The organism is Cupriavidus sp. YR651, from assembly GCF_900101625.1.
Lineage (GTDB): Bacteria > Pseudomonadota > Gammaproteobacteria > Burkholderiales > Burkholderiaceae > Cupriavidus.
In genome coordinates this window covers 170,664-227,531 of the sequence record NZ_FMYZ01000007.1, presented here as the reverse complement: position 1 = coordinate 227,531, position 56,868 = coordinate 170,664, and the positions used below count along the sequence as shown (strand labels likewise).

The following is a 56,868-nucleotide window of genomic DNA, read 5'->3' as shown; positions in this document are numbered from 1 at the left end:
AGGGCGACGCCTATATTTGCTCCGACGTCGGTCAGCACCAGATGTGGGCCGCGCAGTTCTACAAGTTCGACGAGCCGCGCCGCTGGATCAACTCCGGCGGCCTGGGCACGATGGGCGTGGGCCTGCCGTACGCAATGGGCATCAAGAAGGCGTTCCCGGACAAGGAAGTCGTCACCATCACCGGTGAGGGCTCGATCCAGATGTGCATCCAGGAACTGTCGACCTGCCTGCAGTACGACACCCCGATCAAGATCTGCTCGCTGAACAACGGCTATCTGGGCATGGTGCGCCAGTGGCAGGAAATCGAGTACGACAACCGCTACTCGCATTCCTACATGACCGCGCTGCCTGACTTCGTCAAACTGGCCGAGGCCTTCGGGCACGTGGGCATGCGCGTGGAGAAGACCTCCGACGTGGAACCGGCGTTGCGTGAGGCTTTCCGACTCAAGGATCGTACTGTGTTCCTGGACTTCCAGACCGACCCCACCGAGAACGTGTGGCCGATGGTCCAGGCCGGCAAGGGGATCTCCGAAATGCTGCTCGGCGCGGAGGACCTGTAAATGCGACACATCATTTCGGTCCTGCTGGAAAACGAACCTGGCGCGCTGTCCCGCGTGGTGGGCCTTTTCTCGGCACGCGGATACAACATCGAGACGCTCACGGTGGCTCCCACCGAGGATGCGTCGCTGTCGCGGATGACCATCGTCACCACCGGTTCGGACGACGTGATCGAGCAGATCACCAAGCATCTGAACCGCCTGGTGGAGGTGGTCAAGGTGGTCGACCTGACCGAAGGTGCGCACATCGAGCGCGAGCTGATGCTCGTGAAGGTGCGCGCGGTTGGCAAGGAGCGCGAGGAAATGAAGCGCACCGCCGACATCTTCCGTGGCCGCATCATCGATGTGACCGAGAAGACGTACACCATCGAGCTGACCGGCAACGGTGGCAAGCTGGATGCGTTCCTTGATGCCATCGACCGCACCGCGATCCTGGAAACCGTCCGTACGGGCGGCTCCGGTATCGGCCGCGGCGAACGCATCCTGAAGGTCTGACCGGCGCCCCCGGCAGCACGGCCAAAAGCCGACCGCAGTATCCCCGGCGGCGCGACGCGAGAATCCGATACAACGCACCGCGCCACGCTGCCACCCCTTATACGCAGACTTAAGAAATTGAAGGAAATATCATGAAAGTGTTTTACGACAAGGACGCCGACCTCTCCCTCATCAAAGGCAAGAACGTCACCATCATCGGCTACGGCTCGCAAGGCCACGCTCACGCGCTGAACCTGAAGGATTCGGGTGTGAACGTGACGGTCGGTCTGCGCAAGAGCGGCGCGTCGTGGAACAAGGCCGTCAACGCCGGCCTGCAGGTGAAGGAAGTGGCCGAGGCCGTCAAGAACGCCGACGTGGTCATGATCCTGCTGCCGGACGAGCAGATCGCCGACGTGTACAAGAATGAAGTGCACGACAACATCAAGGAAGGCGCTGCCCTGGCCTTCGCCCACGGCTTCAACGTGCACTACGGCGCCGTGATTCCGCGCGCTGACCTGGACGTGATCATGATCGCCCCGAAGGCCCCAGGCCACACGGTGCGTTCGACGTACTCGCAAGGCGGCGGCGTGCCCCACCTGATCGCCGTGCACCAGAACAAGTCCGGCGCCGCCCGTGACATCGCCCTGTCGTACGCCACCGCCAACGGCGGCGGCCGCGCCGGCATCATCGAGACCAACTTCCGCGAAGAAACCGAAACCGACCTGTTCGGTGAACAGGCCGTGCTGTGCGGCGGCACCGTGGAACTGATCAAGGCTGGCTTCGAAACGCTGGTGGAAGCCGGCTACGCGCCGGAAATGGCGTACTTCGAGTGCCTGCACGAGCTGAAGCTGATCGTGGACCTGATCTACGAAGGCGGCATCGCCAACATGAACTACTCGATCTCGAACAACGCGGAATATGGCGAATACGTCACCGGCCCGCGCGTCGTGACCGAAGAGACCAAGAAGGCGATGAAGCAGTGCCTGACGGACATCCAGACCGGCGAGTACGCCAAGAGCTTCCTGCTGGAAAACAAGGCCGGTGCTCCGACCCTGATCTCGCGCCGTCGCCTGACCGCCGAGCACCAGATCGAAGAAGTGGGTACCAAGCTGCGCGCGATGATGCCGTGGATTGCGAAGAACAAGCTGGTCGACCAGTCGAAGAACTAAGCTGATTGCCAGCGGGCAGGGCGCCTGGCCTTTCGGGGCCGGACGCCTGCAGCCGTCCAGCATTTCGCCGGTCTCCTGTGTTGCAGGGGGCATTTTGGCGGAGGCTGGACGGCTTTTTGTTATCCTTGTCGGGCTTTTTCGGGCGCAGGCCTGAATCCTTCTTATTTTTCGCGGCGATACGATGAGAGTTGAGGGCGACGCGGCCACCCGCGGCGTCGGCTCGTCATGGCGTATTGTTATTACCTGAACCACATTCCAAGTCTTGCATGAACTATCCTCATCCGCTGATCGCCCGTGAAGGCTGGCCGTTTCTGGCCGGCGCATTTGTAATCTCGCTGCTGGTGCATGTCAGCGCGGGCTTCTGGTGGGCGCTGCCGCTGTGGATCATCACGATCTTCGTGCTCCAGTTCTTCCGTGACCCGCCCCGGCCGATTCCGTCCGCGCCCAACGCCGTGCTGGCGCCCGCCGATGGCCGGATCGTTGTGGTCGAGAAGACGCAGGACCCGCACGCCGGCCGCGAGGCACTGAAGATCAGCGTGTTCATGAACGTGTTCAACGTGCATTCGAACCGCGCTTCGGTAGACGGCAAGGTGGAGAAGCTTGAATACTTCCCGGGCAAGTTTGTCAACGCCGACCTGGACAAGGCATCGCTCGAAAACGAACGCAATGCGGTGGTGATCCGCCGCGCCCAGGACGGACAGCTGGTGACGCTGGTGCAGGTGGCCGGTCTGGTGGCTCGCCGCATCCTGTGCTACACCAAGGTGGGTGACACGCTGTCGCGCGGCCAGCGCTACGGCTTCATCCGCTTCGGCTCGCGTGTGGACGTGTACCTGCCTGTGGACGCCCGCCCGCGCGTGACGATCGGCGAGAAGGTGTCGGCATCGTCGACCGTGCTCGCCGAACTTGACGTTCAATCGTAAGTCACCTGCGACAGGAGACTCTGGCATGGGTGCCTTCAATCGACGCAACAAGCGTGTCAGCAACGGCAACGTGACGCATCTGCGTCCGTTCCGCCACAACCAGTTGCGCAACGAGTCTGGCTTCGACGAAGCGGACGAGCACGACATCGAGTACGTGCGTCCGCGCCGGCGCGGGATCTACCTGCTGCCCAACGCGTTCACCACGGCAGCGCTCTTCGCCGGTTTCTTCGCGATCGTCCAGGCGATGAACATGCGCTTCGATGCCGCCGCCATTGCCATCTTCGCGGCGATGGTGCTCGACGGCATGGATGGCCGCGTGGCACGCATCACCAATACGCAAAGCGCATTTGGCGAACAATACGATTCGCTCTCGGACATGACCTCGTTCGGCGTGGCGCCCGCGCTGGTGATGTACGAATGGATCCTGCACGACCTGGGCAAGTGGGGCTGGATCGCCGCCTTTGTCTACTGCACCTGTGCCGCGCTGCGCCTGGCGCGCTTCAACGCGAACATCGGCGTAGTGGACAAGCGCTTCTTCCAGGGGCTGCCGAGCCCGGCCGCGGCCGCGCTGGTGGCGGGTTTCGTCTGGCTGGCCATCGACAACAAGCTGCCGGTCAAGGAGTTGTGGATGCCGTGGGCCGCGTTTGCGATCACCCTGTATGCGGGGTTGTCGATGGTATCCAATGCGCCGTTCTACAGCGGCAAGGCACTGGACGTCCGGTACCGCGTGCCGTTCGGCATGATGGTGCTGGTGCTGGTGTTGTTCGTGGTGGTTTCCACTGATCCGCCGGTTGCACTGTTTGGCCTGTTCGTCGCGTATGCCATCTCGGGCTACCTGCTGTGGGCCTGGCGTGCGCTGCACGGCGAGCCGGGCGGGGTGCGCAAGGCTCGCGCGAACGGGTCGGGCGCCGGCGGCAACGGCAACGGCAACTGATCTTGCATGGCAGAAGGGCGCTCCGTGGCGCCCTTTGTTTTTTCTAGCAGTACGTTCCACTTACCGTCAGGAGGATGTCATGGGCATGTTCGACTTCATCAAGGAAGCGGGGGAAAAACTGTTCGGCAAGGGCGAGGCCAAGGCCGCGCAGGAGGCCGCTGCCGCCGACGCATCGGCCGAGAAGGTGGATGCCGCCAATCGCGCCGCGGGCGATGCGATCGAGGCCTACGTGAAGCAGATGGGTCTGGATGCGACGGGACTGATGGTTCAGGTGGATGGATCGCAAGGCAAGGTCACGGTCTTCGGCGTGGCACCGGACCAGGCGACGAAAGAAAAGATCATCCTCTGCTGTGGCAATGTCGAGGGCGTGGAAGCGGTCGAGGACAAGATGTCCGTCAACGTGGAATCGATCGAATCGCAATGGCACACCGTGGTGAAGGGCGACACACTTTGGGCGATTTCTCAGGCCGCCTATGGCAACGGCGCCGAGTACAACAAGATCTTCGAGGCGAACAGGCCGATGCTGACGCACCCGGACAAGATCTATCCGGGGCAGAAGCTGCGGATTCCGCCAAAGTAAGATCGAGGCGAGGCATTTAAGGCAACACAGGGGCTGGCAGCGCCGACGCGTGACTTGCCTGCGCCTGTGTTGCACGCACGCGCCAAACCGGATATAGTCGCCAACATGATTTCGCGCCAGTCCCTAATCGCCCGCACCACCCTAGGTGGCCTACTAGGCCATCAGGTCGGGACGCGCGTGCGCTGAGGACGATATCGCCTTAGCGCGGAATCAAGAGGAATTTTCCAACGCCCCGGCCTGCATCCATGCACGCCGGGGCGTTTTGCATTCGCCTCGCCGGAAGATCCCCAGGATCAAACGGCAAGCCCCGGCGGCAGGACGGACGGGACAGCACTGCACATTACAAGGCACAGCCAGGAGCTCCACAAATGTCTGACAAACTCATCATTTTCGACACCACCTTGCGTGACGGCGAACAATCGCCCGGCGCGTCCATGACCCGCGAGGAAAAGATCCGCATCGCGCGCCAGCTGGAACGCCTGAAGGTCGATGTGATCGAGGCCGGCTTTGCCGCCAGCTCCAATGGCGATTTCGAGGCCATCCGCTCGATCGCCCAGGTGGTGAAGGATTCGACCATCTGCTCGCTGGCCCGCGCCAACGACAAGGACATCGCACGTGCCGCCGAGGCGCTCAAGCCGGCCAACTCGTTCCGCATCCACACGTTCATCGCCACATCGGCGCTGCACATGGAAAAGAAGCTGCGCATGACGCCGGACCAGGTGTACGAACAGGCCCGCCTGGCCGTGCGCTTTGCCCGCCAGTTCACGGATGACATCGAGTTCTCGCCGGAAGACGGCAGCCGTTCCGACATGGATTTCCTGTGCCGTGTGCTGGAAGGCGTGATCGCCGAGGGCGCCACCACGATCAACTTGCCGGATACGGTTGGCTATGCCGTGCCGGAAGGCTATGCCGATCTGATCCGCACGGTGCGCGAGCGCATTCCCAACTCGGACAAGGCCATCTGGTCCGTCCACTGCCATAACGATCTGGGCATGGCCGTGGCCAATTCGCTGGCCGCCGTGAAGCTGGGCGGCGCACGCCAGATCGAATGCACGATCAACGGTCTGGGTGAGCGCGCGGGCAACACCAGCCTGGAAGAAGTTGTGATGGCCGTGAAGACGCGCCGTGACTACTTCGACATGGATGTGGGCATCGACACGACACAGATCGTGCCGGCGTCGAAGCTGGTGTCGCAGATCACCGGTTTCGTGGTGCAGCCGAACAAGGCCGTGGTCGGCGCCAATGCGTTTGCCCATGCGTCCGGCATTCACCAGGATGGCGTGCTCAAGGCCCGCGATACCTACGAGATCATGCGCGCGGAGGACGTGGGCTGGTCGGCCAACAAGATCGTGCTGGGCAAGCTCTCGGGCCGCAATGCCTTCAAGCAGCGCCTGCAGGAGCTGGGGATCGAACTGGAGAGCGAGAGCGAAGTCAACGCCGCGTTCGGCCGCTTCAAGGAGCTGGCTGACCAGAAGGCCGAGATCTTCGACGAAGACATCATGGCCATCGTCTCCGATGAGGCGCACGACGCCGCGAACGAGCACTACCGGTTCATCTCTTTGTCGCAGCACTCGGAAACCGGCGAGCGTCCGCATGCCCGCGTGGTGTTCAATGTGGACGGCCAGGAGCTGACCGGCGAAGGCGAGGGCAATGGCCCGGTGGATGCCACGCTGCATGCCATCGAAGGCAAGGTCAGCAGCGGCGCCGAACTGGTGCTGTACTCGGTGAATGCCATCACCGCCGGTACGCAGGCGCAGGGCGAGGTGACGGTGCGTCTGTCGAAGGCTGGACGCATCGTGAACGGTGTGGGTACCGATCCGGATATCGTGGCCGCTTCGGCCAAGGCTTATCTGGCTGCACTGAACAAGCTGCACGACAAGGCCGTGCAGAAGATCAATCCGCAGATCTGATCCCTGATTTGCGCGATGCCGGCGGCGGGCTCACAAGGCCCGGCCGCCAGAAACCGCCCGCCAGCCACGTATCCCGTGGCGGCGGGCGGAATGCATTTGGGGCGTGCGGTTAGCGCGGATCGGGACGGTCGCGCAGTGGATCGGGGGTGATCTGCGTCTGGCGCAACACGCCACCGTCGTCAAAGTAGAAGTTGAACATCGAGTACCACTGATCCTCATGCAGGAAGCGGTAGGTCCAGACCTCGCGCCTCATCAACGGGTAGTACTCGTTCGGTTCGCGCGGCGCGCCAAAATGTTCGAGCACGTCCTTCTTCGTCCAGACGTTGACCTTGGCCTTGTAGAGCTCAAGCGTGGTCAACATCTGACGGAAATTTGTCAGGTTGCCATTCCGGTCAAAGTCGGCCGCATAGGATTGCTCGCCCATCGGTTGCTTGGAGTAGAACCAGCGCGTGGTGCCGTCGTCGAGCCGGTAGACGTCGGTTGGTCTGCCGAATGTCGCTTCCACAACGCTTTGCGGCTGGCCGACGAGCTTTAGGCCGGTATTGACCGGCGCCAGCGCGGTACATGCGGCGAGGGTGGCGATGGCCAGGCTGGCAGTCAGCCAGCGGCCGACACGTGGCAGTAGGGATGTCATGGCGATGTCTGATGGAGCGGTTTGGGTAGGAATAGCCGAAGTGTAGCGGCCAGCGCAGCGGGGTGTGAGTTGTGCGCAGCTTTCCGGGATTTCTTCCGACAACACTGCGCTAGCTGCGTTGATCTGCCGCTAACGGTGACGGCGTCGCATCGATTGCCGGCGCCAGTCCATCTGCCTTACCATCCACCCCTTCGCCGCAGGCAGTGGAATGGGAGGGATCGATGTCTGGATTTGGAAGGCGCGAGCTGCGCGCCGGGCTGACGGCATGGCTGGCTGCGGGCCTGCTCGGCATGGCCGCCGTCGCCCAGGCACAGGGCCCCGCCGGTGGACCGATCCGGCTGGGCATGATCGAGGGTCTGTCTGGCCCCTTCGCCAATGCGGGCGAGGCAGTGGTGCGCAACCTGCGCATCGCGATTGATCGCGTCAATGCGCGCGGCGGCGTGAAGACCCTCGATGGCCAGCGTCCGCTGGAACTGGTGACTTTCGACAGCAAGGGCAACGTCGACGAAAGTCTGATCCAGTTCCGCAGCCTGATCGACAAGCGTATTCCGTTTGTGTTGCAGGGCAACAGCTCCGCGGTCGCCGGTGCGCTTGTGGCGGCCATCAACCGTAACAATGTGCGCCAGCCCGATGCGCGCGTACTGTTCCTGAATTACTCGGCCGTTGATCCGGCGCTGACCAACGAGAACTGCAGCTTCTGGCATTTCCGCTTCGATGCCAGCTCGGACATGCGCATGCAGGCCCTGACAGAGGCCATCCGTGGCGAACATGCCGTGCGCAAGATCTACCTGATCGACCAAGACTACAGCTTTGGCCATCAGGTATCGAAAACCGCGCGTGAAATGCTGGCTGCCAAGCGGCCGGATATCCAGATCGTGGGCGATGAGTTTCATCCAGTCGGCAAGATCAAGGATTTCGCGCCGTACATTGCCAAGATCAAGGCAAGCGGTGCCGATGCGGTAATTACCGGCAACTGGGGCAATGACCTGACGCTGATGGTCAAGGCCGCACGCGAAGGCGGGCTCAATGCGCGCTTCTATACGTTCTATGGCAATGGCCTGGGCGCGCCTGCAGCCATGGGCGATGCCGGCGTGGGCCGTGTGCTGGCCGTGGCCGAATGGCATCCGAATGTGGGAGGCGCTGCCTCGGATGCGTTCTACCAGTCGTTCCGTGCCCGGTACCCCGAGCCGCGGGATGACTACGTCCACCTGCGCATGCAGATGATGGTGGAGATGCTGGTGCGTGCGATCGAGCAGGCCGGATCCGCCGACGCCGTCAAGGTGGCGCAGGCGCTGGAGAACATGCGCTACACCAATGCCTTCCACGAGGCCACCGTGCGCGCGGAGGACCATCAGGTCCTGCAGCCGCTCTATGTGTCGGTGATGGCGAAGCAGGGCGGGGACGTCCGTTTCGACAACGAAGGCTCCGGCTACGGCTTCCGCACGGTCAGGAAACTCAAGGCTGCGCAGACCACGCTGCCCACCACGTGCCGGATGGAGCGCCCGCAGAGCTGATCCGGTGGAAATCCGTCCGTCGCGGCCGGGCAGGGTTCGCCGCGGGGGCGATTTCGGCTATAATGCGCGGCTGTCGTCCATGGACCACTCGGGCCGGGGCGGCGGATGCCTTATCCATACAGGCACGACGCAGGTGGCGCATCCCGTGCTGCAGCGTTCGCAAGTGAAAGGAAATCATCATGGCAGTTGCCGATATCAACAAGTCGGAAGTTATCAAGCAGTTCGCCCGCGGCACCAATGACACGGGTAGCCCCGAAGTCCAGGTCGCTCTGCTGACCACCCGCATCAACGAACTGACCCCGCACTTCAAGGCCAACATGAAGGATCACCACAGCCGCCGCGGTCTGCTGCGCATGGTGAGCCGTCGTCGTCGCCTGCTGGACTACCTCAAGGCCAGCGACGCTGACCGTTACCGCGCCCTGATCGAAAAGCTGGGCCTGCGCAAGTAAGGTCTGCGGATGGCAGCACGAATCCTGCACAAGCTGTTTCTGCGCGATTTCCCGTGAGGCCACGATGCCTGCGTCAGCATTGCTGAGGCAGGCATTTTGCTTTTCTGGTCCGATGTTTCCCGCGCCGGATCATTGTTGGTTGTGATGTTTGCTTCACTATGCTGTCCGGGCGACTCCGCCCTGACGCCCGTTGCGCCACGACGTGTAACGGAGTAATTTACCTCGCTCTTTATCGCTCTGTGACACCGGAGCCGGCCAAGGAACCGGGGTTTTGTGTCATTCCATCGCGTGCTGCATCGTTACTCTGACGGTGGCGCGATGGAATGGCATAGCACTTCCCTGAGACTGCGGACCGGGACAAATCCGGCAGTTCGCCTGCCGCTGCGAGCGCAGGCGTGGCAAGGCCGCATGTGTATGCGGCCTGCATGCATGAATCAAGGAACGCTCATGACCATGTTCAATAAGATCGTCAAGGAATTCCAATGGGGCCAGCACACGGTCCGCATGGAAACCGGCGAAGTCGCCCGCCAGGCGGGTGGTGCTGTGATCGTCGACGTGGAAGACACCGTGGTGCTGGCCACCGTGGTGGCTGCCAAGAACCCGAAGCCGGGCCAGGATTTCTTCCCGCTGACCGTCGACTACATCGAAAAAACCTACGCTGCCGGCAAGATCCCCGGTGGCTTCTTCAAGCGTGAAGGCCGTCCGTCGGAAAACGAGACGCTGACCTCGCGCCTGATCGACCGTCCGCTGCGTCCGCTCTTCCCGGAAGGCTTCTACAACGAAGTCCAGGTGGTGGTGCACGTGCTGTCGATCAATCCGGAAGTTCCTGCCGACATTCCCGCGCTGATCGGCGCATCCGCCGCGCTGGCCGTGTCGGGTATTCCGTTCAGCGGCCCGGTGGGCGCCGCGCGAGTTGGCTACAAGGATGGTCAGTACCTGCTGAACCCGACCCGCTCGCAGATCGCCACCTCGGACCTGGACCTCGTGGTCGCCGGCACCGAGCGTGCCGTGCTGATGGTGGAATCGGAAGCCAACCAGCTGTCGGAAGACGTGATGCTGGGCGCTGTCGTCTACGGCCATGAGCAGATGCAGATCGCCATCAACGCGATCCACGACCTGGTGCGCGACGGCGGCAAGCCGGAGTGGGACTGGGCTCCGGCCGCCAAGAACGAATCGCTGATCGCCAAGGTCACCGAAGTTGCGCTGCCCCTGCTGCAGGAAGCCTATCAGCTGCGCCAGAAGTCGGCTCGCAGCCAGAAGCTGAAGGACGTGTCCGCCAACGTGATGGCTGCTTTGGCAGCGGCTGGTGTCGAAGCCGACAAGGTGGAAGTCGGCAACATCATGTTCGACCTGGAAGCGAAGATCGTGCGTGGCCAGGTCCTGGCGGGCGAGCCGCGTATCGATGGCCGCGACACGCGCACGGTGCGCCCGATCGAGATCCGTTCGTCGGTGCTGCCGCGCGCCCACGGCTCGGCGCTGTTCACGCGTGGTGAGACCCAGGCGCTGGTGGTGGCCACGCTCGGCACCAAGAGCGACGAGCAGATCATCGACGCACTGGCCGGCGAATACCGCGACCGCTTCATGCTTCACTACAACATGCCTCCGTTCGCGACCGGCGAAACGGGCCGCGTGGGCAGCCCGAAGCGTCGTGAAATCGGTCACGGCCGTCTGGCCAAGCGCGCGCTGATCCCGGTGCTGCCGAAGGATGACGAGTTTGCGTACACGATCCGTCTGGTGTCGGAAATCACCGAATCGAACGGCTCGTCGTCGATGGCTTCCGTCTGCGGCGGCTGCCTGGCACTGATGGACGCCGGCGTTCCGGTGAAGGCGCACGTGGCCGGCGTGGCCATGGGCCTGATCCTGGAAGGCAACAAGTTTGCCGTGCTGACCGACATCCTGGGTGACGAAGATCACCTGGGTGACATGGACTTCAAGGTGGCGGGTACCGACTCCGGTATCACCGCGCTGCAAATGGACATCAAGGTCCAGGGCATCACCAAGGAAATCATGCAGGTTGCGCTGGCGCAAGCCCGCGAAGGCCGTATCCACATCCTGGGCAAGATGCAGGAAGCGATGGGCCACGCGCGTACCGAACTGTCGGCACACGCACCGCGCATGATCACGATGAAGATTCATCCGGACAAGATCCGCGAAGTCATCGGCAAGGGCGGTTCGACCATCCAGGCGCTGACCAAGGAAACCGGCACGACCATCGACATCCAGGAAGACGGCACGATCACGATCGCGTCGACCTCCACGGATGGCATGGCCGAAGCCAAGCGCCGCATCGAGGGCATCACCGCGGAAGCCGAAGTGGGCAAGATCTACAACGGTACCGTGCTGAAGCTGCTGGACTTCGGCGCCATCGTGAACATCCTGCCGGGCAAGGATGGCCTGCTGCATATTTCCGAGATCGTCAATGAACGCGTCAAAGACATCAAGGACTGGCTGAAGGAAGGCCAGCACGTGCGCGTGAAGCTGATCCAGGCCGATGAGAAGGGTCGTCTGCGTCTGTCGCTGAAGGCAGCGCTGGCCGAAGAGGGTGGCAGCATCAGCCCGATCGTCCACGCCGACGCCCCGGCAGCCCCGGCGGCACCGACCTCGACGGACCAGCAATAAGCTGAACGTTGCACGCCGCGAGGCGTGCATCTGGTAGTACCGCAGTACAAAAAGCGGCTGGCGATGTCCAGCCGCTTTTTTGTTTACACTGCCGGACATTCCATCGCGTGCGGCGCGTGTCGCACGCCGGGCAATGCACGACATTAATGAGGAGTCATCATGAAAGCCATCGAGATCCGCGAATACGGCGCGCCGGAAGTCCTGCGGGAAACGCAGCGCCCGGACCCCGAGGCGAAGGCGGGCGAGATCCTGATTCGCGTGGCGGCTGCCGGCGTGAATCGTCCTGATGTGTTCCAGCGCACCGGCAACTATCCCGTGCCGCCGGGCGCGTCCGATCTGCCGGGTCTGGAAGTGGCTGGCGTGGTGGTCGGCGGTGACTTGTTGCATGCGGACAACCGTTTCGGCCTCAAGGTGGGCGACCGTGTCTGTGCGCTCGTGCAAGGCGGCGGCTACGCGGAACTGTGCACCGCGCCTGTGGCGCAGTGCCTGCCAGTGCCGGCCGGACTGACCGATATCGAGGCTGCGGCATTGCCTGAAACTTTCTTTACGGTGTGGAGCAATGTGTTCGACCGTGGTCAGCTCGGCAAGGGCCCTCGCGGCGCCGATGAGACGCTTCTGATCCAGGGGGGCTCGAGCGGCATCGGTACGACCGCGATCCAGATCGCCAAGGCGATGGGCTTCAAGGTCTTTGTGACCGCGGGCAGCGATGAAAAATGCAAGGCCTGCGAGTCGCTCGGCGCCGATCGCGCCATCAACTACAAGACCCAGGATTTCGCGGCCGAGGTCAAGGCGCTGACCGAAGGGCGTGGCGTGGACGTGATCCTCGACATGGTGGCGGGTTCCTATCTGGCGCGTGAGCTGTCGTGCATTGCCGATGACGGCCGCATCGTCATCATCGCGTTGCTGGGTGGCGCCAAGGCGGAGATCCCGCTCGGCGACGTCCTGCGCCGTCGCATCACGATCACTGGCTCCACGCTGCGGCCGCGTCCGGCATCGTTCAAGGGTGCCATTGCGCAGGCGCTGTACAAGAACGTCTGGCCGCTGCTGGCCGCCGGCAAGATCAAGCCTGTGATTCATCAGGTGTTTCCGGCCGCTCAGGCTGCGGACGCTCATCGCCTGATGGAGTCGAGCGAGCATATCGGCAAGATCGTACTGACCTGGTAACCGGCAACAGACAGACGTGGCCGCTGCCATCGCCGGTGGTTGCCGGTGGTTGCTGGCGGTCGCCGGGTGTGGGTGGTGGGCCACTGGCTGTATGCAAATGTCCGCCCGTTGTGGCGGACCCCCGGGCCCCGCGCTACAATAGCGGGTTTGATCGAAAGGGGGCCCTTGTGAGACAAAAGCTGGTCATCGGCAACTGGAAGATGCACGGCAGCCTGGTCGCCAACGCGGCACTGCTGGAGGGTATCAAGGCGGTGTCGTCCCGCGCGAAGCTGGCGGTTTGTGTCCCATTCCCCTATCTTGCCCAGTGCCAGACGCTGTTGTCCGGTGCGCAAGTGGCCTGGGGTGCCCAGGATGTTTCGGCCGAGGCCCGTGGCGCCTTTACCGGCGAGGTGGCGGCATCGATGCTCGGCGAGTTCGGCTGCGCGTATGCGCTGGTCGGTCACTCGGAGCGCCGCACCTATCATGGCGAGTCGGATGCGACGGTTGCCGCCAAAGCGCTGCGCGCGCTCGAATTCGGTATCGTGCCGGTGGTCTGCGTCGGCGAGACGCTGGCCGAACGCGAGGCGGGGCAGACCGAAGCGGTTGTGGGCCGTCAGTTGCAGGCTGTTCTGGATGCGCTGTCTATCGAGCAGCTTGGTCGGATTGTTCTGGCCTATGAACCTGTCTGGGCCATCGGTACCGGCAAGACCGCGACCAGTGCGCAGGCGCAGGCGGTGCACGCATTCCTGCGCGGTCAGGTGGCGGCAAAGGATGCCGGTGTGGCGCAGCGCATGGCCATCCTGTACGGCGGCAGCGTCAAGCCCGACAACGCCACCGAACTGTTTTCCATGTCCGATATCGACGGGGGCCTGATTGGAGGCGCTTCGTTGAAGGCGGATGATTTCCTCGCGATCGGCAACGCCTGAATGCCGGTTCCGATCGTCTGATCAGGCAAGTTCGAAACGAATTTAACCAAATGGCAATCTTCAAGACTTTGTTGGTAATCGTGCAGGTCCTGTCCGCACTTGGCGTGATCGGCCTTGTCCTGCTGCAGCATGGCAAGGGCGCCGATGTAGGCGCCGCGTTTGGCTCGGGCGCTTCCGGCAGCCTGTTCGGCGCATCCGGTTCGGCCAACTTTCTGTCGCGTACCACGGCTGTGCTGGCGTCGTTGTTCTTTGTCTGCACGCTCGGTCTGACGCTGCTGGGCAACTACAAGCCGAGCGCATCGCTGGGCGTGATGGGCGCCGCGCAACAGTCGGCTCCGGCGCCGGCTCCGGCCGGTGCTTCCGCGCCTGCCGCGGCGGCCGCAGCTTCGGCTCCCGCTGCCCCTGCCGTTCCGAAATAATCCGCCTGCGATACCGCTGATTCCTGAGTTTATTTGCAGTTGTGCATTGAACAAATCCGGGATCATGGGTTAGAATGCAAGGCTTGAAACGATTCCCCAGCGACGGGGCCTGAGCGAAGGACAGACTCCTTTGAGCAGGTCGCGGAAGGTGTAAAAACCTGGCGCAAGGCAATATTGTTTCTCCCCCAGCCGACGTGGTGAAATTGGTAGACACGCTATCTTGAGGGGGTAGTGGCGAAAGCTGTGCGAGTTCGAGTCTCGCCGTCGGCACCAAACAACTTGATCGGAGTCCGTTGTGGCACATGCCCCTGGCCAATGTTCCCGAACGCGACTCCGGCAGTCCGCAAGGCGGCGCCGTAGCTTCGACGGAATGGCGCTTGGGGTGGGCAACAGGACGCCGCTTCAGCTGGTGCTGTTGACAACATTCCAGATAAGGCTGGCCGTACCTTGACACTCGAAGCCTACTTCCCCGTCCTCATCTTTATCCTCTTTGGCATCGTGCTCGGTGTAGCGCTGATGTCCATTGGTCGGATACTCGGTCCCAACAATCCTGATACTGCGAAGCTGTCGCCCTACGAGTGCGGCTTCGAAGCGTTCGAGGACGCGCGCATGAAGTTCGACGTGCGCTATTACCTCATCGCCATCCTCTTTATCCTGTTCGATCTCGAAACTGCTTTCCTGTTTCCCTGGGGCGTTGCCCTCAAGGACATGGGATGGCCGGGATTCATCGCCATGGGCGTGTTTCTGCTGGAATTCATCGTGGGCTTCGTCTACATCTGGAAAAAGGGCGCGCTCGATTGGGAGTGATGTGAAATGGCAATCGAAGGCGTTCTCAACGAAGGCTTTGTCACGACTACCGCTGACAAGCTGATCAACTGGACCCGCACGGGCTCGCTCTGGCCGATGACGTTTGGCCTGGCCTGCTGTGCCGTGGAAATGATGCATGCTGGCGCCGCGCGCTACGACATGGACCGCTTCGGCGTGATTTTCCGCCCGTCGCCGCGTCAGTCGGACGTGATGATCGTGGCCGGCACGCTGTGCAACAAGATGGCGCCCGCGCTGCGCAAGGTCTACGACCAGATGGCCGAGCCGCGCTGGGTGATCTCGATGGGCTCGTGCGCCAATGGCGGCGGCTACTATCACTACTCGTACTCGGTGGTGCGCGGTTGCGACCGTATCGTGCCGGTCGACATCTATGTTCCGGGCTGCCCGCCGACGGCGGAAGCGCTGATCTACGGCGTGATCCAGCTCCAGAACAAGATCAAGCGTACCAACACCATCGCGCGCAAGGGCTGACATGGCGACCCTCGACACCCTCAAGGCCGCGCTCGAGAAGGTTCTCGGCAAGCGCGTGCAGAATCTGATCGAGGCCACCGGCGAACTGACGTTGATCGTCAAGGCCGATGACTATCTCGAAACCGCCCGCCTGCTGCGCGACGATCCGTCGCTGCATTTCGAACAGCTGATCGACCTCTGCGGCGTGGACTATTCCGATTATGCGGAAGGTAGCTGGGACGGCCTGCGCTTCGCGGCGGTGTCGCACCTGCTGTCGCTGAAGCATAACTGGCGCCTGCGCGTACGTGTGTTCGCGCCGGATGACGATTTTCCGGTGCTGCCGTCCGTGATCGACGTCTGGAACGCGGTCAACTGGTTCGAGCGTGAAGCTTTCGATTTCTACGGCATCGTGTTCGAAGGGCACCCCGATCTTCGCCGCCTCCTGACCGACTACGGTTTCGTCGGCCATCCGTTCCGCAAGGACTTCCCGGTTTCCGGTTTCGTCGAGATGCGCTACGACCCGGAACAGAAGCGGGTCATCTACCAGCCGGTGACGATCGAGCCGCGCGAGATTACGCCCCGCGTAATTCGCGAGGATAACTACGGCGGCACGCAGCACTGAGATCGCGTCATGGCAGATATCAAGAACTACACCCTCAACTTCGGTCCCCAACACCCGGCAGCACACGGCGTGCTGCGCCTGGTGCTTGAGCTGGACGGCGAAGTCATTCAGCGCGCCGACCCGCATATCGGCCTGCTGCACCGCGCCACGGAAAAGCTGGCCGAGCAGAAGACCTGGATTCAGAACGTCCCCTACATGGACCGTCTCGACTATGTGTCGATGATGGTGAACGAGCACGCTTACGTGATGGCGATCGAGCGCCTGCTGGGCCTCGAGGTGCCGGTCCGCGCGCAGTACATCCGCGTGATGTTCGACGAAATCACCCGTCTGCTGAACCACCTGATGTGGATCGGTTCGCACGCGCTGGACGTGGGCGCGATGGCGGTGTTCCTCTATGCGTTCCGTGAGCGCGAGGACATGTTCGACATGTACGAGGCGGTGTCCGGTGCGCGCATGCACGCGGCTTACTATCGTCCGGGCGGCGTGTACCGCGACCTGCCGGACACAATGCCGCAATACCGTGCGTCCAAGATCCACAACGAGCGTGCCATCAAGGTCATGAACGAAGCGCGTTCGGGCTCGCTGCTGGACTTCATCGAGGACTTCACGAACCGGTTCCCGACGTATGTCGATGAATATGAGACGCTGCTGACCGATAACCGTATCTGGAAGCAACGTCTGGTCGATATCGGCGTGGTCAGCCCGGAACGTGCGCTGCAGATGGGCTTTACCGGCCCAATGCTGCGCGGCTCGGGCATCGAATGGGATCTGCGCAAGAAGCAGCCGTACGAGGTCTACGACAAGGTCGACTTCGACATCCCCGTCGGTACGGCCGGCGACTGCTACTCGCGTTACCTGGTGCGCGTGGAAGAAATGCGCCAGTCGAACCGCATCATCAAGCAGTGTGTGGACTGGCTGCGTCGCAACCCGGGCCCGGTGATCACCGAGAACCACAAGGTGGCGCCGCCGTCGCGGGTGGACATGAAGTCCAACATGGAAGAACTGATCCACCACTTCAAGCTGTTCACCGAAGGCATCCACGTGCCGGCCGGTGAGGCTTACGCGGCGGTGGAACATCCGAAGGGCGAGTTCGGCATCTATGCGATCTCCGATGGCGCGAACAAGCCGTACCGCCTGAAGATCCGTGCTCCGGGCTTCGTCCACCTGGCCGCGCTCGACGAAATGGCCAAGGGTCACATGATTGCGGACGCGGTCACGATCATTGGTACGCAGGACATCGTTTTCGGCGAGATCGACCGTTAAACCAGAGAGAGACACCAGGCCATTGGATGGTGTCTCCTGATGGCCGTCGCCCGGACGACGATCCGGGCCTGTTCGGCCGGCCCCGCTGGTGACGGGGGCGGCAGGCGATGCCTGCGACGAACCGGCAAGGGTTGCTGTGCAACTTGCCGGCGGAACAAGGCAGCGACGGCTGCAAAACCAGCGGGGGTGCGCGCAAGGCGCGCGGCGTCCGCCGTATTACTGCAATGACCATGCTATCAGCAGAAGCTCTCAAGGAAATCGATCGCGCGATCGCGAAGTATCCGACCGACCAGAAACAGTCGGCCGTGATGGCGGCACTCGCCGTGGCACAGGGCGAGGTGGGTTGGGTTTCCCCCGAAGTCATGCAGTTCGTCGCCAGCTACCTGGAAATGCCGCCCGTGTGGGTGGAAGAGGTGGCCACGTTCTACAACATGTATGACACCAAGCCGGTGGGCAAGTACAAGCTCACCGTCTGTACCAACCTGCCGTGCGCGCTGTCCGGCGGCGAGCGGGCTGGCGAATACCTGAAACGCAAGCTCGGTATCGACTACAACGAAACCACCGCGGACGGTTGCTTCACCCTGAAAGAGGGCGAGTGCATGGGCGCATGCGGCGACGCACCGGTGATGATCGTCAACAACACCCGCATGTGCAGCTTCATGAGCGACGCCAAACTCGACGCCCTGGTCGACGAGCTCAAGGCCGAAGCCGCCGCCAAGGGGGACAAGTAACATGACCTCTCTGCACGACCGTCACATCAAGCCGCTGATCCTGGCTGGCCTGGACGGCAAGAACTGGCACCTGGAAGACTACGTCAAGCGCGGCGGCTACAAGCAGCTGCGCCGCATCCTGACGGAAAAGATTCCGCCCGAGCAGGTGATCGCCGACGTCAAGGCGTCCGGTCTGCGCGGCCGCGGCGGCGCGGGTTTCCCGACCGGCCTGAAGTGGAGCTTCATGCCGCGTACGTTCCCGGGCCAGAAGTACCTGGTCTGCAACACGGACGAAGGCGAGCCCGGCACATTCAAGGATCGCGACATCATCCGCTACAACCCGCATTCGCTGATCGAAGGCATGGCCATCGGCGCGTATGCGATGGGTATCACCGTGGGCTACAACTACATCCACGGCGAAATCTGGAACGAATACAAGATCTTCGAGGAAGCCCTCGAAGAAGCGCGCGCGGCCGGCTTCCTGGGTGACAACATCCTCGGTTCGGGCTTCAACTTCCAGCTGCACGCGCATCACGGCTATGGCGCCTACATCTGCGGCGAGGAAACCGCGCTGCTGGAATCGCTGGAAGGCAAGAAAGGCCAGCCGCGCTTCAAGCCGCCGTTCCCGGCCAGCTTCGGCCTGTACGGCAAGCCGACCACGATCAACAACACCGAGACGTTTGCCGCGGTGCCCTTCCTGCTGGAAGTGGGCCCGGACAACTATCTCAAGATGGGCAAGCCGAACAACGGTGGCACCAAGATCTTCTCGATCTCGGGTGACATCGAGCGTCCGGGCAACTACGAGATTCCGCTGGGCACGCCGTTCTCGACGCTGCTGGAACTGGCTGGCGGCATGCGCGGCGGCAAGCGTATCAAGGCCGTGATCCCGGGCGGTTCGTCCGCGCCGGTGGTGCCGGGCGACATGATGATGGCGTCCGACATGGACTACGACTCGATCGCCAAGGCCGGTTCGATGCTGGGCTCGGGCGCCGTGATCGTCATGGACGAGACGCGTTGCATGGTCCGCTCGCTGCTGCGCCTGTCGTATTTCTACTTTGAAGAATCGTGCGGCCAGTGCACGCCGTGCCGGGAAGGCACCGGCTGGCTCTATCGCATGGTCAATCGCATTGAACACGGAGAAGGCCGCCAGGAAGACCTGGACCTGCTCAATAACGTCGCGGAAAACATCATGGGTCGCACGATTTGCGCGCTCGGCGATGCCGCGGCGATGCCGGTACGCGGCATGCTCAAGCACTACTGGAAAGAGTTCGAGTATCACGTCGAACACAAGCAGTGCATGGTCCCGGCCCATTCCTGAAGCGTGGCAGAACATGGTTGAACTCGAGATCGACGGCAAGAAGGTAGAGGTTGCGGAAGGCAGCCTCGTGATGGAAGCCGCCCGCAAGCTGGGCACCTACATCCCCCATTTCTGCTACCACCGCAAACTGTCCATCGCGGCGAACTGCCGCATGTGCCTGGTTGAAGTGGAAAAGGCGCCCAAGGCGCTCCCCGCCTGCGCCACCCCGGTGACGCCCGGCATGAAGGTCTTCACGAACTCCGAAAAGGCCGTCAAGGCCCAGAAGTCCGTGATGGAATTCCTGCTGATCAACCACCCGCTCGACTGCCCGATCTGCGATCAGGGCGGCGAATGCCAGCTGCAGGATCTGGCCGTGGGCTACGGTGCGTCGGAATCGCGCTACAAGGAAGAGAAGCGTGTGGTGTTCCACAAGAACGTGGGCCCGCTGATCTCCATGGAGGAGATGACCCGCTGCATCCACTGCACCCGCTGCGTGCGCTTTGGCCAGGAAGTGGCCGGCGTGATGGAGCTGGGCATGCTGAACCGCGGCGAGCACTCGGAAATCACGACGTTCGTCGGCCAGACCGTGGATTCGGAACTGTCCGGCAACATGATCGACCTGTGCCCGGTCGGTGCGCTGACCAGCAAGCCGTTCCGCTACTCGGCCCGTACGTGGGAGCTGGCCCGCCGCAAGTCGGTGTCGCCGCACGATGGCCTTGGCGCCAACCTGGTGGTCCAGACCAAGAACCAGCGCGTGATGCGCGTGGTGCCGCTGGAAAACGAGGACGTCAACGAATGCTGGCTGTCGGACAAGGACCGCTTCGCCTATGAAGGCCTGAACAGCCCGGACCGCCTGACGCGTCCGCTGCTGAAGCAGGGTGGCGAATGGATGGAATCCGACTGGCAGACCGCGCTGGAATATGTGGCCAACGGCCTGGCCAGCATCAAGCGTGATCATGGCGCCGACCAGATCGCCGCGCTGGCCAGCCCGCACAGCACGCTGGAAGAGCTGTACCTGCTGGGCAAGCTGGTGCGTGGCATCGGCAGCGACAATATCGACTTCCGCCTGCGCCAGACCGATTTCTCGGCAGCCCTGAAGGGCGCGCCGTGGCTGGGCATGCCGGTGGCTGATGTCACCACGCTGCAACGCGTGCTGGTGATCGGCTCCTCGCTGCGCAAGGATCATCCGCTGCTGGCCTCGCGTCTGCGCCAGGCTGGCAAGAAGGGCGCCCGTGTGGCCGTCCTGGGCACCGGTGGCGAAGACCTGCTGATGCCGCTGGCCGCACGCATCGACGTGGCCCCGTCCGGCTGGACTGCCGCGCTGGCCGGTGTGGCCCGCGCCGTGGCCACTGCCAAGGGCGTGGCCGCTCCGGCCGGCACCGATGGCGTCGACGGTGGCAACGCCGCGAAGGTGGTTGCCGATGCGCTGTTGTCGGGCGAGCGCCGCGCGGTGTTCCTCGGCAACGAGGCTGTGCGTCACCCGCAATTCTCCGCGCTGCATGCACTGGCTCAGTGGATCGCCACGGAAACGGGCGCCACGCTGGGCTTCCTGACCGAAGCGGCCAACACCGTGGGCGGCTACATTGCCGGCGCGCTGCCGCAGAATGGCGGCGCCAATGCGCAAGCCATGCTGGATGCGCCGCGCCGCGCCTACATCGTGCTGAATGCCGAGCCCGAGTTCGACACCGCCGACGCCCGCAAGGCGCTGGCCGCGCTGAACCAGGCAGGTACCGTGGTCGTGCTGTCGCCGTTCCGCTCGGAAGCGGCCATGCAGTACGCCGACGTGATCCTGCCGGTGACGCCGTTCACGGAAACTGCCGGCACCTTCGTCAACGCCGAAGGCAAGCCGCAAAGCTTCAACGGCGTGGTCCGTGCGCTGGGTGAATCGCGTCCGGCCTGGAAGGTGCTGCGCGTGCTGGGCAACCTGCTGGACGTGCCAGGCTTCGACTTCGACACGGCCGAAGCCGTGCGCGACGAAGTACTGGCCAAGCCGCTGGCCGCACAACTGAACAACGCCACCGATGCCCCGATCCGCGTGACGGCTGCCGTCGCCAACGGTATCGAACGCATCGCCGACGTGCCGATCTACCATGCCGACCCGATCGTGCGCCGCGCAGATTCGCTGCAGTTGACCGCCGCCGCGCGCCGCGCGCTGCAGGTCTCGCTGTCTTCGGACCTGTTCGGCAAGCTGGGCGTGCAAGCGGGCGACCCGGTGCGCGTGACGCAAGGCGAGGGTAGCGTAGTGCTGCCGGCTGCCCTGGAGGCGACGCTGCCGGCCAACACCGTGCGCGTGCCGGCCGCGACCGTCGCGGCCGCCAGCCTGGGCGCACTGTTCGGCAACGTCACCGTTGAGAAAGCCATCGAACTGCCGGGTGGCAATACCGCTGCGGCAACGTCGGCGGCCACCGCATAAGAAGAGCGAGAAAGCAACATGATCGACTGGATTACCTCGCAAGGACAGGCCATCTTCGGCGGCGTATGGACGCCGCTGTGGATTCTCATCCGCGCCGTGGTCATTGTGGTGCCGCTGCTGCTGTGCGTGGCCTACCTGATTTTGTGGGAGCGCAAGCTGATTGGCTGGATGCACGTCCGGATCGGCCCGAATCGCGTGGGCCCGCTGGGGCTGCTGCAGCCGATCGCCGACGTGCTGAAGCTGCTGCTCAAGGAAGTCATGATGCCGACGCAGGTCAGCCGGGGCATGTACCTGGTGGCCCCGCTGATGGTGCTGATGCCCGCCGTGGCGATCTGGGCGGTGATTCCGTTCCAGGCCGAAGTGGTGATGGCCGACGTGAACGCCGGTCTGCTGTATGTGATGGCGATCAGCTCCGTGGGCGTCTACGGCGTGATCCTGGCCGGCTGGGCCTCGAACTCCAAGTACGCCTTCATCGGCGCCATGCGCGCCGCGGCACAGATGGTGTCGTATGAAATCGCCATGGGCTTCGCGCTGGTGACCGTGCTGATGGTGGCGGGCAGCCTGAACCTGTCGGCGATCGTGAACGGCCAGAACACCGGCTACTTCGCCAACATGGGCATCAACATCCTGTCGTGGAACTGGCTGCCGCTGCTGCCGATGTTCGGCGTGTACTTCATCTCCGGCGTGGCCGAAACCAACCGTCACCCGTTTGACGTGGTGGAAGGCGAATCGGAAATCGTGGCCGGTCACATGATCGAGTACTCGGGCATGGGCTTCGCGCTGTTCTTCCTGGCCGAATACATCAACATGATCGTCATCTCCACGATGACCGCGCTGATGTTCCTGGGTGGATGGGCGCCGCCGTTCTCGAGCGCGCTGACCAACGCGATTCCGGGCTTCTTCTGGCTGCTGATCAAGGTTTTCCTGCTGTTGTCGGTATTCATCTGGATCCGCGCATCGTTCCCGCGCTATCGCTATGACCAGATCATGCGTCTGGGCTGGAAGATTTTCATTCCGCTGACCGTGGGCTGGCTGATCATTGTGGCGATCTGGATCAAGTCGCCGTGGAACATCTGGCACTAAAAGGCCAGGCGACGGTGCGCCACTGCAGTGGCAGGGCGCACCGCGCGGAAATATTTAGGAAGCAATCGTCATGCTGACCGCCATCAAGGACTTCTTCAACAGCCTGCTCCTGAAGGAACTCTTCAAGGGTATGGCGCTGACCGGCCGCTATCTCTTCGCGCGCAAGATCACCGTCCAGTTCCCGGAAGAGAAGACGCCGATGTCACCGCGTTTCCGCGGCCTGCACGCACTGCGTCGCTACCCCAATGGGGAAGAGCGTTGCATCGCATGCAAGCTGTGTGAAGCGGTGTGCCCGGCGATGGCCATCACGATCGAATCGGACGCGCGCAATGACGGCACCCGCCGCACCACGCGCTACGACATCGACCTGACCAAGTGCATTTTCTGCGGCTTCTGCGAAGAGGCTTGCCCGGTCGACGCCATCGTCGAGACGCACATTCTCGAGTACCACGGCGAGAAGCGCGGCGACCTGTACTTCACCAAGGACATGCTGCTGGCCGTTGGCGACCGCTATGAGCCGCAGATCGCCGCGGCCAAGGCAGCGGACGCCAAGTACCGCTAAGCAGGGCGGGTGTCGGGCCAGGTGCCCGTCGCCCAAATGAATTTGAATCGGCCCTGAACAAGGGCCAACAGAAGGATGCCGCAGCAGAAGCGGGCCACCCAGGCGGGTGACCCGTGGCGTGCGGCACCAAAGAGGATCCGATAGGGACCATGGAACTCACGACCGCCATCTTCTATGCCTTTGCGTTGGTGCTGGTGCTCTCCGCACTGAAAGTCATCACGGCAAAGAACCCGGTGCATTCCGCACTGTTCCTCGTCCTGGCGTTCTTCACCGCCGCGGCCATCTGGATGATCCTGAAGGCGGAGTTCCTCGCCATCCTGCTCGTGCTGGTCTACGTCGGTGCCGTGATGGTGCTGTTCCTGTTCGTGGTGATGATGATCGATATCGACATCGAGCACCTGCGCCGCGACTTCTGGACCTACGTGCCGCTGGCCTCGGTGGTCGGCGCGCTGATCATCGCGGAAATGGCGATCGTGCTGGTGCGCAATTTCATCGGCACCACGGCAGCCGCGCTGCCCGCCGGCTCGCAGGACCCGAACTACTCGAACACCGGCGCGCTGGGCAAGGTGATCTATTCGGATTACGTCTACGCGTTCGAAGTGGCCGGCATCATCCTGCTGGTGGCGATCATCGCCGCCGTGGCGCTGACCCTGCGCCGCCGCAAGGACGTCAAGGCACAGGACGTGTCGCGCCAGTTGCGTACCCGCCGCGATGACCGCGTGCGCATCGTGAGCATGCCGGCCGAGGGCCGGGCCGAAGCGGATGCCACGGCAGCCGCCAATAAGAACTAAGCCCGGAGAATAACGCTGTGCTCTCTCTCGCCCACTTCCTCGTGCTCGGTGCGATCCTGTTTGCGATCAGCATCGTCGGCATTTTCCTGAACCGCAAGAACGTGATCGTGCTGCTGATGGCGCTCGAACTGATGCTGCTTGCGGTGAATATCAACTTCGTGGCCTTCTCGCACTACATGGGCGATCTGGCCGGACAGGTTTTCGTTTTCTTCATCCTCACGGTGGCCGCCGCCGAATCGGCAATCGGTCTGGCAATCCTGGTCGTGCTGTTCCGTAACCTGGACACGATCAATGTGGACGACATGGATACCCTCAAGGGCTGATCCATGACCGACTACGCAAAGACCCAAGACCGTACCCCGATCGCACACCAATAAGCGTCCTATGGCAACCACGCTCAACCCCAACCTGCTGCTGGCGATTTCGCTGGCGCCGCTCGCCGGCGCCGCGATAGCCGGTCTGTTCGGTACCAAGTTCTTCGGCTCGTTTTCCTCGGAGTCGCGCGGCGGCCGGATCGTGGCCCACTCGGCGACGATCCTTGGTGTCGCCATCTCCTTCGTGTTGTCGCTGCTGGTGCTGCGCGATGTGATGGATGGCGCCAGCTACAACGGCACCGTCTATGAATGGATGGCGATCGGCAGCCTGAAGATGGAAGTCGGCTTCCTGGTCGATTCCCTGACCGCGATGATGATGGTGGTCGTGACCTTCGTATCGCTGATGGTGCACATCTACACCGTCGGCTACATGCAAGGGGACCACGGCTACAACCGTTTCTTCGCCTACATCTCGCTCTTCACCTTCTCGATGCTGATGCTGGTGATGAGCAACAACTTCCTGCAGCTGTTCTTCGGCTGGGAAGCGGTGGGCCTGGTGTCGTACCTGCTGATCGGCTTCTGGTACACCCGCCCGACGGCGATCTTCGCCAACCTGAAGGCATTCCTGGTCAACCGCGTGGGTGACTTCGGCTTCATCCTCGGTATCGGCCTGCTGCTGGCCTACAGCGGCAGCATGAACTACTCGGACGTGTTTGCCGCCCGCGAGAACCTGGCGACGGTCGTGTTCCCAGGCACGGACTGGATGATGCTGACGGTGGCGTGCATCTGCCTGTTCATCGGCGCGATGGGCAAGTCGGCGCAATTCCCGCTGCACGTGTGGCTGCCTGACTCGATGGAAGGCCCGACCCCGATTTCCGCACTGATCCACGCGGCCACGATGGTGACCGCCGGCATCTTCATGGTGGCGCGCATGTCGCCGCTGTTCGAGCTGTCGGATACCGCGCTGTCCTTCGTGCTGGTAATCGGTGCCATCACGGCCCTGTTCATGGGCTTCCTGGGCATCATCCAGAACGACATCAAGCGCGTGGTGGCTTACTCGACGCTGTCGCAGCTCGGCTACATGACGGTGGCACTGGGCGCGTCGGCCTACTCGGTGGCCGTGTTCCACCTGATGACGCACGCGTTCTTCAAGGCACTGCTGTTCCTCGGCGCCGGCTCGGTGATCATTGGCATGCACCATGATCAGGACATCCGCAACATGGGTGGCCTGCGCAAGTACATGCCGATCACGTGGATCACGTCGCTGGTCGGCTCGCTGGCCCTGATCGGCACGCCGTTCTTCGCGGGTTTCTACTCCAAGGACTCGATCATCGAGGCCGTGGCCGAATCCCACATCGCCGGTTCGGGCTTCGCCTACTTCGCGGTGCTGGCCGGTGTGTTCGTGACCGCGTTCTACTCGTTCCGCATGTACTTCCTGGTGTTCCATGGTGAAGAGCGCTTCGGCAAGCCGCACCTCCACCACGATCACCACGAGGAAGAAGAGGAATCGCACGGTGACGACCATCACCACGGTCTGGCCCCGGGCGAAAAGCCGCATGAGTCGCCGTGGGTGGTGACCCTGCCGCTGGTGCTGCTGGCGATCCCGTCGGTGATCATCGGTGCCATCGCCATCGAGCCGATGCTGTTCGGTGACTTCTTCAAGCACGGCGTGGCGTTCAAGGAAGTGATCTTCGTGGGCGAGAATCACCACGCGATGGAAGAGCTGAAGGAAGCCTTCCACGGCTGGGTGCCGATGGCGCTCCACTCGCTGACGACCCCCGTGTTGTGGCTGGCCATCGCCGGCGTGGTGCTGTCCTGGTTCTTCTACATGAAGCGCCCGGATATCCCCGAAGCCATCAAGCAACGTTTCTCGGGCCTGTACAAGCTGCTGGACAACAAATACTACATGGACGCCATCAACCAGGTCGTATTCGCCCGCGGTGCGCGTCTGCTGGGTACCGGCCTGTGGAAGGGTGGCGACCAGGGCCTGATCGACGGCGTATTCGTCAACGGTTCGGCCCGTGTGGTGGCATCGTTTGCCGCCGCCAGCCGCTACCTGCAGTCTGGCTATATCTACCATTACGCTTTTGCGATGATTATCGGCATGCTGGTGCTCCTGACGCTGACGGTCACTGGCGTGATAGGCACCAAGTGATAGGCACCAAGTAAGGAAAACAAAGAAATGGTTCTGTCTTTCGCAATCTGGCTGCCAATCGCCTTCGGCCTGCTGATCCTCGCGTCCGGATCGGATCGTAGCAAGTGCTACGTCCGCTGGATGGCGCTGTTCGGCGCGCTGGCCAGCTTCATCGTCACGCTGCCGCTGGTCGTCCACTTCGACACGGCCACCGCGGCCATGCAGTTCGTCGAGCAATTCGACTGGATCGAGCGCTTCAAGATCCAGTACCACCTGGGTGTCGACGGCATCTCGATGTGGTTCGTGGTGCTGACCGCGTTCATCAACGTGATCGTGGTCATCTCGGCCTGGGAAGTGATCACCGACCGCGTGGCCGAATACATGGCCTCGTTCATGATCCTGTCCGGCCTGATGATCGGCGTGTTCTGCGCGCTGGACGGTCTGCTGTTCTACGTGTTCTTCGAGGCCACGCTGATCCCGATGTACATCATCATCGGCGTCTGGGGCGGTCCGAACCGCGTGTACGCGGCGTTCAAGTTCTTCCTCTACACGCTGCTGGGCTCGCTGCTGACCCTGGTCGCGCTGCTGTACCTGTACAGCAAGACCGGCACGTTTGAAATTCTCGGCTGGCACCAGGCCAAGCTGTCGATGCAGGAGCAGGTCGCGCTGTTCGTGGCGTTCTTCATGGCCTTCGCGGTGAAGGTGCCGATGTGGCCGGTGCATACCTGGCTGCCGGACGCCCACGTGGAAGCACCGACCGGTGGTTCCGTGGTGCTGGCGGCGATCATGCTGAAGCTGGGTGCCTACGGCTTCCTGCGGTTCTCGCTGCCGATCGCGCCGGACGCCAGCCACACGCTGGCCCCGTTCATCATCACGATCTCGCTGATCGCCGTGATCTACATCGGCCTCGTGGCGCTGGTCCAGGCCGACATGAAGAAGCTGGTGGCGTATTCGTCGATCGCCCACATGGGTTTCGTGACGCTGGGCTTCTTCATCTTCAACGACATCGGCGTGGAAGGCGGCATCATCCAGATGATCTCGCACGGTTTCGTGTCGGGCGCCATGTTCCTTTGCATCGGCGTGCTGTATGACCGCGTGCACTCGCGCCAGATCGCCGATTACGGCGGTGTGGTGAACACGATGCCGAAGTTCGCGGCGCTGTCGGTGTTCTTCGCGATGGCCAACTGCGGCCTGCCGGCCACCTCGGGCTTCGTGGGCGAGTTCATGGTCATCCTGGGCGCCGTGAAGTACAACTTCTGGATCGGCCTGCTGGCCGCCACGGCCCTGATCTTCGGCGCGGCGTACTCGCTGTGGATGGTCAAGCGCGTGATCTTCGGCGATGTCGTGCACCAGCACGTGCGCGAACTGCTGGACCTGAACAAGCGCGAGTTCTTCATGCTGGGTCTGCTGGCCATCATGACGCTTTACATGGGCCTGTACCCGAAGCCCTTTACCGACGTGATGCACGCATCGGTGGTGAACCTGCTGTCCCACGTGGCACAGTCCAAGCTGTAACCGGGGGAGAGAAATCAACATGCAACCGTCAACTAGCCTGGCCCCCGTGGCGCCAATCATTTTCCTGGCGATCGCCATTGCGGCGATCAACTGGATCGACCTTGCCCGCGGCAAGAGCCGTCAGAGCCTGGCGTATCCGCTGTCGCTGCTGACCACCCTGATCCTGACCGTGTGGTTTGGCATGAACGCCGCCAGTGGCGAGACGCACTACGCGTTCGCCAACCTGGTGGTGATCGATCCGATGGCCAACGTGCTGTCCGCGTTCTGCGCCGCCGGCATGTTCCTGACGCTGATCTATACGCGCAGCTACCTGGCCGAGCGCGACATGTTCGCTGGCGAGTTCTACATGCTCGCGCTGTTCACGTTGGGTGGTCAGGTCGTGATGATCACCGGCAACAACTTCCTGACCCTGTACCTCGGCCTGGAACTGTTGTCGCTGTCGTCGTACGCACTGGTGGCCCTGCGCCGCGAATCGCGCGTGACGTCGGAATCGGCCATGAAGTACTTCGTGCTGGGCGCGCTGGCATCGGGCTTCCTGCTCTATGGCGTGTCGATGATGTACGGCGCCACCGGTTCGCTGAACCTGGGCGAGGTGTTCCGCGTGGTTGAGTCCGGCCGCGTCAACACCACGATGCTGGCATTCGGCGTGGTCTTCATCGTTGCCGGCCTGTCCTTCAAGATCGGTGCCGCACCGTTCCACATGTGGATCCCGGACATCTACCAGGGTTCGCCGACCGCCGTGACGCTGCTGATCGCCGGTGGCCCGAAGGTTGCCGCGTTCGCGCTGATCGTGCGCGTGCTGGTGGAGGGCCTGCTGCCGCTGGCCAGCGACTGGCAGACGATGCTGGTGGTGTTGGCGGTGGCGTCGCTGGTGATCGGTAACCTGACCGCCATCGCGCAGACCAACCTGAAGCGGATGCTGGCTTACTCGACCATCTCGCACATGGGCTTCATCCTGCTGGGCATGGTATCCGGCGTGGTGGCCAACAAGGCGGATGGCGCGGCCGATGCGTACAGCGCGTCGATGTTCTATTCGGTGACGTACCTGCTGACCACGCTCGGCACCTTCGGTCTGATCCTGATCCGTACCCGCAAGGGCTTCGAAGCCGAAACGCTGGATGATCTGAAGGGCATGTCGCGTCGTCATCCGTGGTTTGCGCTGCTGATGCTGGTGATGATGTTCTCGATGGCCGGCATTCCGCCGACCGTGGGCTTCTACGCCAAGCTGGCCGTGCTGCAGGCGGTGGTGAAGGCCGGCATGAACTGGCTGGCCATCGTGGCGGTGCTGTTCTCGCTGATCGGCGCCTTCTACTACCTGCGCGTCGTCAAGCTGATGTACTTTGACGCACCGGTTGGCGAAGAGCCGCTGGAAGCGTCGACGGGCCTGCGCTCGGTGCTGAGCCTGAACGGCCTGGCCGTCATCCTGCTGGGTATCTTCCCGGCTGCGCTGATGAACCTGTGCTACCAGGCGATCCGCGCGACGCTCGCATCCTGATCGTACAAGGCAAGCAATCATGAGTTCCTCGGCGGGCGGCTGGTTTGTCATCTTTCTGGCACTGGTTTGTGCCAACCTGCCGTTCGTCAACCAACGCCTGTTTGCGGCGGTGGGCCTCAAGTGGGCTCGCAAGCCGCTCTGGCTGCGCGTGGTGGAACTGATCGTGTGGTACGTGGTGGCCGGCCTTGCCGGCTTCGCGGTGGAGGCCAGCCTCGGCAACGCCTTCCCGCAAGGCTGGCAGTTCTACGCCATCACGGCCTGCATGATGCTGGTGTTCGCCTTCCCCGGCTTCACCTGGCAATACCTGGTCAAACACCGCACGGCCTGACGGCTAGCCTGCGCCCGGGCCCGTGCAATACCCCCGGAGCGTTCATGACGGACAAGACCCACGCCGCGTCGGCCACCCAACCGGCCGCATCCGGATCGGATGATCACCTCAGGGAAACCTGCGTGGCGTCCGCCACCATCCACCGCGGCAAATTCCTCACCCTGAAGCAAGACATCGTGCGTCTGCCGGATGGCAAGCAGACCGGGCGCGAGTACGTGCTGCATCCGGGCGCGGTCATGATGATCCCGCTGTTCGACGATGGCACGGTGTTGATGGAGCGCCAGTTCCGCTATCCGGTGGGCGAGGTCATGCTGGAATTTCCGGCCGGCAAGCTGGACCCGGAAGAGGGCGCCCAGCGCTGCGGCGAGCGCGAGCTGCTCGAGGAAACCGGCTACACCGCCCGCCGCTGGGACTACCTGGCACGGATTCACCCAGTCATTTCCTATTCCACCGAATTTATCGACCTGTTCCTGGCACGTGACCTGACGGCCGGCGAGTCGAAGCTCGATGACGGCGAGTTCCTGGAGACGTTCATTACCCCGGTGGGGCAGGTGATCGACTGGGTGCGCCAGGGCCGGATCAGCGACGTCAAGACGATCATCGGCGCGTTCTGGCTGGAGAAAGTGGTGTCGGGCGCCTGGCAACCGGGCGAGCTGGCCGAGCCGCCGTTCCCGGTCAGCCGGAACGGCGGCTGACTTTCTGCTTTGCTGCTAAGCTTGCGACGGCCATCCGCCACGGGGTTTTCCCTCGATTTGCGACGGGTGGCGGGGTGGCGCCGCGGGATTGTGTTTTGAACGCATCCTGCGGGGCGGAACGGTCACAGAAATAAATTAGCACGACCGTTCACAAAATTTCGATTCACGGCTAATATTGCCCGACGGGCTGGAAAGATCATGAAGGTGCTCGACCTGCGCTGTGCGCAAGACCATCGTTTCGAGGGCTGGTTTGCCTCGGAGGAAGATGCGCAGTCGCAGATGTCGCGCAACCTCGTCCAATGCCCGGTCTGTGGCGACCATGCCGTCAGCCGCCTGCCCAGCGCGCCGCGCCTGAATCTGTCAGGCGCCAGCGCAAAGCCGGCGCCAACGCAAGCCGCGCCAGCCATGCAGGGCAATGCCGAGGTGCAGCAAGCCATGCAGGCGCTGCAGGCGCGCTACCTGAAGGCTGTCAGGCAGGTCATGGCGCAGACCGAGGACGTGGGCGACCGCTTTGCCGAGGAGGCGCGGCGCATTCACTACGAAGAGGCTCCGGAACGCGGCATCCGCGGTTCGGCCTCGGCGGAGGACGTGCAGGCGCTGGCCGAGGAGGGCATCGAGACCTTTCCGCTCATCGTGCCGGACGCACTGAAGCAGACGGCCCACTGAACAAGCATCCTGTGCCCGGGTTTTCCTTGCGCAGCGATGCGCAGGAAAAACAACTCGCCGGTCCTCGCACCGGCACCACTGGAGACGGGCATGGATCTCAACTATTCGGCGTCCGACAACGCCTTCCGACAGGAAGTGCGTAGCTGGCTGGAAGCCAACCTGCCGGCGGCAATCCGCGAAAAGGTACTCAACCACCGCCGCCCCAACCGCGATGACCTCGTGACCTGGCACAAGCTCCTGGCCGGCAAGGGCTGGTCGGCTCCGCACTGGCCGGTCGAGTTCGGCGGCACGGGCTGGAACGCCACGCAACGCCATATATGGGACGAGGAAAATGCCCGCGTCGGCGCGCCCGGCGTGCTGCCGTTTGGCGTGGCGATGGTGGCGCCGGTGATCATGAAGTACGGCAACGCCGAGCAGAAGTCCTACTACCTGCCCCGAATCCTCGATTGCACCGACTGGTGGTGCCAGGGCTATTCCGAGCCGGGCTCCGGCTCCGACCTGGCCTCGCTGAAGACGCGCGCCGAGCTGACCTCGGACGGCAAGCACTACATCGTCAATGGCCAGAAGACCTGGACCACGCTCGGCCAGCATGCCGACATGATCTTCTGCCTGGTCCGCACCGATCCGGAAGCCAAGAAGCAGGAGGGCATCTCGTTCCTGCTGATCGACATGAAGACGCCGGGCATCACCGTGCGTCCGATCATCATGCTCGACGAAGAGCACGAAGTGAACGAGGTCTTCTTCGACAACGTGAAGGTGCCGGTGGAAAACCGCGTCGGCGAGGAGAACCGCGGCTGGACGTACGCCAAGTACCTGCTGGGCCATGAGCGTACCGGCATCGCCCGCGTGGGCAATTCCAAGCGGGAACTGGGCTTCCTGAAGCGCGTGGCGCGCCAGCAGGAGAAGAACGGCAAGCCGCTGCTGGAAGATCCGGTGTTCGGCGCCAAGGTGGCCGCGCTGGAAATCGAGCTGATGGCGCTGGAGCTGACCGTGCTGCGCGTGGTGTCGAGCGAAGCCGCCGGCAAGGGCCCCGGCCCCGAGGCCTCGATGCTCAAGATCAAGGGCACCGAGATCCAGCAGATGCTGACCGAACTGATGGTGGAGGCCGTCGGCCCGTATGCGCAGCCGTTCGATCCGGCCTACCTCGAGTGCGAACACGAGCATGCCGTGACCGGCTTCGACGACGCCGCACCGCTGGCCGCGTACTACTTCAACTATCGCAAGACCTCCATCTACGGCGGGTCCAACGAAATTCAGAAGAACATCATCAGCCAGATGATTCTGGGGCTGTGAGGAGACACGCAACATGAACTTCAATCTCAGCGACGAACAGAAGCAACTGGCCGACGCCGTCCGCCGCTTCATCGACAAGAGCTACGACTTCGAGTCCCGCAAGAAGAACGTCAAGGCCGAAGGCGGCTACGGCGCCGCCGCGTGGGGGGCACTGGTCGAACTCGGCCTGACCGCGCTGCCGGTCCCGGAAGCGCAGGGCGGTTTCTCGGGCACGGCCATCGACATGATGGTGGTGCAGCAGGAACTGGGCCGCGGCCTGGTCGTGGAGCCGTACTTCGCCACCGTGGTGGCCGCGCACGCGCTGAAGCTGGCCGGTGGCCAGGACGCATTGCTGGAGCAGGTGGCCGGCGGTGAAGTGAAGCTGGCCACGGCGTTCAACGAGCCGCAGGCACGCTATGAACTGAACAACGTGCGCGTGACCGCCAAGGGTGGCAAGCTCAATGGCCGCAAGGTTGTCGTCATCCACGGCGCGCAGGCCGACAAGCTCGTCGTGTCGGCGCGCACCAGCGGTGCCGAATCCGACCAGAATGGCATCTCGCTGTACCTGGTCGATACCAAGGGTGCCGGCGTGACGGTGAAGGACTACCGCACGATCGACAACCTGCGCGCCGCGGACGTGTCCTTCCAGGACGCGCCGGCCACGCTGCTCGGCACGGAAGGCAAGGGCTGGGACGTGCTGGAAGCCACGGCCGACTACGCCGCGGTACTGCTATGCGCGGAAGCCGTTGGCGTGATCGACACGCTGAACGCCGCCACGCTGGAGTATGCGAAGACCCGCCAGCAGTTCGGCGTGCCCATCGCGCGCTTCCAGGCGTTGCAGCACCGCATGGTGGAGATGTTTATCCACGCCGAGCAGTCGCGCTCGATCACGCTGCTGGCCGCCGCCAAGTTCGAGGAATCGACCCCCGAGGAGCGTCGCCGCTACGTGTCCGCCGCCAAGGCGCGCGTGGGTCAGGCGGCCCGCGCGGTAGGCCAGGAAGCCGTGCAGATCCACGGCGGCATGGGCGTGACCGACGAACTGCCGGCCGCGCATATGTTCAAGCGGCTCACGCTGATCAACACGACGTTTGGCGACGTGGACCACCATCTGGGACGTTTCGCCAGCCAGCCGGGCTTCCAGGAAGCCGCCTGAGCGATATGCAGGACTGAAACCGCGCCGTCATTCGAGGCGCGGTTTTTTGTTTTTTGGGCCACGGACATTCACGGAGCAATCATGTCCAAAATGTATTTCGAGGATTACGTCGTCGGCGGCGAGCATCCGCTCGGCAGCTATACCGTCACCGAGGAAGAAATCGTCAGCTTCGCAAGCCAGTACGACCCCCAGCCGTTCCACATCGACAAGGAAGCGGCCAGCAAGAGCATCTACGGCGGGCTGATCTCCAGCGGCTGGATGACTTGCGCCATCATGATGAAGCTGCTGGTGAAGTCGATGGGCGACCGGTCGAGCAGCATGGGATCGCCGGGCGTGGACGAGGTCCGCTGGATCAAGCCGGTCTATGCCGGCGACACGCTGACCGCGGTGCTGAAGATCCTGGAGACGCGTCCGTCGACCTCCAAGCCGGATCGCGGCGTGGTGATGACGCAATGGCAGGCCACCAACCAGCGCGGCGAACTGGTCTGCACGGTCAAGGGCATGGGCATGTACGCCCGCCGTCCCGCCTGAGCGTCGCCGCCCAAGCCTTGCGGCGGGTGATTGGCGGCAACTCCCTGCGGCAGTTCTTTTGCCGCGGTTCTCTTGCGACAATCCCATGCAGCCATCGGACAACCAACCAGAAAAACGAGGAGACAACATGCGCACCATCGCATCGCTGGAAGAGCTGGAAAGCCTCCAGGGACAGGAAGTGGCAGTCAGCGACTGGGTCGAGATCACGCAGCAGCAGGTCAACCTGTTTGCCGAGGCCACCGGCGACCACCAGTGGATCCATGTGGACGTGGAGCGCGCCAGGCGGGAGTCGCCGTTCGGCGCTCCGGTGGCACACGGTTTCCTGACGCTGTCGCTGCTGCCGCAGTTCATGCAGAACGCCATTCATATGGAAGGCGTGAAGATGGGCGTCAACTACGGCCTGAACCGCGTCCGCTTCACCTCGCCGGTGCCGGTGGGCAGCCGCCTGCGTGCCCGCGTCAAGCTGCTCAAGGTCGAGCGGCTGGAGCCGCTGCCGAACGCGCCGACGCTGGTCGGTGCGCAGTCGACCTGGGAGGTCACTGTCGAGCGAGAGGGCAGTGACCGGCCGGTCTGCGTGGCGGAATCGATCAGCCGACGCTACTCCTGATCGCCTGCGCGATCGGAAAAATCTGGGGGCCGCGAGAACGCGGCCCTTATATTTTGTCCACTCATTTCGATAGAAGACAGTCTCATCACGACGTGACTGTTTCCTGCCTGCGACACTCAATTACATTGTCCGGTTTTCAGAACAGTGTTTCCGTTGTGTCTGGGTTTACCCCTAATGTTGCGTTGCGGTACAGTCGCGCCCACGATGTTTGAAGTCATGCGATATCCGCTCAAAGACCGTTTTCGCTGCGCTGGCGAGAGGGTTGGAACAGGTGGATATGGCAAGGGCATCGTGACACAACGCTTTCCCGGTGGCTGCTCCGAACCGGGATCGTTCGCAGTTCAGGCAGTCGGTTACCTCAGCGCACGCACCGCCCCCTACGGCGCCCGCGCACGCAGTCGTCAGTTGCTGTCCAGCCGCGTTCATGGCGTTGCCCGGCCGCATGGTCCGCAGGCGCTTGCATCGCCCCTCCGCAACGCCAGCTTTGGACACGTCCTCCGGTTTTTCCCAGCCCAGCCAGCCTATTGCCTTGTGCAGCAGGCGGTGAAGCCGCGCCTGTGTTCCGGGTGCGGCCCAACCAGACCGTCGTGACATGAAAAAACCCATAATGCCGCGCTGGACGCGGTTCCTGCCTTGCCTTGGCTTGCTGTTGCTGGCCGGCTGTAACCTGACCGTGATGGACCCGAAGGGTCAGATCGGCGTCGACATCAAGGGCATCATTCTGATTGCCACCTGGTTGATGCTGCTGGTCGTCGTCCCCGTGATCGTCCTGACGCTGGTGTTTGCGTGGAAGTATCGCGCCAGCAATACGTCCGCCGCCTACGACCCGGACTGGTCGCACTCCACCAAGATCGAAGTCGTGGTCTGGATGATCCCCTGCCTGATCATCATTGCCCTGGGCATCATCACCTGGAAGTCCTCGCACGACCTGGACCCCTACAAGCCGCTGGAATCCAACGTCAAGCCGATCACCGTGGAAGCGGTGGCGATGAACTGGAAGTGGCTGTTCATCTATCCGGAACTGAAGATCGCGACGGTCAACCAGCTCGCGCTGCCGGTGAACACGCCGGTGAACTTCAAGATCACCTCGGATTCGATCATGAATTCGTTCTTCATCCCGCAACTGGGCAGCCAGGTTTACGCCATGGCCGGGATGGAAACCAAGCTGCACCTCATCGCCAACGAAGCCGGCACGTATGACGGCATGTCCGCCAACTACAGCGGCGGCGGCTTCTCGGGCATGAAGTTCAAGGCGATGGCCATGTCGAACTTCGATTTCGACGCCTGGGTTGCCAAGGTGCGCGCCTCCGAACGCCAGCTCGCCGCCGCGGACTACAAGGTCCTGGCCAAGCCGAGCGAAGCGGAGCCGGTGACCTTCTTCGGCAAGGTCGAAGACGGCCTGTACACCGGCATCCTGCATCAGTACATGGGCCACGACGGCCGTGCACTCGCCCGCGAAGGTTTCGATGGCGGCCCGATCTGCACGTCGCGTAACACGCTCGGCGACGAGCGTGTCTCCATGGCCACGCCGGCCAAGCCGGCGCTGGGCGCGCAATCCTAGGAGCAATGATGTTTGGCAAATTGAGTTTGTCGGCGATTCCGTTTCATGAGCCGATCATCATGATCACACTGAGCTGCGTGGCCCTTGGCGGGCTGGCGCTGTTCGCTGCGATCACGTATTTCAAGAAGTGGAACTACCTGTGGAGCGAGTGGATTACGTCCGTCGACCACAAGAAGATCGGCGTGATGTACTCGCTGGTCGCCCTGATCATGCTGCTGCGCGGCTTTGCCGACGCCATCATGATGCGTACGCAGCTGGCTGTGGCCACCAACGGCAGCACCGGCTTCCTGCCGCCCGAGCACTATGACCAGGTGTTCACGGCCCACGGCGTGATCATGATCTTCTTCGTGGCCATGCCGCTGATGACGGGCCTGATGAACCTCGTGGTGCCGCTGCAGATCGGCGCGCGCGACGTGGCCTTCCCGTTCCTGAACACGCTGAGTTTCTGGCTGTTCGTGGCTGGCGCCCTGCTGGTCAACGTCTCGCTCGGCGTCGGCGAATTCGCCCGCACCGGCTGGCTGGCCTACCCGCCGCTGTCCGGCCTGGACTTCAGCCCGGGCGTAGGGGTGGACTACTACCTCTGGTCCTTGCAGATCTCGGGGTTGGGCACGCTGCTGACCGGCGTGAACTTCCTGGTGACCATCCTGCGTATGCGCGCCCCGGGCATGACCCTGATGCGCATGCCGGTGTTCACCTGGACCGTGCTGTGCACCAACGTGCTGATCGTGGCCGCCTTCCCGGTGCTGACCGTGTCGCTGGCACTGCTGGGCCTGGACCGCTACCTCGACATGCACTTCTTTACGAACGATGGCGGCGGTAACGCCATGATGTACGTGAACCTGATCTGGATCTGGGGCCACCCCGAGGTGTACATCCTGATCCTGCCGGCGTTCGGTATCTTCTCGGAGATCATCGCCACGTTCTCGGGCAAGAAGCTGTTCGGCTACAAGTCGATGGTGTACGCGACCTCCGCCATCATGGTGCTGTCGTTCCTCGTGTGGCTGCACCACTTCTTCACGATGGGCTCCGGCGCCAACGTGAACGCGTTCTTCGGCATCACGACCATGATCATCTCCATCCCGACCGGGGTGAAGATCTTCAACTGGCTGTTCACCATGTACCGCGGCCGCGTGCAATTCACGTCGCCGGTGCTGTGGACGCTGGGCTTCATGATCACCTTCGTGATCGGCGGCATGACCGGCGTGCTGATGGCCGTGCCGGCCGCTGACTTCGTGCTGCACAACAGCCTGTTCCTGATCGCCCACTTCCACAACGTGATTATCGGTGGCGTGCTGTTTGGCTACCTGGCCGGCGTGACCTACTGGTGGCCGAAGGCGTTTGGCTTCAAGCTGGACGAGCGTCTGGGCAAGTGCGCCTTCTGGTGCTGGCTGGTTGGTTTCTACTTCGCGTTCATGCCGCTGTACGTGCTGGGCCTGATGGGCATGACCCGTCGCCTGAACCACACGGACAACCCGGCCTGGACCCCGTTCCTGCACCTTGCCGTGGTCGGTGTCGTGTTCATCGCCATGGGCATTGTGTTCCAGGTGCTGCAGATCGTCGTGTCGATCCGCAACCGCGAGAAGCTGGCCGACGTGACTGGCGACCCGTGGGGTGGCCGCACGCTGGAATGGGCCACGTCTTCGCCGCCCGCGTTCTACAACTTCGCGCACACCCCGGTGGTGCGTGACCTGGACGCGTTTGCCGACATGAAGGCCCGTGGCGAGAAGGTCCGCACGGATGGCTTCGAGCAGATCCACATGCCGAAGAACACCGCAGCCGGCTTCTACATCGGCGCCTTCAGCCTGGTGCTCGGCTTTGCCCTGGTCTGGCACATCTGGTGGCTTGCCGCCGTGGGCCTGGTTGGCATGGTGGTGTCGTTCATCTTCCGCGCCAACGACGACCATATCGACTACTACGTGCCGGCCGCCCAGGTCGAGCAGATCGAAACGCGCCAACTGCAGCGCATTGCTTCGCAGGCCTGATGACCATGTCGACTGAAGTCCTTGATCGTTTTGGGGCGCAAGCCCCCGCGCACGCGCACTCGCATGACGAGGCGCACGACCACGCGCATCACGACACCAGCGAGAACACCATTTTTGGTTTCTGGCTGTACCTGATGAGCGACTGCATCTTGTTCGCGTGCCTGTTCGCCGCCTACGCCGTCCTGCGCGGCGAAGTGGCGGGCGGCCCGTCGGGCAAGGAGCTGTTCGAGCTCAACTACGTGCTGGTCGAGACGTTCATCCTGCTGTTCTCGTCCATCACGTACGGTTTCGCGATGATCTCGCTGCAGAACCGGCAGAAGGGTCGCGTGCTGTTCTGGCTCACCGTGACGTTCCTGCTGGGCGCCGCGTTCATGGGGATGGAACTGAACGAGTTCGCCCACCTGATCCACGAAGGCGCCGGCCCGAGCCGCAGCGCGTTCCTGTCGTCGTTCTTCACGCTGGTCGGCACTCACGGCCTGCACGTGGCGAGCGGCATGGTGTGGATGCTGGTCCTGATGTGGCAGCTGAACAAGAAGGGCATGACCCCGGTCATGGCCAAGCGCCTGAACTGCCTCAGCCTGTTCTGGCACTTCCTGGACGTGGTCTGGATCGGCGTGTTCACCGTGGTCTACCTGATGGGGGCAATGTAAATGGCACAGCAACACGCAACGGCCGCTCACGGCGAGTCGCACGGCCACAGCAGCGTCAAGTCCTATGTGATCGGCTTCATCCTGGCCGTGATCCTGACCGTGATCCCGTTCAAGATCGTGATGGACGGCACCATGGACCGCGGCACGATGCTCTGGATCATCCTCGGCATGGCCGTGGTGCAGATCGTCGTGCATCTGAAGTACTTCCTGCATATGGATGGATCGAAGGGGCAGCGCTCGAACGTCATGGCGTTCCTGTTCACCCTGCTGATCCTGTTCATCGTGCTGGCCGGTTCGCTCTGGATCATGCACAACATGAACGCCAACATGATGCCGGTGATGACGAAGTAAGCGTCTCCTGACATCGGAAGAACGGGACCCTCGGGTCCCGGTTTTTATTGTCCGCGGTGCGTGATGCACTGCAGCGCGGCACCGGGCGCCGGCCTGGCGCCCTCCGGACGGCCGTCCCGGCGCGCCGCCTCCGCCGGCCTGCACTCATTTGCGCCGATGCACGATGCCGGTGCGTGGCTGCCCGGCAAGTGCCGGCACCACCATGGTGCGCGCGCGTCTCTCCCATTCCGATTTGTCACTTGCCAGCCGCCCTGCGCCTTGCGCGCGAGTGCCGGCAGCCAAGGCATGCCCATGGCACGCTAGTTGCAGAAGCATCACCCGGGGTGCGTAGTCCCTAATCACACACGACAAACTGGGAGCTGCAATGAAACGACGTGACATGCTGAAGCTGTCGGCGGTAGCCGCCGCGGCGATGATCGGTACCAGCCCGCTGGCGATGGCGCAGTCCAAGGAACCGATCAAGATCGGCATCCTGCATTCGCTGTCCGGCACGATGGCCATCTCCGAGACCTCGCTCAAGGACGTGGCGCTGATGACGATCGACGAGATCAACAAGAGCGGTGGCGTCCTGGGCCGCAAGCTCGTGCCCGTTGTCGTGGACCCCGCTTCCAACTGGCCGCTGTTCGCCGAGAAGGCCCGCCAACTGGTCACGCAGGACAAGGTGGCCGTCACGTTCGGTTGCTGGACGTCCGTGTCGCGCAAGTCGGTGCTGCCGGTCTACGAGGAACTGAACTCGCTGCTGTTCTACCCGGTGCAGTATGAAGGCGAGGAAATGTCCAAGAACGTCTTCTACACCGGTGCGGCGCCGAACCAGCAGGCCATTCCGGCCGTGGAATACCTGATGAGCAAGGAAGGCGGCGGCGCCAAGCGCTTCTACCTCCTGGGCACGGACTACGTCTATCCGCGCACCACCAACAAGATCCTGCGCGCGTTCCTGAAGAGCAAGGGCGTGGCCGACAAGGACATCGAAGAGGTCTACACCCCGTTTGGCCACAGCGACTACCAGACCATCGTCGCGAACATCAAGAAGTTCTCGCAGGGCGGCAAGACGGCTGTGATCTCGACGATCAACGGCGACTCCAACGTGCCGTTCTACAAGGAACTGGGCAACGCCGGCCTGAAGGCCAAGGACGTGCCGGTGGTGGCGTTCTCCGTGGGTGAGGAAGAACTGCGCGGCATCGACACCAAGCCGCTGGTGGGCCACCTGGCCGCCTGGAACTACTTCATGTCGGTGAAGAGCCCGGAGAACGACGCGTTCAAGAAGCAATGGGCGGCATGGGTCAAGGCCAACAACCTGCCCGGCGGCGACAAGCGCGTGACGAACGATCCGATGGAAGCCACCTACGTCGGCATCCACATGTGGGCACAAGCCGTGAAGAAGGCAGGTACGACGGATACCGACAAGGTTCGCGCCGCGATGTACGGTCAGACCTTCAAGTCGCCGGACGGCTTCACCCTGACGATGGGCGAGAACCATCACCTCTACAAGCCGGTGATGATCGGCGAAGTGAAGGCCGACGGCCAGTTCTCGGTGGTGTGGAAGACGCCGAAGCCCGTGCGTGCCCAGCCGTGGAGCCCGTTCATCGCGGGCAACGAGGGCAAGCCCGACAAGGTGATGTAAGACGGGGCGCCCACCGGGCGCCGGGGGCTGGCAAAGCCGGCCCTTGCTTCATTCACCGGCCTCTCTCCCGCGTGCGGGGGAGGGGCGCGGACGATCGGCAGCCCACTTGCCGAAGCCAACAAGACGCGACCCATCGCGCCATCGACTCCTGCCAGCCCTATGTACCGATCCTTACCGTTGTCCGCCGTGCCATGGCTGCGTGCCATGCTGGCCGCATTGCTGCTGGCGGCCGCGCCGCTGTGGGCCGCCACGTCGCTCACGCAGGCCGATCTCAAGCCATTGGCGGAAGACGATTTCGACGCCAAGACCGCCGCGCTGACCGCGCTCACCCAGGCGCCCGCGGAGCAATCCGGCCCGATCCTGAAGGCGCTGCAGGACGACGCGCTGCAATACGCGCCGTCCGTGGGCATGGTGCGCCAGGAAGGCGACAAGACCGTCGACGCGATCACTGGCAAGCCCGTGACCGTCAAGGCGGACGAGCTCGAGTCGCTGACCCTGAACAACAGCCTGCGGGCCATCGTCGACAGCGCCGCGAGCAGCCTGCAGCTGCAGTCGCCGGACATCGCCGTGCGTACCCAGGCCATCGGCACGCTGTTCGAGCAACCCGAAAATGCCTCGCGCGATGCCGTGGAAGCCGCGCGCAAGGCGGAGGCCGACGCCGGCCTGCGCGCGCGGCTCGACGTGATCTGGGCCAACACGGTGCTGGCGCAGGGCACCGAGGCCACGCACGACGCGCGGCTCGAAGCCATCCACATCCTCGGCCACGACAGCAATCCGCAGAGCCGCCAGAAGCTGATGCCGCTGCTGGAGCGCGATGAAGCGGGCAAGTTCCGGGAGGCCGATGCGGAGGTCCGCGCCGCCGCACAGCAAGCCATTGACGCGATGCGGGGCGACCAGCGCCGCGCCGAGCTGCTGGGCAACCTGTTCGCCGGGCTGAGCCTGGGCAGCGTGCTGCTGCTGGCCGCACTGGGTCTCGCCATCACCTATGGCCTGATCGGCGTCATCAACATGGCGCACGGCGAATTCCTGATGATCGGCGCCTATGCCACGTATGTGGTGCAGACGCTGTTCCGCGCCTACGCGCCCAACGCATTCGACTGGTACCTGCTGGCTGCGCTACCGGCCTCGTTCCTGGCGGCCGGCATCGTCGGCTTCGCGCTGGAACGCATCGTCCTGCGGCACCTGTACGGGCGTCCGCTGGAAACGTTGCTGGCGACGTTCGGTATCAGCCTGCTGCTGATGCAGGCGGTGCGCACGATCTTCGGCGCACAGAATGTCGAAGTGGCCAATCCGGCGTGGATGAGCGGCGGCGTGGCGGCGATGGCCGGGCTGGTGATCCCGTACAACCGCATTGTCATCATCCTGTTCGCGCTGGCCGTGGTGGCCGTGGCGTGGGCCGTGCTCAACCGTACGCGCCTGGGCCTGTTCGTGCGCGCCACCACGCAAAACCGCACCATGGCGGCCTGCGTGGGCGTGCGCACGTGGAAGGTGGACAGCTACGCCTTCGCGTTCGGCGCGGGCATTGCGGGGCTGGGCGGCTGCGCGCTGTCGCAGATCGGCAATGTGGGCCCGGACCTCGGCCAGGCGTACATCATCGACTCGTTCATGGTGGTGGTGCTGGGCGGCGTGGGCCAGCTGGCGGGCACCATCGTCGGCGCGTTCGGCCTCGGCATCATCAACAAGTTCATCGAGCCGTTCTACGGCGCGGTGCTCGCCAAGATCTTTGTGCTGGTGCTGATCGTGCTCTTCATCCAGAAGCGCCCGCAGGGACTTTTCGCGCTCAAAGGGCGCAGCGCGGAGGCATGAGATGAGCAGCTTTCAATCGAAATCGGCCAAGGGCGCACCGTTCAGGCTGTCGGTGCCGGAGCGCCAGCCGCTGTTCTCGCGCCGCACATGGCTGGCGCTGGTGGTACTGACGGTGGTCATCGCCATCGGCGTGCCGGTCTGCGCGCTGTGGATTCCCGAAGGCCATCCGCTGCATTTGTCGGCGTACGCGCTGACGCTGGTTGGCAAGATCATGTGCTTTGCGCTGGCGGCCATCGCGCTGGACCTGGTCTGGGGCTATTGCGGCATCCTGAGCCTCGGTCACGGCCTGTTCTTCGCGCTGGGCGGCTATGCGATGGGCATGTACCTGATGCGGTCGATCGGCCGCGAGGGCGTATACAAGAGCGATCTGCCCGACTTCATGGTGTTCCTCGACTGGAAGGAACTGCCGTGGTTCTGGCACGGCACCGAGCACCTGCCGTACGCGATGCTGCTGATCGTGCTGGTGCCGGGCGTGCTGGCGTGGTTGTTCGGCTTCTTTGCGTTCCGCTCGCGCATCAAGGGCGTCTACCTGTCGATCATCACGCAGGCCATGACCTACGCCGCGATGCTGCTGTTCTTCCGCAATGAAACCGGCTTCGGTGGCAACAATGGTTTCACGGATTTCAAGCGCATCGCCGGCTTTGCGATTGCCGCGCCGCAGACGCGCGCGGCGCTGTTCGTGCTGACGTTCATCGCGCTGCTGGCCGGCTTCATTGCGTGCCGGTACATCGTGACGTCCAAGCTTGGCCGAGTGGTGACCGCCGTGCGCGACGCGGAGATGCGCGTGATGTTCTCCGGATACAACCCGCTTGGCTACAAGCTGTTCGTGTGGACGTTCTCGGCTGTGCTGTGCGGCATTGCCGGCGCGCTCTATGTGCCGCAGGTCGGCATCATCAACCCGGGCGAGATGTCGCCGGCCAACTCGATTGAAATGGCGGTGTGGGTGGCCGTGGGTGGCCGCGGCACGCTGATCGGACCGATCGTCGGGGCTTTCCTGGTCAACGGCGCCAAGACGATGTTCACCGCGTACTTTGCCGAATACTGGCTGTTCCTGCTGGGCGCGATGTTCGTGCTGGTCACGCTGTACCTGCCAGATGGCGTGGTGGGTCTGTGGCGTCGCCTGCGCGGCAACCGCACGGCGGCGGAGAAAATCCAGGCGGCCTCGGCCGAGCCGGTGGCGCCGCCCGCCGTGGCGCCGCATCAAGGGAGCGAAGCATGAACGCCGCACTGGGTGCACAACAGGCAGAAAGCGGCAATGCCACGGGCCTGGGCCGATTCGTCGAGCCCGGCGTGATCGACGTCTCGCACGGACCGATCCTCTACCTGGAAGACCTGACCGTGCAGTTCGACGGCTTTCGCGCGCTGAACAAGCTGACACTGTCGATCGATCATGGCGAGCTGCGCTGCGTGATCGGCCCCAACGGTGCCGGCAAGACCACGATGATGGACGTCATCACGGGCAAGACCGGGCCGCGCAATGCCAACGTCAGTGGGCGCGTGTTCCTGGGGCAGACCATCGACCTGATGCGCATGACGGAACCCCGCATCGCGCAAACCGGCATCGGCCGCAAGTTCCAGAAGCCCACCGTCTTTGAACAACATGCGGTCTGGGAAAACCTGGAGCTGGCGATGAAGACCGACAAGCGCTGGTGGTCGTCGCTGCGCGCGCGGCTGACGGGCGAGGGCCATCGCCGCATCGAGGAAACGCTGGCGCTGACGGGGCTCGAGGACGAGGCCTATCGTCCGGCGGGGCTGTTGTCGCACGGCCAGAAGCAACGACTCGAGATCGGCATGCTGCTGATGCAGCAGCCGCAGCTGTTGCTGCTGGATGAGCCGGTGGCGGGGATGACCGACGAAGAGACGATGCAGCTGGCCGGCCTGCTGAACAGCCTGCGCGGCAGTTGCTCGATGATGGTGGTGGAGCACGACATGGAATTCGTGGCGGCCCTGGCCGGCGATGCAGGCAAGGTGACGGTGCTGGCCGAAGGCAGTGTGCTGGCCGAGGGCACGCTCGATGCCGTCAAGCGCGATGAGCGCGTGATCGAATCCTATCTGGGAAGATAACGATGCTGCAGGTCAAAGCACTGAACCAGTTCTACGGCGGCAGTCACATCCTGCGCGACGTCTCCTTCGAGGTGCCGCACGGCAAGCTCACCACGCTGCTGGGGCGCAACGGCGTGGGCAAGAGCACGCTGCTCAAATGCCTGATGGGCGTGGTGCCCACGCGTAGCGGCAGCGTCAGCTGGGACGGCCGCGCGCTGGAGAAGAAGGCGCCCTACGAGCGCGTATCGGCGGGCCTCGCCTACGTGCCGCAGGGGCGCGAGATCTTCCCGCGCCTGACCGTCGAGGAAAACCTGCTGATCGGCGCCGCCAGCCGCGCGCGGCCCAACGGCGTGCCGGACCGGATCTACCAGCTGTTTCCCGTATTGCGCACGATGCGCCAGCGCCGTGGCGGCGACCTGTCGGGCGGCCAGCAGCAACAGCTGGCTATCGGCCGCGCGCTGATGAGCGAGCCGCAACTGCTGATCCTGGACGAGCCGACGGAAGGCATCCAGCCGTCGATCATCCAGGACATCGGCCGTGCGCTGCGGCTGCTGGTCGACGAATTCGGCATGACGGTGCTGCTGGTGGAGCAGTACTACGAATTCGCGCGGCATCTGGCCGATCACTATGTCGTCATGAGCCGTGGCGAGGTGGTGGCCCGGGGCGAGGGCGCGAGCATGGAGCAGGACGGCGTGCGGGAACTGATCGCGGTCTGACGGCGCCTAGCGACCGCCAGATCACCTTTCGGTGCCGGCGGTCGCGCGCTATGATGGCTGCATCGATTGCCGACATCGGGCCTGCCGCGGCGCGCCCGCTCTTGCCGGCTCTTGCTCGCCTTTGCCCGCTTTTTTGCCCCACTCGCCCCCGCGGCTTGCCACCACCCATGCGTCATCCGGATTTCCCATCATCGCTCGCCATGCCCGCCGCATGGCACGCCAGCCTGCGCCTGCGCTTTGCCGCGCGTGCCGGGCGCACCGCCATGGTGGAGCGCCGCCATCAGGGCCCGCTGCTGGTGCAGAAGCCGCTGTACCCGGAAGGCGATATCTGCCACGTGGTGGTGCTGCATCCGCCTGCCGGCGTGGCGGGTGGCGACGTGCTCGATATCGACATCGCGGTGGCATCCGGCGCGCATGCGGTACTGGCCACGCCGGGGGCCACCAAGTGGTACAAGTCGCTGGGCCGCGAAGCCGCGCAGCAGGTGCGGATCGATGTGGCCGAGGGCGCGAAGCTGGACTGGCTGCCGCAGGAGAACATCGTGTTCGACGATGCGCGTGCGCGTATCGCCACGGATGTGGTGGTGGCGCCGGGCGGCAGTGCGATCGGCTGGGATGCCGTCGTGCTGGGCCGGCAGGCATCGGGCGAGCGATGGGCCAGCGGCGCGCTGTGGCTCGATACGCGCATCGCCGATGGCGATCGCGCATTGTGGATCGAGCAATCGCATTTCGATGCCGCCTCGCCGCTGCGTACCGCGGTGTCCGGCATGGATGGGCTGCATATCCTCGGCACGCTCTGGGCCGTGGGGCAGGGCGCCACGCCGGCGCTGGCCGAATCGCTCGCCGAACGCCTGCCCTACGCTGCCGACCTGCGCGCCGGCGTGACCTGTCTGGCTGCGCGTGGCACTTCGCATGATCAACCGCCGGGCCAGTCGATGCTGCTGCTGCGCGTGCTGGGCCGCCAGATGGAAGCGGTGCGGCAAGTGATGGTCGATAGCTGGACCGCCCTGCGCGAGCCCATCCACGGCGTGCCGGCGCGGCCGCTGCGACTGTGGTCGACCTGACAACGATACGAAAGACAACAAGGAAGCCAACGATGGAACTGACGCCGCGCGAGAAAGACAAGCTGCTGATCTTCACCGCCGCACTGCTGGCCGAACGCCGCCGCGCACGCGGGCTCAAGCTCAACTATCCGGAAGCCGTCGCGCTGATTACCGCCGCCATCATGGAGGGCGCGCGCGATGGCCGCACCGTGGCCGAACTGATGCACGAAGGCACCACGGTGCTGACGCGCGAGGACGTCATGGAAGGCGTGGCCGAGCTGATCCCCGAGATCCAGGTGGAAGCCACCTTCCCGGACGGCACCAAGCTTGTCACCGTCCATCACCCGATCGTCTGATATCTCAACCGCCAACAACACCAAGAGGGCCCCAATGTCCCGATCCAATCGAGCCAACCGAGCCAATCGAGCCAGCCGCTTCCTCCGATCCTGGCGCGCGCGCCTGGCCGCGGGCGCCAGCCTGTCGCTGGCCACCGCTTCGGCCTTTGCCCACCCCGGTCACGATGCCGCGACCGTCGGCGCCAGCCTGTGGGCCGGCCTGCTGCATCCGTTCACCGGCACCGACCACCTGCTGGCGATGGCTGCCGTGGGTGTGTGGAGCGCGATGGCCACGTCGTCGCGCGATACGTTCGGGCACGGAGCGCCGTCGAAGGCCGATCTGCTGCGCCTGCCGCTGGCCTTCGTGGCGATGATGCTCGTTGGCGCCGCGCTCGGCCTTGCCGGGGTGGCGCTGCCGGCCGTGGAGCCGATGATCGCCGTGTCGCTGCTGGTGATCGGCCTGCTGGTGGCGGCCCGTGCGCGCCTGTCGGCCGTGGCCGGCATGGCCATCGTCGGCGGCTTTGCGCTGTTCCACGGCTATGCGCACGGCGCCGAGTTGCCGGCGACGGCGGCCGCCATGCCGGCGGTGCTGGCCTATGTGGGCGGGTTTGCCGTGGCGACGATGACGCTGCATGGGCTGGGCATCGGCGCGGGCATGTTCCTGCGTCGCCATGCCGGCTGGGTGGCCCGCGTGGCCGGAGCGGGCGTGGCGCTGTATGGCGTGGGCCTGATGGTCGCCTGATCGCAAGGAGCATGGTGATGATTCCCGGTGAACTGATGCCGCTGGACGGCGAAATCGAACTGAACGCGGGGCGCCCCACGGTCAGCGTGACGGTGGCCAACACGGGCGACCGTCCGGTGCAGGTGGGTTCGCATTTCCACTTCTACGAGACCAACGCCGCGCTCGACTTCGATCGCGAGGCGGCGCGCGGCTTCCGGCTCGACATCGCCGCCGGCACCGCCGTGCGATTCGAACCTGGCCAGTCGCGCACGGTGCAACTGGTGGCGCTGGATGGCGACCGCATCGTCTACGGCTTCAACGGCAAGATCATGGGAGCGCTGTGATGAGCGTGAAAATCTCCAGGCAGGCTTATGCCGAGATGTTCGGCCCGACCACCGGTGACCGCGTGCGGCTGGCCGACACGGGCCTCGTGATCGAAGTCGAGCGGGACTTCACGATCTATGGCGAGGAGGTCAAGTTCGGCGGCGGCAAGGTGATCCGCGACGGCATGGGCCAGAGCCAGCGCATGGCGAAGGACTGCGTCGACACGGTCATCACCAACGCGCTGATCGTCGACCACTGGGGCATCGTCAAGGCCGACATCGGGCTCAAGGCGGGGCGCATCGCGTCGATCGGCAAGGCCGGCAATCCGGACATCCAGCCTGGCGTGACGATCGTCGTGGGGCCGGGCACCGAGGTGATCGCCGGCGAAGGCATGATCGTCACGGCGGGCGGCATCGACAGCCACATCCACTTCATCTGCCCGCAACAGATCGAAGAGGCGCTGATGAGTGGCGTGACCACGATGATCGGCGGTGGCACGGGCCCGGCCACCGGCACCTTTGCCACGACCGTGACGCCGGGGCCGTGGTACATGGAGCGCATGCTGCAGGCGGCCGACGCCTATCCGATGAATATCGGCTTCCTGGGCAAGGGCAACGCCAGCCAGGCCGGCCCGCTGACGGAGCAGGTGGAGGCCGGCGCGATCGGGCTGAAGCTGCACGAGGATTGGGGCACGACGCCGCAGGCCATCGATACCTGCCTCTCCGTGGCCGATGCCACCGATACGCAGGTGGCGATCCACACCGACACCCTTAACGAGGGCGGCTTCGTCGAAGCGACGATTGCCGCGTTCAAGGGCCGCACGATCCATACCTATCACACGGAAGGGGCGGGCGGCGGCCACGCGCCGGACATCATCAAGGTTTGTGGCGAAGCCAACGTGCTGCCATCGTCGACCAATCCCACGCGCCCGTACACGGTGAACACGCTGGACGAGCACCTGGACATGCTGATGGTCTGCCATCACCTGGACCCGGCGATCGCGGAAGACATCGCGTTTGCGGAATCGCGCATTCGTCGCGAGACCATCGCCGCCGAGGACATCCTGCATGACCTGGGCGCGTTCTCGATGATCTCGAGCGATTCGCAGGCCATGGGCCGCGTGGGCGAAGTCATCATCCGCACGTGGCAGACGGCGCACAAGATGGCGGCGCAACGCGGCAAGCTACCCGGCGATCCGCACGATGCGCGCGGCGGGCACGACAACTTCCGCGTGAAACGCTATATCGCCAAATACACGATCAATCCGGCGCTGACGCATGGCATCGCGCACGAGGTGGGATCGATCGAAGTGGGCAAGTGGGCGGACCTGGTGCTGTGGAAGCCGGCCTTCTTCGGCGTGAAGCCCAGCCTGATCCTGAAGGGCGGCATGATCGCCGCGGCGGCAATGGGCGATCCGAACGCATCGATCCCGACGCCGCAACCGGTGCACTATCGCCCGATGTTCGCGTCGGCCGGCGGCGCGCTGCCGCGGTCGTCGCTGACGTTTGTCTCGCAGGCAGCACTGGCGGCGGGCGTGGGTGACCGGTATGGGCTGGCCAAGACGCTCTCGGCGGTGCGCGGCACGCGGACCGTCAGCAAGCGGGACATGGTGCACAATGACTGGCAACCGCACGTCACGGTGGATCCGGAGACCTACCAGGTGGTGGCCGACGGCCAGTTGCTGATGTGCGAACCGGCCACCGTGCTGCCGATGGCGCAGCGTTACTTCCTGTTCTGACCCGTGATCAAGATCGACAAACACCTCCCCGCGCCGCACGGCATTGCACCGGTCCTGGTGCGCCGCGCGCCCAAGCTCGTCCTGCCATTTGGCGACCGCAGCAAGAGCCGCCTGCGTGCGGTACTGGACAACGGCACCGAGGCGGCGCTGTTCCTGCCGCGCGGCACCGTGCTGCGCGGCGGCGATCTGCTAGTGGCGGAAGATGGCGCCTTCGTCGAGGTCCAGGCGGCCGCGGAATCGGTGTTGCAGGTCACGGCGGCGGATGGACTGGCCCTGATGCGCGCCGCCTATCATCTGGGCAATCGGCATACCCCGGTGGAAGTGGGGCGCGACTACCTGCGGCTGGAATACGACGCGGTGCTGGCGGACATGCTGGCCCGGCTGGGCGTGAATGCCGAGCGCGCCGAGCTGCCCTTCGAGCCGGAGGCGGGGGCCTATGGTGGCGGTCACAAGCATGGCCACGATGCGACGTTCGCCGAGGACTACGCGGCCGCGCAGGCAGTGTTTCACGAGCATCACGGGGAGTCGCACGCGCACGCGCACGGGCATTCCCATGCGCGCGGCCACTCGCATTCCCATGGTTATGACCACGACCACGAGCATGACCACGACCATGGCCACGATCACGTGCATGACGAGCACTGTGGTCACAAGCACTGATGGCGTGATCGCATGACCGGGTTGCCCCAACTCATCTCGCTGCTGCACCTTGCCTCGCCGGCATTGCCGATTGGCGGGTTCAGCTATTCGCAGGGGCTGGAAGCGGCAATCGATTGCGGGCTGGTCAGCGATGCCACCAGCGCCGAGCGCTGGATCCGCGACAACCTGATCCACGTGCAGTCCCAGTGCGAAGCGCCGGTCTGGCTGCTGCTCCATCGTGCGTGGAAATCGAACGACATGGCCAGCGTGCGCCGATGGAATGACTGGTTCCACGCCACGCGCGAGACGGCCGAGATGCGGCTGGAGACCGAGCAGATGGGCTGGTCGCTCGCAAAGCTGGTGGGCCAGATGGCGTGGGGCGATGACGCGCAACGCGCCGCGCTGGCAAGCCTGTCGCCTGTCTGCCTGCCGACGGCGTTTGCCGCCGCGTGCGTGGCGCTGGACATCGATGCGCGCGACGGACTGGCGGCCTATGCCTTCAACTGGGCGGAGAACCAGGTCGCGGCGGCCATCAAGGCCGTGCCGCTCGGCCAGGTGGCCGGCCAGCATATCCTGCGCGGGCTGCATCGGGCCGTGCTCGATGCCGTCGACGAAGCCGCGCGCCGCGCCGACGCGCAGCCGCCGCAGATTTCCACGTTTTCCCCGATGCTGGGGCTGCTGTCCGCACGGCACGAGACACAGTACTCCCGGTTGTTCCGATCCTGAATCCGAATCCGATCATGACCCAGGCCCGTACCAAGAAGAATCCCCCGCTGCGCGTTGGCGTCGGTGGCCCCGTAGGCTCCGGCAAGACCACGCTGCTGGAGATGCTGTGCAAGGCGATGCGCGACCGCTACGACCTCGTCGCCATCACCAACGACATCTACACCAAGGAAGACCAGCGCCTGCTGACGATCTCGGGCGCACTGCCCGCGGAGCGCATCATGGGTGTGGAAACTGGCGGCTGCCCGCACACGGCGATCCGCGAGGATGCATCGATCAACCTCGAAGCCGTGGACCGCATGCTGGCGAAGTTTCCGGATGCCGACGTGGTGTTCATCGAATCGGGCGGCGACAATCTCGCCGCCACGTTCAGCCCGGAATTGTCCGACCTGACCATCTACGTGATCGATGTGGCCGGCGGGGAGAAGATTCCGCGCAAGGGCGGCCCGGGTATCACCAAATCCGACCTGCTGGTCATCAACAAGACGGACCTGGCGCCTTACGTGGGCGCATCGCTGGAAATCATGGAGAGCGACGCCCGCAAGATGCGTGGCGAGCGGCCGTTCGTGATGGGTAGCGTGAAATCGGGGCAGGGCCTGGAACAGGTGATCGCCTTCATCGAGCGCCAGGGGATGCTCAACGTCTGAGTCGGTTTGAGTTGTCTGAGTCGGCCCGGCTTGCCCTGGCCGATCGGCTCTGGCGAATCTTTGGCGGATCGGCTGACGCTTCAGGCGAGTCGGAAGCATCCGTACGCGCAAAAGACGACACGCAAAAGACGACACGCAAAAGACAAAGGCGCCGCAAGGGCGCCCCAAACAAAAAACCCGCGGGATCAACGCGGGTTTTTCTTTGCCAGTGCGCGGGCGACGCCCGCCACCACATCCTGTTCGAAATCGCTCAGCTCCGCCATGTAGCGCATGGTTGCCTGCACGGCGGGCGATGATTCGGAATGAAACGGCGAACGCGGCGCTTCGACGGTCGTGGCGGATTCGTGCTGCGAGAAGTTCAGCATCTCCGGCGGAGCAACGCCGAGCGTGTCAGCAAGCGTACAAATGTTATAAAGCGCAACATTTCGCGTGCCGCGTTCGATGCCGCTGAGGTACGATCTCGCCAGACCGCTTTCCAGCGACAGCGCTTCCTGCGACCAGCCGCGCTGCTTGCGCAACCAGGTCAGATGTCGCCCGAACAGCTTGAGTGGGTCGCCTGTCATATGCTGCTGAGTGGATTTTAAGTCGCTCGAGCCTAAGGGTTTGACCTGAGCGTCACGACAACTTATAGTTCGTCGTTCTATCGGTGCCAGATCCACATCTTAAGGGATGCACCCGCGCAAGGGTGCGGCACGATGGCATGTACCGGGCGGCGAATAGCCGTACCGAAACGGGGCTAGCGCGCAATACGTGGTCGGGCGGAAAACCGCACCGGGCCGCCAATGCGCATTCCGGGACCATTTGCGTCCCATGCTCTGTTTTGGGGGAATGCCATGCAGATTTTCTCGTTTTCCGATGCCCAGATGCGCGGTGCAATGCCGCCACACCCGTCCACCCCGGATCTGCGCGTCGGCTTCCAGCTTTGTGTCATTCCGGCAACGGCCGGACTGGGTCATACCTGCGACTACGTTTTCCTGCGTGCCGGCGACTTGCAGCCGACGTTCGTTACCGGCCGCCCGGAATGGTGGGCCTGCCTGCGCGGCGGCGTGCGCATCCTGGCGGGCGACCGCGAACTGGCGCTGCTCGGCGGCGGCGACGTTCACACCCCGGCGCCGGCGCATCCCGTCGAGATGCAGGCGGTGCTGGACAGCATCCTGGTGCGCGCCGTGCCCCGGGCCGACGGGGCGGCTGGCGTGGTCGACTTTGTCGAGATCGCGCCGGGTGAGCCGGACTGGGCGCAACAACTGCAGGCGCGCGGGCTGATGTGGGCGGTCTGCCATCGTGGCGCGCTGTGCCTGCAGTGGCGCCCATCGCGCCCGGGCGCCGAAGTTCATACCGCTTACCTGCAACCCGGCATGGCCTTCGCGCCGGACTCCCACGACGACTTTTGCATCGATGCCCTGATGCCCGGCGCGGGACTGCTCTGCTGTACGCGCATGGCCGTGGCGCAAGCGGAAACGCCGACACGGTTGCATGTGCCTGGCGGCGAGCCGCCGATGGCGCCGGTGTCCGATGTGTCCGATGCGTCCGATGCGTCCGATGCGTCCATCGTCGGCGCCGATGTCAGCGCGCCCCTGATGCTGACGGAGGCCGCGGCCTGAGCCGTGCATGGCGTGGCGCACTGAATCGCGCACTGCGCCACGCACCGGCTCGCGCCCGGCGCCAGTTCAGCGGCGCTGGTACTGCGTGGCGCCGAACAGGATCTCGCGTTCCTTGTCGGACTGCAGCGGCTTGCGTTCCTTGGCCAGGACTTCGACGCCCCGCTTTACCGCGGGGCGCTCGGCGATTTCATTGAACCAGCGCTTGAGGTGCGGGTAGTCGTCCAGTTCCACGCCCTGGTTCTGCCAGCTGCGCAGCCACGGGAACGTGGCGATATCGGCCACGCTGTAGCTGTCACCCGCCAGCCATGCATGCTTCGACAACTGCTTGTCGATCACGCCGTACAGGCGCTTCGCCTCGTTGGTGTAGCGGTTGACGGCGTACTCGATCTTTTCCGGCGCGTAGATGCGGAAGTGGTGGGCCTGACCGAGCATCGGGCCCACGCCGCCCATCTGGAACATCAGCCATTGCAGGGCATCGTACTTGCCGCGCACATCGTCGGGCAGGAACTTGCCGGTCTTGCCGGCCAGATACAGCAGGATCGCGCCGGATTCGAACAGCGAGATCGGCTGGCCATCCGGGCCGTCGCTGTCGACGATCGCCGGAATCTTGTTGTTGGGGCTGATCTTGAGGAAGTCCTCGCCGAACTGGTCGCCAGCGCCGATGTTGATCGGATGGACCTTGTACTCGAGGCCGCACTCCTCGAGCATGATGTGAACCTTGTGGCCGTTGGGGGTGGCCCAGGTATAGACGTCGATCATGAGAGAGCGCTCTCCTGGCTGCAATCAAACGGTGGAATAAGTGACATCGTGGCCGTGGCGATATATCGATGCATCGGAAGACGATGCGCGACCGATGTGCGACACGGCAGACCGAGCGATTAGAGCACAGAAGAAAGAAGCCTGCAGAAGCGAAGAACGCGCAGGCTGGCTGCGCGTTCCTTGCTTGTTTCCCCGCCGCTTTTTCGTCGTTTCCCTTGTTGGCAGCAGGGATAAAAGCCCCTGCCGCCGGGCGGGTCAGGCGGAGTCAGACCCCGGGCGCGGGCCCGGTAGTCGGGCCCACATCCGACCGGGATCGGACGGGCTGACCATCACGAGCCGCGCGTCACCGGCATCTCGATGCTTTCCGGGTTCAGGCTCATGTGCTTGGCCAGCTCCAGCTTGGCGACGGCATTGCGGTGCACCTCGTCCGGACCATCGGCCAGGCGCAGCGTGCGCTGGTGCGCCCACCAGTTGGCCAGCGGGAAGTCGCCGGAAACGCCAGCGGCGCCGTGTACCTGGATCGCCCAGTCGATCACGCGCAGCGCCACATTCGGTGCCACCACCTTGATCATCGCGATCTCGGCCTTGGCCACCTTGTTGCCCACGGTATCCATCATGTAGGCCGCCTTCAGCGTCAGCAGGCGGGCCATCTCGATATCGCAACGGGCTTCCGCGATGCGTTCCTGCGTCACACCCTGGCGGGCGATCTGCTTGCCGAACGCCACACGTTCCAGGCTGCGCTTGCACATCAGTTCCAGCGCCCGCTCCGCCACGCCGATGCTGCGCATGCAGTGGTGGATGCGGCCCGGCCCCAGGCGGCCTTGCGCGATCTCGAAGCCGCGGCCTTCGCCCAGCAGCAGGTTGCTGGCCGGTACGCGCACGTTCTTGAGTTCGATTTCCATGTGGCCGTGCGGCGCGTCGTCGTAGCCGAACACGGGCAGGAAGCGCTTGATGGTGATGCCTGGCGTGTCGGCCGGCACCACGATCATCGATTGCTGTTCATGGCGGCCCGCGTCCGGATTGGTCTTGCCCATCACAATGTAGACCTTGCAGCGCGGATCGCCCGCGCCCGACGACCACCACTTGGTGCCGTTGATCACGTAATGATCGCCATCGCGCTCGATGCGGCAGCGGATGTTGGTGGCGTCCGACGAGGCCACGTCCGGCTCGGTCATCAGGAAGGCGGAGCGGATCTCGCCGCGCAGCAGCGGCTCCAGCCACTGGTCCTTCAGTGCCTCGGATGCATAGCGCTCCAGCGTCTCCATGTTGCCGGTATCCGGCGCGGCGCAGTTGAATACCTCGGCCGACCAGGGCACCCGGCCCATGATCTCGCACATCGGCGCGTACTCGAGGTTCGACAAGCCTTCGGGGGCACGCTTCGAACGCGGCAGGAACAGGTTCCACAGGCCGGCTTCGCGCGCCAGCGGCTTCAGTTCCTCGATGACCTTGGTCGGGATCCACGGGTTGCCAGCCTCGCGATTGGCCTGGATTTCCGCGTAGAAGCGCTTCTCGTTCGGATAGATGTGCTGGTCGAAGAACGCCAGCAGCCTGGCCTGCATTTCCTTGACCTTGGGCGTGTATTCGAAGTGCATGGAGTCTCCTCGGTTCCCTCTTGGGTGACGCCGGCATCGCGTGGATCCGGCGGAAAAGGCGGGGCACGGCGTGCCGACTGGTGGCTACTCTAGCGGAAGCCAGGTAATAAGAAAAATGAATTTTCTGGATTTGTCAGTATCAATGTCCTGCATTCCGTGCCAGAATGCCCGGCATGCAGCTATCCCGGATCGACCTCAACCTCTTCGTGGTGTTTGACGCCATCTACAGCGAGGGCAGCATCACCGCCGCGGCACGTCAGCTCAACCTGACGCAGCCCGCCGTCAGCCATGCGCTCGGACGGTTGCGCACGCTGTTCGACGATCCGCTGTTCGAACGGCGCGGCCAGGGCATGGCGCCCACGCCGCTGGCCCGATCGCTGGCGAGCGAGGTTCGCGGCGCGCTGCAATCGTTCGCGCGCACGCTGCAGGATACGCCGCACTTCGACCCCACCGCCACCACACGGCGCTTCACCATCGGCATGCGCGATGCGCTGGAATCCACGCTGCTGCCGCCGCTGATGGCGCGTGTGACGGCCATGGCGCCGCATGTGGAAATCGCCGCGATCCGCTTTGACCGGCGGGAGATGGAGTCGGAGTTGCTGGCCGGCACGCTCGATGCCGCCATCGACATCCTGCTGCCGGTTTCGCCAGCCATCCACCATGCGGCGTTCATGTCCGACCCGATGGTGGTGCTGGCGCGGCGCGATCATCCGCTCGTCAAGAAGGAACTCACGCTCGAACGCTACCTGGCGGCCGAGCACCTGCATGTGTCCTCGCGCCGCCGCGGGGCGGGGCTGGAGGACCAGGCGCTGCATCGCATGGGTCTGACGCGCCGCGTGCGGCTGCGCTGCCAGCATTACGCCGCGGCCTGCCGCGTGGTGAGCTGCACGGACCTGCTGGCCACGCTGCCGCTGCGCTACGCGCGCATCGCCAACGAGCCCTATGCCAATCGCCTGCTGTCGTTGCCATTCAAGGTGCCGTCGCTGGAGCTGCACCTGTACTGGCACGCGGGCGGCGAGAACGATGGCGCCAACCGCTGGCTGCG

At 63.9% G+C, this 56,868-nt stretch carries 57 protein-coding genes and 1 tRNA gene (2 of these 58 running past the window's edge); 54 read left to right on the top strand and 4 right to left on the bottom strand.

The annotated features are described in order from the left end of the window. The 7 genes from BLR29_RS20250 to BLR29_RS20220 all read left to right on the top strand — a co-directional run. Positions 1-560, top strand: partial view of an acetolactate synthase 3 catalytic subunit gene (locus BLR29_RS20250; protein WP_092138862.1) — the final stretch only. Its footprint begins 1,204 nt before the window's first position; 560 of the gene's 1,764 nt are visible here — the last part of the coding sequence; its start codon lies off the left edge, out of view; its stop codon occupies positions 558-560. Further along, the gene (gene ilvN, locus BLR29_RS20245) at positions 561-1,052 is read left to right on the top strand and encodes an acetolactate synthase small subunit (RefSeq protein ID WP_008643328.1); all 492 of its coding nucleotides are present in this window, start codon (positions 561-563) and stop codon (positions 1,050-1,052) included. Between the two features lie 131 nt (positions 1,053-1,183). Then, positions 1,184-2,200: a ketol-acid reductoisomerase gene (gene ilvC, locus BLR29_RS20240; RefSeq protein WP_092138860.1), complete on the top strand. Its 1,017-nt coding sequence runs from the start codon at positions 1,184-1,186 to the stop codon at positions 2,198-2,200. A 266-nt stretch (positions 2,201-2,466) separates the two neighbouring features. Then, positions 2,467-3,120: a phosphatidylserine decarboxylase gene (locus BLR29_RS20235; RefSeq protein ID WP_092138858.1), complete on the top strand. Its 654-nt coding sequence runs from the start codon at positions 2,467-2,469 to the stop codon at positions 3,118-3,120. Positions 3,121-3,145: 25 nt separating this feature from the next. Further along, on the top strand, positions 3,146-4,054 hold the full coding sequence (gene pssA / locus BLR29_RS20230; RefSeq protein WP_092138856.1) for a CDP-diacylglycerol--serine O-phosphatidyltransferase: 909 nt from the start codon (positions 3,146-3,148) through the stop codon (positions 4,052-4,054). Positions 4,055-4,133: 79 nt separating this feature from the next. Next, complete coding sequence (lysM, locus tag BLR29_RS20225) at positions 4,134-4,634, top strand: peptidoglycan-binding protein LysM (protein ID WP_092138854.1); 501 nt, start codon at positions 4,134-4,136, stop codon at positions 4,632-4,634. A 368-nt stretch (positions 4,635-5,002) separates the two neighbouring features. Next, positions 5,003-6,544 (top strand): 2-isopropylmalate synthase, encoded by a 1,542-nt coding sequence (locus BLR29_RS20220; RefSeq protein WP_092138852.1) that lies wholly within the window; start codon positions 5,003-5,005, stop codon positions 6,542-6,544. Positions 6,545-6,653: 109 nt separating this feature from the next. Here the strand turns inward: BLR29_RS20220 and BLR29_RS20215 are convergent, their stop codons facing one another. Continuing rightward, a complete protein-coding gene (locus BLR29_RS20215) occupies positions 6,654-7,178 on the bottom strand; it encodes a hypothetical protein (protein ID WP_092138850.1) in 525 nt (174 codons plus the stop codon). A 221-nt stretch (positions 7,179-7,399) separates the two neighbouring features. On the opposite strand from BLR29_RS20215, the gene BLR29_RS20210 reads away from it, so the two are divergent. The 45 genes from BLR29_RS20210 to ureG all read left to right on the top strand — a co-directional run bounded on the left by BLR29_RS20210 (position 7,400) and on the right by ureG (position 51,871). Next, a complete protein-coding gene (locus BLR29_RS20210) occupies positions 7,400-8,692 on the top strand; it encodes a branched-chain amino acid ABC transporter substrate-binding protein (protein ID WP_369804665.1) in 1,293 nt (430 codons plus the stop codon). 179 nt (positions 8,693-8,871) lie between these two features. After that, on the top strand, positions 8,872-9,141 hold the full coding sequence (gene rpsO, locus BLR29_RS20205) for a 30S ribosomal protein S15 (protein ID WP_092138848.1): 270 nt from the start codon (positions 8,872-8,874) through the stop codon (positions 9,139-9,141). Between the two features lie 447 nt (positions 9,142-9,588). Beyond that, positions 9,589-11,760: a polyribonucleotide nucleotidyltransferase gene (pnp, locus tag BLR29_RS20200; protein ID WP_092138846.1), complete on the top strand. Its 2,172-nt coding sequence runs from the start codon at positions 9,589-9,591 to the stop codon at positions 11,758-11,760. A gap of 159 nt (positions 11,761-11,919) precedes the next feature. Next, complete coding sequence (locus BLR29_RS20195; protein ID WP_092138843.1) at positions 11,920-12,924, top strand: NAD(P)H-quinone oxidoreductase; 1,005 nt, start codon at positions 11,920-11,922, stop codon at positions 12,922-12,924. A gap of 167 nt (positions 12,925-13,091) precedes the next feature. Continuing rightward, a complete protein-coding gene (tpiA, locus tag BLR29_RS20190) occupies positions 13,092-13,829 on the top strand; it encodes a triose-phosphate isomerase (RefSeq protein ID WP_092138841.1) in 738 nt (245 codons plus the stop codon). 50 nt (positions 13,830-13,879) lie between these two features. Further along, the gene (gene secG / locus BLR29_RS20185) at positions 13,880-14,248 is read left to right on the top strand and encodes a preprotein translocase subunit SecG (protein ID WP_092138839.1); all 369 of its coding nucleotides are present in this window, start codon (positions 13,880-13,882) and stop codon (positions 14,246-14,248) included. Between the two features lie 188 nt (positions 14,249-14,436). Continuing rightward, positions 14,437-14,521: transfer RNA gene (locus BLR29_RS20180), tRNA-Leu, on the top strand. 174 nt (positions 14,522-14,695) lie between these two features. Beyond that, on the top strand, positions 14,696-15,055 hold the full coding sequence (locus BLR29_RS20175; protein WP_092138837.1) for an NADH-quinone oxidoreductase subunit A: 360 nt from the start codon (positions 14,696-14,698) through the stop codon (positions 15,053-15,055). Positions 15,056-15,061: 6 nt separating this feature from the next. Further along, positions 15,062-15,544, top strand: coding sequence for a NuoB/complex I 20 kDa subunit family protein (locus tag BLR29_RS20170; RefSeq protein WP_008643342.1), 483 nt, complete (start codon positions 15,062-15,064; stop codon positions 15,542-15,544). Between the two features lies 1 nt (position 15,545). After that, complete coding sequence (locus tag BLR29_RS20165) at positions 15,546-16,145, top strand: NADH-quinone oxidoreductase subunit C (RefSeq protein ID WP_092138835.1); 600 nt, start codon at positions 15,546-15,548, stop codon at positions 16,143-16,145. A gap of 9 nt (positions 16,146-16,154) precedes the next feature. Further along, positions 16,155-17,408, top strand: coding sequence for an NADH-quinone oxidoreductase subunit D (locus BLR29_RS20160; protein ID WP_092138833.1), 1,254 nt, complete (start codon positions 16,155-16,157; stop codon positions 17,406-17,408). A 230-nt stretch (positions 17,409-17,638) separates the two neighbouring features. Further along, positions 17,639-18,139 (top strand): NADH-quinone oxidoreductase subunit NuoE, encoded by a 501-nt coding sequence (gene nuoE, locus BLR29_RS20155; RefSeq protein WP_092139162.1) that lies wholly within the window; start codon positions 17,639-17,641, stop codon positions 18,137-18,139. Position 18,140: 1 nt separating this feature from the next. After that, the gene (gene nuoF / locus BLR29_RS20150) at positions 18,141-19,436 is read left to right on the top strand and encodes an NADH-quinone oxidoreductase subunit NuoF (protein WP_092138831.1); all 1,296 of its coding nucleotides are present in this window, start codon (positions 18,141-18,143) and stop codon (positions 19,434-19,436) included. Positions 19,437-19,449: 13 nt separating this feature from the next. Further along, a complete protein-coding gene (gene nuoG / locus BLR29_RS20145) occupies positions 19,450-21,828 on the top strand; it encodes an NADH-quinone oxidoreductase subunit NuoG (protein ID WP_092138829.1) in 2,379 nt (792 codons plus the stop codon). An 18-nt stretch (positions 21,829-21,846) separates the two neighbouring features. Beyond that, a complete protein-coding gene (gene nuoH, locus BLR29_RS20140; RefSeq protein WP_092138827.1) occupies positions 21,847-22,911 on the top strand; it encodes an NADH-quinone oxidoreductase subunit NuoH in 1,065 nt (354 codons plus the stop codon). 73 nt (positions 22,912-22,984) lie between these two features. Next, a complete protein-coding gene (nuoI, locus tag BLR29_RS20135) occupies positions 22,985-23,473 on the top strand; it encodes an NADH-quinone oxidoreductase subunit NuoI (protein WP_176861013.1) in 489 nt (162 codons plus the stop codon). Positions 23,474-23,622: 149 nt separating this feature from the next. Then, the gene (locus BLR29_RS20130) at positions 23,623-24,264 is read left to right on the top strand and encodes an NADH-quinone oxidoreductase subunit J (RefSeq protein WP_092138823.1); all 642 of its coding nucleotides are present in this window, start codon (positions 23,623-23,625) and stop codon (positions 24,262-24,264) included. A 17-nt stretch (positions 24,265-24,281) separates the two neighbouring features. Next, positions 24,282-24,587, top strand: coding sequence for an NADH-quinone oxidoreductase subunit NuoK (gene nuoK, locus BLR29_RS20125; protein WP_092138821.1), 306 nt, complete (start codon positions 24,282-24,284; stop codon positions 24,585-24,587). Between the two features lie 61 nt (positions 24,588-24,648). Continuing rightward, complete coding sequence (gene nuoL, locus BLR29_RS20120; RefSeq protein ID WP_092138819.1) at positions 24,649-26,733, top strand: NADH-quinone oxidoreductase subunit L; 2,085 nt, start codon at positions 24,649-24,651, stop codon at positions 26,731-26,733. A gap of 27 nt (positions 26,734-26,760) precedes the next feature. Further along, positions 26,761-28,227 (top strand): NADH-quinone oxidoreductase subunit M, encoded by a 1,467-nt coding sequence (locus BLR29_RS20115; protein WP_092138817.1) that lies wholly within the window; start codon positions 26,761-26,763, stop codon positions 28,225-28,227. 19 nt (positions 28,228-28,246) lie between these two features. After that, positions 28,247-29,722, top strand: a complete 1,476-nt coding sequence (nuoN, locus tag BLR29_RS20110) for an NADH-quinone oxidoreductase subunit NuoN (protein WP_092138815.1) — start codon at positions 28,247-28,249, stop codon at positions 29,720-29,722. Between the two features lie 19 nt (positions 29,723-29,741). Then, positions 29,742-30,050 carry a DUF2818 family protein gene (locus BLR29_RS20105; protein ID WP_092138813.1) on the top strand — a complete coding sequence of 103 codons (309 nt, stop codon included), beginning with the start codon at positions 29,742-29,744 and terminating at the stop codon, positions 30,048-30,050. Between the two features lie 44 nt (positions 30,051-30,094). Then, a complete protein-coding gene (locus BLR29_RS20100; RefSeq protein ID WP_092138811.1) occupies positions 30,095-30,745 on the top strand; it encodes an NUDIX domain-containing protein in 651 nt (216 codons plus the stop codon). Between the two features lie 198 nt (positions 30,746-30,943). Further along, positions 30,944-31,411 (top strand): DUF1178 family protein, encoded by a 468-nt coding sequence (locus BLR29_RS20095; RefSeq protein WP_092138809.1) that lies wholly within the window; start codon positions 30,944-30,946, stop codon positions 31,409-31,411. A gap of 90 nt (positions 31,412-31,501) precedes the next feature. Further along, on the top strand, positions 31,502-32,704 hold the full coding sequence (locus tag BLR29_RS20090; RefSeq protein ID WP_092138807.1) for an acyl-CoA dehydrogenase family protein: 1,203 nt from the start codon (positions 31,502-31,504) through the stop codon (positions 32,702-32,704). 13 nt (positions 32,705-32,717) lie between these two features. After that, the gene (locus tag BLR29_RS20085) at positions 32,718-33,836 is read left to right on the top strand and encodes an acyl-CoA dehydrogenase family protein (RefSeq protein ID WP_092138805.1); all 1,119 of its coding nucleotides are present in this window, start codon (positions 32,718-32,720) and stop codon (positions 33,834-33,836) included. An 81-nt stretch (positions 33,837-33,917) separates the two neighbouring features. Further along, positions 33,918-34,367 (top strand): MaoC family dehydratase, encoded by a 450-nt coding sequence (locus tag BLR29_RS20080; protein WP_092138803.1) that lies wholly within the window; start codon positions 33,918-33,920, stop codon positions 34,365-34,367. Between the two features lie 127 nt (positions 34,368-34,494). Beyond that, positions 34,495-34,974, top strand: a complete 480-nt coding sequence (locus BLR29_RS20075; RefSeq protein WP_092138801.1) for a MaoC family dehydratase — start codon at positions 34,495-34,497, stop codon at positions 34,972-34,974. 592 nt (positions 34,975-35,566) lie between these two features. After that, entirely contained in the window at positions 35,567-36,535 is a 969-nt protein-coding gene (gene cyoA, locus BLR29_RS20070) for a ubiquinol oxidase subunit II (RefSeq protein WP_092138799.1), read from the top strand. Between the two features lie 8 nt (positions 36,536-36,543). Then, on the top strand, positions 36,544-38,517 hold the full coding sequence (gene cyoB / locus BLR29_RS20065; protein ID WP_092138797.1) for a cytochrome o ubiquinol oxidase subunit I: 1,974 nt from the start codon (positions 36,544-36,546) through the stop codon (positions 38,515-38,517). A 5-nt stretch (positions 38,518-38,522) separates the two neighbouring features. After that, positions 38,523-39,167 (top strand): cytochrome o ubiquinol oxidase subunit III, encoded by a 645-nt coding sequence (gene cyoC, locus BLR29_RS20060; protein ID WP_092139160.1) that lies wholly within the window; start codon positions 38,523-38,525, stop codon positions 39,165-39,167. Beyond that, positions 39,168-39,518: a cytochrome o ubiquinol oxidase subunit IV gene (gene cyoD / locus BLR29_RS20055; RefSeq protein WP_092138795.1), complete on the top strand. Its 351-nt coding sequence runs from the start codon at positions 39,168-39,170 to the stop codon at positions 39,516-39,518. A gap of 364 nt (positions 39,519-39,882) precedes the next feature. After that, positions 39,883-41,139, top strand: a complete 1,257-nt coding sequence (gene urtA, locus BLR29_RS20050) for an urea ABC transporter substrate-binding protein (RefSeq protein WP_092138793.1) — start codon at positions 39,883-39,885, stop codon at positions 41,137-41,139. A gap of 159 nt (positions 41,140-41,298) precedes the next feature. Continuing rightward, positions 41,299-42,945: an urea ABC transporter permease subunit UrtB gene (urtB, locus tag BLR29_RS20045; protein ID WP_092138791.1), complete on the top strand. Its 1,647-nt coding sequence runs from the start codon at positions 41,299-41,301 to the stop codon at positions 42,943-42,945. 1 nt (position 42,946) lies between these two features. Next, the gene (urtC, locus tag BLR29_RS20040; protein ID WP_092138789.1) at positions 42,947-44,164 is read left to right on the top strand and encodes an urea ABC transporter permease subunit UrtC; all 1,218 of its coding nucleotides are present in this window, start codon (positions 42,947-42,949) and stop codon (positions 44,162-44,164) included. Further along, on the top strand, positions 44,161-45,009 hold the full coding sequence (gene urtD, locus BLR29_RS20035) for an urea ABC transporter ATP-binding protein UrtD (protein ID WP_092138787.1): 849 nt from the start codon (positions 44,161-44,163) through the stop codon (positions 45,007-45,009). The genes urtC and urtD overlap by 4 nt, the downstream gene beginning before the upstream one ends. Positions 45,010-45,011: 2 nt before the next feature. Next, positions 45,012-45,704 carry an urea ABC transporter ATP-binding subunit UrtE gene (gene urtE, locus BLR29_RS20030; RefSeq protein WP_092138785.1) on the top strand — a complete coding sequence of 231 codons (693 nt, stop codon included), beginning with the start codon at positions 45,012-45,014 and terminating at the stop codon, positions 45,702-45,704. A 167-nt stretch (positions 45,705-45,871) separates the two neighbouring features. After that, entirely contained in the window at positions 45,872-46,765 is an 894-nt protein-coding gene (locus BLR29_RS20025) for an urease accessory protein UreD (RefSeq protein WP_176861004.1), read from the top strand. A 32-nt stretch (positions 46,766-46,797) separates the two neighbouring features. After that, a complete protein-coding gene (locus tag BLR29_RS20020; RefSeq protein ID WP_035868631.1) occupies positions 46,798-47,100 on the top strand; it encodes an urease subunit gamma in 303 nt (100 codons plus the stop codon). Positions 47,101-47,134: 34 nt separating this feature from the next. Next, a complete protein-coding gene (locus tag BLR29_RS20015) occupies positions 47,135-47,821 on the top strand; it encodes a HupE/UreJ family protein (protein ID WP_092138782.1) in 687 nt (228 codons plus the stop codon). Between the two features lie 17 nt (positions 47,822-47,838). Next, the gene (locus BLR29_RS20010) at positions 47,839-48,144 is read left to right on the top strand and encodes an urease subunit beta (RefSeq protein WP_092138780.1); all 306 of its coding nucleotides are present in this window, start codon (positions 47,839-47,841) and stop codon (positions 48,142-48,144) included. Further along, positions 48,144-49,862 (top strand): urease subunit alpha, encoded by a 1,719-nt coding sequence (gene ureC, locus BLR29_RS20005; protein ID WP_092138778.1) that lies wholly within the window; start codon positions 48,144-48,146, stop codon positions 49,860-49,862. The genes BLR29_RS20010 and ureC overlap by 1 nt, the downstream gene beginning before the upstream one ends. A 3-nt stretch (positions 49,863-49,865) precedes the next feature. After that, complete coding sequence (gene ureE / locus BLR29_RS20000; protein ID WP_092138776.1) at positions 49,866-50,522, top strand: urease accessory protein UreE; 657 nt, start codon at positions 49,866-49,868, stop codon at positions 50,520-50,522. 12 nt (positions 50,523-50,534) lie between these two features. After that, positions 50,535-51,227, top strand: a complete 693-nt coding sequence (locus BLR29_RS19995) for an urease accessory protein UreF (RefSeq protein WP_092138774.1) — start codon at positions 50,535-50,537, stop codon at positions 51,225-51,227. A gap of 14 nt (positions 51,228-51,241) precedes the next feature. Next, complete coding sequence (gene ureG / locus BLR29_RS19990; RefSeq protein WP_092138773.1) at positions 51,242-51,871, top strand: urease accessory protein UreG; 630 nt, start codon at positions 51,242-51,244, stop codon at positions 51,869-51,871. 185 nt (positions 51,872-52,056) lie between these two features. Here the strand turns inward: ureG and BLR29_RS19985 are convergent, their stop codons facing one another. After that, entirely contained in the window at positions 52,057-52,434 is a 378-nt protein-coding gene (locus BLR29_RS19985; protein ID WP_092138771.1) for a helix-turn-helix domain-containing protein, read from the bottom strand. Positions 52,435-52,704: 270 nt separating this feature from the next. On the opposite strand from BLR29_RS19985, the gene BLR29_RS19980 reads away from it, so the two are divergent. Further along, entirely contained in the window at positions 52,705-53,472 is a 768-nt protein-coding gene (locus BLR29_RS19980; RefSeq protein ID WP_176861003.1) for a hypothetical protein, read from the top strand. Positions 53,473-53,538: 66 nt separating this feature from the next. Here the strand turns inward: BLR29_RS19980 and BLR29_RS19975 are convergent, their stop codons facing one another. Together BLR29_RS19975 and BLR29_RS19970 are read right to left on the bottom strand one after the other, a co-directional pair. Beyond that, positions 53,539-54,231 (bottom strand): glutathione binding-like protein, encoded by a 693-nt coding sequence (locus BLR29_RS19975; protein ID WP_092138770.1) that lies wholly within the window; start codon positions 54,229-54,231, stop codon positions 53,539-53,541. A 329-nt stretch (positions 54,232-54,560) separates the two neighbouring features. After that, complete coding sequence (locus BLR29_RS19970) at positions 54,561-55,823, bottom strand: acyl-CoA dehydrogenase family protein (RefSeq protein WP_092138769.1); 1,263 nt, start codon at positions 55,821-55,823, stop codon at positions 54,561-54,563. 173 nt (positions 55,824-55,996) lie between these two features. Here BLR29_RS19970 and BLR29_RS19965 point away from each other — a divergent pair, with 173 nt between their 5' ends. After that, positions 55,997-56,868: the 5' portion of a LysR family transcriptional regulator gene (locus BLR29_RS19965; protein ID WP_092139158.1), read on the top strand. 70 nt of this gene lie beyond the right edge of the window; 872 of the gene's 942 nt are visible here — the first part of the coding sequence; its start codon is at positions 55,997-55,999; its stop codon lies off the right edge, out of view.

What these genes read in the sequence shown, in the direction of transcription:
- ilvN (WP_008643328.1), top strand. Translation starts at nt 561, where the DNA reads ATGCGACACATCATTTCGGTCCTGCTGGAAAACGAACCTGGCGCGCTG.
- ilvC (WP_092138860.1), top strand. Translation starts at nt 1,184, where the DNA reads ATGAAAGTGTTTTACGACAAGGACGCCGACCTCTCCCTCATCAAAGGC.
- BLR29_RS20235 (WP_092138858.1), top strand. Translation starts at nt 2,467, where the DNA reads ATGAACTATCCTCATCCGCTGATCGCCCGTGAAGGCTGGCCGTTTCTG.
- pssA (WP_092138856.1), top strand. Translation starts at nt 3,146, where the DNA reads ATGGGTGCCTTCAATCGACGCAACAAGCGTGTCAGCAACGGCAACGTG.
- lysM (WP_092138854.1), top strand. Translation starts at nt 4,134, where the DNA reads ATGGGCATGTTCGACTTCATCAAGGAAGCGGGGGAAAAACTGTTCGGC.
- BLR29_RS20220 (WP_092138852.1), top strand. Translation starts at nt 5,003, where the DNA reads ATGTCTGACAAACTCATCATTTTCGACACCACCTTGCGTGACGGCGAA.
- BLR29_RS20215 (WP_092138850.1), bottom strand. Translation starts at nt 7,178, where the DNA reads ATGACATCCCTACTGCCACGTGTCGGCCGCTGGCTGACTGCCAGCCTG.
- BLR29_RS20210 (WP_369804665.1), top strand. Translation starts at nt 7,400, where the DNA reads ATGTCTGGATTTGGAAGGCGCGAGCTGCGCGCCGGGCTGACGGCATGG.
- rpsO (WP_092138848.1), top strand. Translation starts at nt 8,872, where the DNA reads ATGGCAGTTGCCGATATCAACAAGTCGGAAGTTATCAAGCAGTTCGCC.
- pnp (WP_092138846.1), top strand. Translation starts at nt 9,589, where the DNA reads ATGACCATGTTCAATAAGATCGTCAAGGAATTCCAATGGGGCCAGCAC.
- BLR29_RS20195 (WP_092138843.1), top strand. Translation starts at nt 11,920, where the DNA reads ATGAAAGCCATCGAGATCCGCGAATACGGCGCGCCGGAAGTCCTGCGG.
- secG (WP_092138839.1), top strand. Translation starts at nt 13,880, where the DNA reads ATGGCAATCTTCAAGACTTTGTTGGTAATCGTGCAGGTCCTGTCCGCA.
- BLR29_RS20170 (WP_008643342.1), top strand. Translation starts at nt 15,062, where the DNA reads ATGGCAATCGAAGGCGTTCTCAACGAAGGCTTTGTCACGACTACCGCT.
- BLR29_RS20165 (WP_092138835.1), top strand. Translation starts at nt 15,546, where the DNA reads ATGGCGACCCTCGACACCCTCAAGGCCGCGCTCGAGAAGGTTCTCGGC.
- BLR29_RS20160 (WP_092138833.1), top strand. Translation starts at nt 16,155, where the DNA reads ATGGCAGATATCAAGAACTACACCCTCAACTTCGGTCCCCAACACCCG.
- nuoE (WP_092139162.1), top strand. Translation starts at nt 17,639, where the DNA reads ATGCTATCAGCAGAAGCTCTCAAGGAAATCGATCGCGCGATCGCGAAG.
- nuoF (WP_092138831.1), top strand. Translation starts at nt 18,141, where the DNA reads ATGACCTCTCTGCACGACCGTCACATCAAGCCGCTGATCCTGGCTGGC.
- nuoG (WP_092138829.1), top strand. Translation starts at nt 19,450, where the DNA reads ATGGTTGAACTCGAGATCGACGGCAAGAAGGTAGAGGTTGCGGAAGGC.
- nuoH (WP_092138827.1), top strand. Translation starts at nt 21,847, where the DNA reads ATGATCGACTGGATTACCTCGCAAGGACAGGCCATCTTCGGCGGCGTA.
- BLR29_RS20130 (WP_092138823.1), top strand. Translation starts at nt 23,623, where the DNA reads ATGGAACTCACGACCGCCATCTTCTATGCCTTTGCGTTGGTGCTGGTG.
- nuoL (WP_092138819.1), top strand. Translation starts at nt 24,649, where the DNA reads ATGGCAACCACGCTCAACCCCAACCTGCTGCTGGCGATTTCGCTGGCG.
- BLR29_RS20115 (WP_092138817.1), top strand. Translation starts at nt 26,761, where the DNA reads ATGGTTCTGTCTTTCGCAATCTGGCTGCCAATCGCCTTCGGCCTGCTG.
- nuoN (WP_092138815.1), top strand. Translation starts at nt 28,247, where the DNA reads ATGCAACCGTCAACTAGCCTGGCCCCCGTGGCGCCAATCATTTTCCTG.
- BLR29_RS20105 (WP_092138813.1), top strand. Translation starts at nt 29,742, where the DNA reads ATGAGTTCCTCGGCGGGCGGCTGGTTTGTCATCTTTCTGGCACTGGTT.
- BLR29_RS20100 (WP_092138811.1), top strand. Translation starts at nt 30,095, where the DNA reads ATGACGGACAAGACCCACGCCGCGTCGGCCACCCAACCGGCCGCATCC.
- BLR29_RS20095 (WP_092138809.1), top strand. Translation starts at nt 30,944, where the DNA reads ATGAAGGTGCTCGACCTGCGCTGTGCGCAAGACCATCGTTTCGAGGGC.
- BLR29_RS20090 (WP_092138807.1), top strand. Translation starts at nt 31,502, where the DNA reads ATGGATCTCAACTATTCGGCGTCCGACAACGCCTTCCGACAGGAAGTG.
- BLR29_RS20085 (WP_092138805.1), top strand. Translation starts at nt 32,718, where the DNA reads ATGAACTTCAATCTCAGCGACGAACAGAAGCAACTGGCCGACGCCGTC.
- BLR29_RS20080 (WP_092138803.1), top strand. Translation starts at nt 33,918, where the DNA reads ATGTCCAAAATGTATTTCGAGGATTACGTCGTCGGCGGCGAGCATCCG.
- BLR29_RS20075 (WP_092138801.1), top strand. Translation starts at nt 34,495, where the DNA reads ATGCGCACCATCGCATCGCTGGAAGAGCTGGAAAGCCTCCAGGGACAG.
- cyoA (WP_092138799.1), top strand. Translation starts at nt 35,567, where the DNA reads ATGAAAAAACCCATAATGCCGCGCTGGACGCGGTTCCTGCCTTGCCTT.
- cyoB (WP_092138797.1), top strand. Translation starts at nt 36,544, where the DNA reads ATGTTTGGCAAATTGAGTTTGTCGGCGATTCCGTTTCATGAGCCGATC.
- cyoC (WP_092139160.1), top strand. Translation starts at nt 38,523, where the DNA reads ATGTCGACTGAAGTCCTTGATCGTTTTGGGGCGCAAGCCCCCGCGCAC.
- cyoD (WP_092138795.1), top strand. Translation starts at nt 39,168, where the DNA reads ATGGCACAGCAACACGCAACGGCCGCTCACGGCGAGTCGCACGGCCAC.
- urtA (WP_092138793.1), top strand. Translation starts at nt 39,883, where the DNA reads ATGAAACGACGTGACATGCTGAAGCTGTCGGCGGTAGCCGCCGCGGCG.
- urtB (WP_092138791.1), top strand. Translation starts at nt 41,299, where the DNA reads ATGTACCGATCCTTACCGTTGTCCGCCGTGCCATGGCTGCGTGCCATG.
- urtC (WP_092138789.1), top strand. Translation starts at nt 42,947, where the DNA reads ATGAGCAGCTTTCAATCGAAATCGGCCAAGGGCGCACCGTTCAGGCTG.
- urtD (WP_092138787.1), top strand. Translation starts at nt 44,161, where the DNA reads ATGAACGCCGCACTGGGTGCACAACAGGCAGAAAGCGGCAATGCCACG.
- urtE (WP_092138785.1), top strand. Translation starts at nt 45,012, where the DNA reads ATGCTGCAGGTCAAAGCACTGAACCAGTTCTACGGCGGCAGTCACATC.
- BLR29_RS20025 (WP_176861004.1), top strand. Translation starts at nt 45,872, where the DNA reads ATGCGTCATCCGGATTTCCCATCATCGCTCGCCATGCCCGCCGCATGG.
- BLR29_RS20020 (WP_035868631.1), top strand. Translation starts at nt 46,798, where the DNA reads ATGGAACTGACGCCGCGCGAGAAAGACAAGCTGCTGATCTTCACCGCC.
- BLR29_RS20015 (WP_092138782.1), top strand. Translation starts at nt 47,135, where the DNA reads ATGTCCCGATCCAATCGAGCCAACCGAGCCAATCGAGCCAGCCGCTTC.
- BLR29_RS20010 (WP_092138780.1), top strand. Translation starts at nt 47,839, where the DNA reads ATGATTCCCGGTGAACTGATGCCGCTGGACGGCGAAATCGAACTGAAC.
- ureC (WP_092138778.1), top strand. Translation starts at nt 48,144, where the DNA reads ATGAGCGTGAAAATCTCCAGGCAGGCTTATGCCGAGATGTTCGGCCCG.
- BLR29_RS19995 (WP_092138774.1), top strand. Translation starts at nt 50,535, where the DNA reads ATGACCGGGTTGCCCCAACTCATCTCGCTGCTGCACCTTGCCTCGCCG.
- ureG (WP_092138773.1), top strand. Translation starts at nt 51,242, where the DNA reads ATGACCCAGGCCCGTACCAAGAAGAATCCCCCGCTGCGCGTTGGCGTC.
- BLR29_RS19985 (WP_092138771.1), bottom strand. Translation starts at nt 52,434, where the DNA reads ATGACAGGCGACCCACTCAAGCTGTTCGGGCGACATCTGACCTGGTTG.
- BLR29_RS19980 (WP_176861003.1), top strand. Translation starts at nt 52,705, where the DNA reads ATGCAGATTTTCTCGTTTTCCGATGCCCAGATGCGCGGTGCAATGCCG.
- BLR29_RS19975 (WP_092138770.1), bottom strand. Translation starts at nt 54,231, where the DNA reads ATGATCGACGTCTATACCTGGGCCACCCCCAACGGCCACAAGGTTCAC.
- BLR29_RS19970 (WP_092138769.1), bottom strand. Translation starts at nt 55,823, where the DNA reads ATGCACTTCGAATACACGCCCAAGGTCAAGGAAATGCAGGCCAGGCTG.